This window comes from Curtobacterium luteum, assembly GCF_014646995.1.
GTDB lineage: Bacteria > Actinomycetota > Actinomycetes > Actinomycetales > Microbacteriaceae > Curtobacterium > Curtobacterium luteum.
This window is the reverse complement of the sequence record NZ_BMOI01000006.1, coordinates 168,883-214,613: the sequence shown is the minus strand read 5'-3', so window position 1 is coordinate 214,613 and position 45,731 is coordinate 168,883. Positions and strand designations below refer to the sequence as shown.

General features: G+C 72.2%; 50 protein-coding genes and 3 tRNA genes (1 of these 53 running past the window's edge). 27 read left to right on the top strand and 26 right to left on the bottom strand.

Going from position 1 to position 45,731, the window contains the following annotated elements; all coding sequences use genetic code 11:
* Positions 1 to 240 precede the first annotated feature (240 nt).
* Together IEY20_RS09035 and IEY20_RS17300 are read right to left on the bottom strand one after the other, a co-directional pair.
* Positions 241 to 654 carry a GNAT family N-acetyltransferase gene (locus IEY20_RS09035; RefSeq protein ID WP_175327991.1) on the bottom strand — a complete coding sequence of 138 codons (414 nt, stop codon included), beginning with the start codon at positions 652 to 654 and terminating at the stop codon, positions 241 to 243.
* A 25-nt stretch (positions 655 to 679) separates the two neighbouring features.
* Positions 680 to 1,411 (bottom strand): DUF4232 domain-containing protein, encoded by a 732-nt coding sequence (locus tag IEY20_RS17300; RefSeq protein WP_175327990.1) that lies wholly within the window; start codon positions 1,409 to 1,411, stop codon positions 680 to 682.
* A gap of 122 nt (positions 1,412 to 1,533) precedes the next feature.
* Here IEY20_RS17300 and IEY20_RS09025 point away from each other — a divergent pair, with 122 nt between their 5' ends.
* Positions 1,534 to 1,806 carry a hypothetical protein gene (locus IEY20_RS09025; RefSeq protein WP_175327989.1) on the top strand — a complete coding sequence of 91 codons (273 nt, stop codon included), beginning with the start codon at positions 1,534 to 1,536 and terminating at the stop codon, positions 1,804 to 1,806.
* A gap of 13 nt (positions 1,807 to 1,819) precedes the next feature.
* Here IEY20_RS09025 and IEY20_RS09020 read toward each other — a convergent pair whose 3' ends face one another.
* Positions 1,820 to 2,251: an NUDIX hydrolase gene (locus tag IEY20_RS09020; RefSeq protein ID WP_229727963.1), complete on the bottom strand. Its 432-nt coding sequence runs from the start codon at positions 2,249 to 2,251 to the stop codon at positions 1,820 to 1,822.
* A 65-nt stretch (positions 2,252 to 2,316) separates the two neighbouring features.
* Positions 2,317 to 3,636, bottom strand: a complete 1,320-nt coding sequence (locus IEY20_RS09015) for a glutamyl-tRNA reductase (protein WP_175327988.1) — start codon at positions 3,634 to 3,636, stop codon at positions 2,317 to 2,319.
* 48 nt (positions 3,637 to 3,684) lie between these two features.
* On the opposite strand from IEY20_RS09015, the gene hemE reads away from it, so the two are divergent.
* From hemE to IEY20_RS08955, 12 genes are all read left to right on the top strand, one after another.
* On the top strand, positions 3,685 to 4,845 hold the full coding sequence (gene hemE, locus IEY20_RS09010) for a uroporphyrinogen decarboxylase (RefSeq protein WP_175327987.1): 1,161 nt from the start codon (positions 3,685 to 3,687) through the stop codon (positions 4,843 to 4,845).
* Positions 4,842 to 6,251, top strand: coding sequence for a protoporphyrinogen/coproporphyrinogen oxidase (locus IEY20_RS09005; RefSeq protein WP_229727960.1), 1,410 nt, complete (start codon positions 4,842 to 4,844; stop codon positions 6,249 to 6,251). Before hemE ends, IEY20_RS09005 begins: the two co-directional genes overlap by 4 nt.
* Positions 6,252 to 6,348: 97 nt before the next feature.
* Entirely contained in the window at positions 6,349 to 6,603 is a 255-nt protein-coding gene (locus IEY20_RS09000) for a hypothetical protein (protein WP_031273499.1), read from the top strand.
* Positions 6,600 to 7,058, top strand: coding sequence for a phage holin family protein (locus tag IEY20_RS08995; RefSeq protein WP_031273498.1), 459 nt, complete (start codon positions 6,600 to 6,602; stop codon positions 7,056 to 7,058). Before IEY20_RS09000 ends, IEY20_RS08995 begins: the two co-directional genes overlap by 4 nt.
* Before the next feature lie 70 nt (positions 7,059 to 7,128).
* Complete coding sequence (locus tag IEY20_RS08990) at positions 7,129 to 7,359, top strand: DUF3618 domain-containing protein (RefSeq protein ID WP_022903643.1); 231 nt, start codon at positions 7,129 to 7,131, stop codon at positions 7,357 to 7,359.
* A 95-nt stretch (positions 7,360 to 7,454) separates the two neighbouring features.
* Entirely contained in the window at positions 7,455 to 8,186 is a 732-nt protein-coding gene (hemQ, locus tag IEY20_RS08985; protein WP_022903642.1) for a hydrogen peroxide-dependent heme synthase, read from the top strand.
* Complete coding sequence (locus IEY20_RS08980; RefSeq protein ID WP_229727959.1) at positions 8,183 to 9,421, top strand: ferrochelatase; 1,239 nt, start codon at positions 8,183 to 8,185, stop codon at positions 9,419 to 9,421. The genes hemQ and IEY20_RS08980 overlap by 4 nt, the downstream gene beginning before the upstream one ends.
* Positions 9,418 to 10,509 (top strand): hydroxymethylbilane synthase, encoded by a 1,092-nt coding sequence (hemC, locus tag IEY20_RS08975; protein ID WP_175327986.1) that lies wholly within the window; start codon positions 9,418 to 9,420, stop codon positions 10,507 to 10,509. The genes IEY20_RS08980 and hemC overlap by 4 nt, the downstream gene beginning before the upstream one ends.
* Positions 10,510 to 10,641: 132 nt before the next feature.
* Positions 10,642 to 11,376, top strand: coding sequence for a uroporphyrinogen-III synthase (locus IEY20_RS08970; protein WP_229727957.1), 735 nt, complete (start codon positions 10,642 to 10,644; stop codon positions 11,374 to 11,376).
* On the top strand, positions 11,373 to 12,428 hold the full coding sequence (hemB, locus tag IEY20_RS08965; protein ID WP_022903638.1) for a porphobilinogen synthase: 1,056 nt from the start codon (positions 11,373 to 11,375) through the stop codon (positions 12,426 to 12,428). Before IEY20_RS08970 ends, hemB begins: the two co-directional genes overlap by 4 nt.
* Entirely contained in the window at positions 12,425 to 13,765 is a 1,341-nt protein-coding gene (hemL, locus tag IEY20_RS08960) for a glutamate-1-semialdehyde 2,1-aminomutase (RefSeq protein WP_175327984.1), read from the top strand. The genes hemB and hemL overlap by 4 nt, the downstream gene beginning before the upstream one ends.
* Positions 13,766 to 13,841: 76 nt before the next feature.
* Entirely contained in the window at positions 13,842 to 15,032 is a 1,191-nt protein-coding gene (locus IEY20_RS08955; RefSeq protein ID WP_175327983.1) for an MFS transporter, read from the top strand.
* On the opposite strand, the gene IEY20_RS08950 is transcribed toward IEY20_RS08955, so the two are convergent.
* The 8 genes from IEY20_RS08950 to IEY20_RS08915 form a co-directional block, all read right to left on the bottom strand.
* Positions 15,008 to 15,661, bottom strand: coding sequence for a flavodoxin family protein (locus IEY20_RS08950; protein WP_175327982.1), 654 nt, complete (start codon positions 15,659 to 15,661; stop codon positions 15,008 to 15,010). The genes IEY20_RS08955 and IEY20_RS08950 overlap by 25 nt on opposite strands.
* A gap of 11 nt (positions 15,662 to 15,672) precedes the next feature.
* Positions 15,673 to 16,263, bottom strand: coding sequence for an anthranilate synthase component II (locus IEY20_RS08945; protein WP_022903633.1), 591 nt, complete (start codon positions 16,261 to 16,263; stop codon positions 15,673 to 15,675).
* Positions 16,260 to 17,714 carry an anthranilate synthase component I family protein gene (locus IEY20_RS08940; protein ID WP_175327981.1) on the bottom strand — a complete coding sequence of 485 codons (1,455 nt, stop codon included), beginning with the start codon at positions 17,712 to 17,714 and terminating at the stop codon, positions 16,260 to 16,262. The genes IEY20_RS08945 and IEY20_RS08940 overlap by 4 nt, the downstream gene beginning before the upstream one ends.
* Positions 17,711 to 18,784 carry an isochorismate synthase gene (locus IEY20_RS08935; RefSeq protein WP_175327980.1) on the bottom strand — a complete coding sequence of 358 codons (1,074 nt, stop codon included), beginning with the start codon at positions 18,782 to 18,784 and terminating at the stop codon, positions 17,711 to 17,713. Before IEY20_RS08935 ends, IEY20_RS08940 begins: the two co-directional genes overlap by 4 nt.
* Before the next feature lie 88 nt (positions 18,785 to 18,872).
* Positions 18,873 to 19,676 (bottom strand): ABC transporter ATP-binding protein, encoded by an 804-nt coding sequence (locus IEY20_RS08930; RefSeq protein ID WP_188889065.1) that lies wholly within the window; start codon positions 19,674 to 19,676, stop codon positions 18,873 to 18,875.
* A gap of 4 nt (positions 19,677 to 19,680) precedes the next feature.
* Positions 19,681 to 20,346: a GntR family transcriptional regulator gene (locus IEY20_RS08925; RefSeq protein WP_022903629.1), complete on the bottom strand. Its 666-nt coding sequence runs from the start codon at positions 20,344 to 20,346 to the stop codon at positions 19,681 to 19,683.
* 99 nt (positions 20,347 to 20,445) lie between these two features.
* Positions 20,446 to 21,426 carry an MDR family oxidoreductase gene (locus tag IEY20_RS08920; protein WP_175327978.1) on the bottom strand — a complete coding sequence of 327 codons (981 nt, stop codon included), beginning with the start codon at positions 21,424 to 21,426 and terminating at the stop codon, positions 20,446 to 20,448.
* A gap of 135 nt (positions 21,427 to 21,561) precedes the next feature.
* Positions 21,562 to 22,590 carry a 6-phosphofructokinase gene (locus IEY20_RS08915; RefSeq protein ID WP_175327977.1) on the bottom strand — a complete coding sequence of 343 codons (1,029 nt, stop codon included), beginning with the start codon at positions 22,588 to 22,590 and terminating at the stop codon, positions 21,562 to 21,564.
* Positions 22,591 to 22,691: 101 nt separating this feature from the next.
* Here IEY20_RS08915 and IEY20_RS08910 point away from each other — a divergent pair, with 101 nt between their 5' ends.
* The 4 genes from IEY20_RS08910 (at position 22,692) to IEY20_RS08895 (ending at position 25,766) form a co-directional block, all read left to right on the top strand.
* The gene (locus tag IEY20_RS08910; RefSeq protein ID WP_307839856.1) at positions 22,692 to 23,711 is read left to right on the top strand and encodes a DNA-3-methyladenine glycosylase family protein; all 1,020 of its coding nucleotides are present in this window, start codon (positions 22,692 to 22,694) and stop codon (positions 23,709 to 23,711) included.
* Positions 23,712 to 23,732: 21 nt separating this feature from the next.
* A complete protein-coding gene (locus IEY20_RS08905) occupies positions 23,733 to 23,921 on the top strand; it encodes a hypothetical protein (RefSeq protein WP_022903625.1) in 189 nt (62 codons plus the stop codon).
* A 160-nt stretch (positions 23,922 to 24,081) separates the two neighbouring features.
* The gene (locus IEY20_RS08900) at positions 24,082 to 24,462 is read left to right on the top strand and encodes a tRNA-dihydrouridine synthase (RefSeq protein WP_175327976.1); all 381 of its coding nucleotides are present in this window, start codon (positions 24,082 to 24,084) and stop codon (positions 24,460 to 24,462) included.
* Complete coding sequence (locus IEY20_RS08895; RefSeq protein WP_022903623.1) at positions 24,462 to 25,766, top strand: glutathionylspermidine synthase family protein; 1,305 nt, start codon at positions 24,462 to 24,464, stop codon at positions 25,764 to 25,766. The genes IEY20_RS08900 and IEY20_RS08895 overlap by 1 nt, the downstream gene beginning before the upstream one ends.
* A gap of 108 nt (positions 25,767 to 25,874) precedes the next feature.
* On the opposite strand, the gene IEY20_RS08890 is transcribed toward IEY20_RS08895, so the two are convergent.
* A complete protein-coding gene (locus IEY20_RS08890) occupies positions 25,875 to 26,732 on the bottom strand; it encodes an NAD-dependent epimerase/dehydratase family protein (protein WP_031273482.1) in 858 nt (285 codons plus the stop codon).
* Positions 26,733 to 26,912: 180 nt separating this feature from the next.
* Positions 26,913 to 27,464 (bottom strand): MOSC domain-containing protein, encoded by a 552-nt coding sequence (locus IEY20_RS08885; protein WP_175327975.1) that lies wholly within the window; start codon positions 27,462 to 27,464, stop codon positions 26,913 to 26,915.
* Between the two features lie 78 nt (positions 27,465 to 27,542).
* Between IEY20_RS08885 and IEY20_RS08880 the strand changes: the two genes are divergently transcribed.
* Genes IEY20_RS08880 through IEY20_RS08870 form a run of 3 tightly spaced genes read left to right on the top strand, consistent with a single transcriptional unit; the run spans position 27,543 to position 29,448 of the window.
* A complete protein-coding gene (locus IEY20_RS08880) occupies positions 27,543 to 28,241 on the top strand; it encodes a YceI family protein (RefSeq protein WP_175327974.1) in 699 nt (232 codons plus the stop codon).
* Positions 28,241 to 28,753, top strand: a complete 513-nt coding sequence (locus IEY20_RS08875) for a sigma-70 family RNA polymerase sigma factor (RefSeq protein ID WP_022903619.1) — start codon at positions 28,241 to 28,243, stop codon at positions 28,751 to 28,753. The genes IEY20_RS08880 and IEY20_RS08875 overlap by 1 nt, the downstream gene beginning before the upstream one ends.
* Positions 28,750 to 29,448 (top strand): anti-sigma factor family protein, encoded by a 699-nt coding sequence (locus tag IEY20_RS08870; RefSeq protein WP_175327973.1) that lies wholly within the window; start codon positions 28,750 to 28,752, stop codon positions 29,446 to 29,448. The genes IEY20_RS08875 and IEY20_RS08870 overlap by 4 nt, the downstream gene beginning before the upstream one ends.
* Positions 29,449 to 29,495: 47 nt before the next feature.
* Here the strand turns inward: IEY20_RS08870 and IEY20_RS08865 are convergent, their stop codons facing one another.
* Complete coding sequence (locus tag IEY20_RS08865; RefSeq protein WP_175327972.1) at positions 29,496 to 29,969, bottom strand: MarR family winged helix-turn-helix transcriptional regulator; 474 nt, start codon at positions 29,967 to 29,969, stop codon at positions 29,496 to 29,498.
* Between the two features lie 118 nt (positions 29,970 to 30,087).
* Here IEY20_RS08865 and IEY20_RS08860 point away from each other — a divergent pair, with 118 nt between their 5' ends.
* Complete coding sequence (locus tag IEY20_RS08860; RefSeq protein ID WP_175327971.1) at positions 30,088 to 33,660, top strand: proline dehydrogenase family protein; 3,573 nt, start codon at positions 30,088 to 30,090, stop codon at positions 33,658 to 33,660.
* A 184-nt stretch (positions 33,661 to 33,844) separates the two neighbouring features.
* Here IEY20_RS08860 and IEY20_RS08855 read toward each other — a convergent pair whose 3' ends face one another.
* On the bottom strand, positions 33,845 to 34,168 hold the full coding sequence (locus IEY20_RS08855; protein WP_175327970.1) for a hypothetical protein: 324 nt from the start codon (positions 34,166 to 34,168) through the stop codon (positions 33,845 to 33,847).
* Positions 34,165 to 35,160, bottom strand: a complete 996-nt coding sequence (locus tag IEY20_RS08850; protein WP_175327969.1) for an SDR family oxidoreductase — start codon at positions 35,158 to 35,160, stop codon at positions 34,165 to 34,167. The genes IEY20_RS08855 and IEY20_RS08850 overlap by 4 nt, the downstream gene beginning before the upstream one ends.
* Before the next feature lie 92 nt (positions 35,161 to 35,252).
* On the opposite strand from IEY20_RS08850, the gene IEY20_RS08845 reads away from it, so the two are divergent.
* Together IEY20_RS08845 and IEY20_RS08840 are read left to right on the top strand one after the other, a co-directional pair.
* Positions 35,253 to 35,903 (top strand): hypothetical protein, encoded by a 651-nt coding sequence (locus IEY20_RS08845; RefSeq protein ID WP_175327968.1) that lies wholly within the window; start codon positions 35,253 to 35,255, stop codon positions 35,901 to 35,903.
* A complete protein-coding gene (locus tag IEY20_RS08840) occupies positions 35,900 to 36,613 on the top strand; it encodes a hypothetical protein (protein WP_022902797.1) in 714 nt (237 codons plus the stop codon). Before IEY20_RS08845 ends, IEY20_RS08840 begins: the two co-directional genes overlap by 4 nt.
* Here IEY20_RS08840 and IEY20_RS08835 read toward each other — a convergent pair.
* From IEY20_RS08835 to IEY20_RS08820, 4 genes are all read right to left on the bottom strand, one after another.
* On the bottom strand, positions 36,585 to 37,322 hold the full coding sequence (locus IEY20_RS08835; protein ID WP_175327967.1) for a YqjF family protein: 738 nt from the start codon (positions 37,320 to 37,322) through the stop codon (positions 36,585 to 36,587). The genes IEY20_RS08840 and IEY20_RS08835 overlap by 29 nt on opposite strands.
* Positions 37,319 to 38,140 carry a nitroreductase family protein gene (locus IEY20_RS08830; RefSeq protein WP_175327966.1) on the bottom strand — a complete coding sequence of 274 codons (822 nt, stop codon included), beginning with the start codon at positions 38,138 to 38,140 and terminating at the stop codon, positions 37,319 to 37,321. The genes IEY20_RS08835 and IEY20_RS08830 overlap by 4 nt, the downstream gene beginning before the upstream one ends.
* A 3-nt stretch (positions 38,141 to 38,143) precedes the next feature.
* Entirely contained in the window at positions 38,144 to 38,476 is a 333-nt protein-coding gene (locus tag IEY20_RS08825) for a hypothetical protein (protein ID WP_175327965.1), read from the bottom strand.
* An 80-nt stretch (positions 38,477 to 38,556) separates the two neighbouring features.
* Positions 38,557 to 38,994 carry an Lrp/AsnC family transcriptional regulator gene (locus IEY20_RS08820; protein WP_022902800.1) on the bottom strand — a complete coding sequence of 146 codons (438 nt, stop codon included), beginning with the start codon at positions 38,992 to 38,994 and terminating at the stop codon, positions 38,557 to 38,559.
* Between the two features lie 243 nt (positions 38,995 to 39,237).
* Here IEY20_RS08820 and ddaH point away from each other — a divergent pair, with 243 nt between their 5' ends.
* Complete coding sequence (gene ddaH / locus IEY20_RS08815; RefSeq protein ID WP_188889062.1) at positions 39,238 to 40,128, top strand: dimethylargininase; 891 nt, start codon at positions 39,238 to 39,240, stop codon at positions 40,126 to 40,128.
* Positions 40,128 to 41,363 (top strand): ornithine--oxo-acid transaminase, encoded by a 1,236-nt coding sequence (gene rocD, locus IEY20_RS08810; protein WP_175327963.1) that lies wholly within the window; start codon positions 40,128 to 40,130, stop codon positions 41,361 to 41,363. The genes ddaH and rocD overlap by 1 nt, the downstream gene beginning before the upstream one ends.
* A gap of 170 nt (positions 41,364 to 41,533) precedes the next feature.
* On the opposite strand, the gene IEY20_RS08805 is transcribed toward rocD, so the two are convergent.
* Together IEY20_RS08805 and IEY20_RS08800 are read right to left on the bottom strand one after the other, a co-directional pair.
* A complete protein-coding gene (locus tag IEY20_RS08805) occupies positions 41,534 to 42,526 on the bottom strand; it encodes an SDR family oxidoreductase (protein ID WP_022902803.1) in 993 nt (330 codons plus the stop codon).
* Positions 42,527 to 42,584: 58 nt separating this feature from the next.
* The gene (locus IEY20_RS08800; protein WP_175327962.1) at positions 42,585 to 43,229 is read right to left on the bottom strand and encodes a hypothetical protein; all 645 of its coding nucleotides are present in this window, start codon (positions 43,227 to 43,229) and stop codon (positions 42,585 to 42,587) included.
* A gap of 195 nt (positions 43,230 to 43,424) precedes the next feature.
* Here IEY20_RS08800 and IEY20_RS08795 point away from each other — a divergent pair, with 195 nt between their 5' ends.
* A complete protein-coding gene (locus IEY20_RS08795; RefSeq protein WP_022902805.1) occupies positions 43,425 to 44,435 on the top strand; it encodes an aldo/keto reductase family protein in 1,011 nt (336 codons plus the stop codon).
* 227 nt (positions 44,436 to 44,662) lie between these two features.
* Here the strand turns inward: IEY20_RS08795 and IEY20_RS08790 are convergent.
* The 3 genes from IEY20_RS08790 to IEY20_RS08780 form a co-directional block, all read right to left on the bottom strand.
* A tRNA-Phe gene (locus IEY20_RS08790) sits at positions 44,663 to 44,735 on the bottom strand.
* A gap of 1 nt (position 44,736) precedes the next feature.
* Positions 44,737 to 44,813, bottom strand: a tRNA-Asp gene (locus IEY20_RS08785).
* Between the two features lie 72 nt (positions 44,814 to 44,885).
* Positions 44,886 to 44,958: transfer RNA gene (locus tag IEY20_RS08780), tRNA-Glu, on the bottom strand.
* 302 nt (positions 44,959 to 45,260) lie between these two features.
* Between IEY20_RS08780 and IEY20_RS08775 the strand changes: the two genes are divergently transcribed.
* Positions 45,261 to 45,731: the start of a M23 family metallopeptidase gene (locus tag IEY20_RS08775; protein ID WP_175327961.1), read on the top strand. Its footprint extends 807 nt past the window's final position; only the first 471 of its 1,278 coding nucleotides appear in the window; it begins with the start codon at positions 45,261 to 45,263; the stop codon falls past the right edge of the window.

Below are 45,731 nucleotides of genomic sequence, written 5' to 3'. Positions count from 1 at the left end.
ACCGGCACCACGGTCCACATCTCCGAGGACGCTGCCGGCCTGCTGAACAAGACCTTCGGCACCGACGCCGTCAAGCGTGGCCTCCTCGTCGGCACCGCCACCATCACCGCCAAGATCAAGTAACACCCCGCGGACACCACCCGCACCGCACGCACGAAGCGCCGCCCCGCATGACGGAGCGGCGCTTCCGTGTGCGACGGGACGCAGCGCAGCAGCAGCGGACCCAGCGAAGCGGGACGCTCAGCGCAACAGCACGAACGAGCGCAGCGGATCCGGTGCCACGTCGTGCGCCTCCACGAACCCGAGCGATTCGTAGAAGGCCCGCTGACCGGGCTCGTCGTCCGTGAGCAGCACGGTCTGCCGCACGTGCGCGTACCGGTGGCGCACCTCGCCGAGCAACGCCCGGCCGACGCCGGTCCGCTGGTGGTCCGGGTGCACGAGGACGTCCTGCACGTACAGGATCGTCGCCCCGTCGGACACCGTCCGGTCCAGGCCGACGAGGACGCCGTCCTCCCGGGCCGTCACGACACCGTGCGAGCCGGCGACCGCCGCGACGAGCAGGTCCCGGTCGCGGGTGTAGGCCGACCAGCCGACGGAACGGTAGAGCTCGACGAGTTCGTCCGGACCCGGTACGGTCCACGCGATGGTCACCACCGGGTCATCGTGGCAGACCGGACCGTCAGGAGGTCGCCTGACCCTCCGGCACGAACGCCTGGACGCTGAGCAGCGGCGCGTCGGCCGCCCGGCAGGCCTGGTGTCCCGAGTCCTTGAGGAACAGCGACGTCTTCGAGCCCGGCGGGTAGACGCGGAAGCCGTCCGGGGTCACGGGCGAGCAGTCCGCCGTCGAGTAGTTCCCGGCCTGCCCCACCTTGAGCGGTGCCACGGCGACCTGACCCGGCTTCAGTGTCACGGTGGGGTGCGGGGCCGACCGGTCGAGGGTCGCCGCTGCACCGATCTGCTTGCCCGTGCCACCACCGACGAACGAGACCCCGGGCCAGCCCTGCAGCGTGCAGGTCGTCGTCCCGGTGTTCTCGAGCGTGATGTGGAAGACGGTGCTGCCCGCGGCGCCCCCGCTCCCGGGCTCCTCTCCCACCGCCAGGGCGGACGTCGCGCACCGGGCCGACCCGGCCGCGGACGACGACCCCGATCCGGACGAGGAGGACCCCGACGATCCGGACCCCGACCCGGACGACGACCCCGACGACCCCGATCCGGACGACCCCGACCCGGCCGACCCCGAGGCCGACGGGCCCCCGGACGCACTGGTGGGCGCGGTGGTCACGGCGCCCGTCGACGCCGACGTGGCGGTCGGACCCGTCGTCGATCCACCCCCGGCACACCCGGCGAGGACCCCGACGGCGAACACCCCGACGGCGACGGACACGAACGAGCTTGCTGTCCTGCGCTGCATGGACCAACGCAACCACCGCCCGGCAGCCCTGTCTCGGGCAGTGTCCAGGCACCGCGAGCACACTCGCGGGCACCGGCACGGGGAACCGTGCACCACCAGCACCACGGACGACGGAGACCGCCATGACGGACAAGCACGAGCAGGCACGCGGCGACGAGGGTCGCGCGGACGGTGTCGAACCCCGCGCCGGAGCCTTCACGGACAGCGAGATCCCGGGCGAGGGGCACGTGGCCAGCAGCGAGCCGGTGGGGGAGTTCGTCTCGAGCGACATCCCGGGCGAGGACCGTCCGACGCCCGACGGTGAAGAGGGCGAGTACGTCGAGAGCGACATCCCCGGCGAGCCGGAGCCCGCCGGTCCCGAGGGCGTGGGCCACTACGTCGACAAGGACGAGTGACCTGAGCAGACGTTCAGTCGACGAGGTCCGCGGCGACCAGTCGGCGGAGCGTCTCGACGCCGGCGGGCGGACAGCGGTCCGCGTCCGCTGAGGTGACCCACTCCACCTCGTCGACCTCCGCGGAGGCGACGGGCGTGGCGGAGTCGAGCGTGCCTCCCGGCCGGACCAGGAACAGCGCCATCGCGACCATCGTGCCGGGCGCCTGCCCGTGAGCCGGTTCGAGGACGGTGCCGAACGGTTCGACGTCCTGCTCCGTCAGCCGGAGGCCGGTCTCCTCACGGGCTTCGCGGAGTGCGGCCTCGACGTCGGTCTCGTGCGCCTCGGCCTTGCCGCCGGGGAGGTAGAGCACGTCGCGCCCGCGCGCGCGCACCATCAGCACACGGCGGTCACGGACCAGCAGGAGCGCGCTGACCCGGAGCGTCACCGGGTCGGACGGAGGGCCCACGCGCCCCGGTTCCGCCGCGCCGCGGAGCTTGCGGAGCGGCGTGGCGGCCGAGGGCGTGGGGCGGCTCAGCTCGCGTCCGCCTCGTCGGTGCGGTCGGCGTCGTCACGGACGGGCGCGGTGCGCTCCGCGAGCGGCACGACGGGGCTCGGCACCTCCGCCTCGGGGGCGGGCTGCACCCCGTACAACGCGTCGAGCGCGCCGACGAACTCCTCGCCGCGTCCGGCGCGACCGAGTTCACGGGCACGGACCGACGGACGGTGCAGCAGCACGCCCACGAGGTGCCGGAGGGCACGCTCGGTCTGCTCGACGGACTCGGGGTCCGGGTCGCGACGCTTCGCGCGCTCGATCTCGTCGTCGAGGATGTCGAACACGTGCTTGCGGAAGGCGACGAGGGCGGGGGTGGTCGACTGCTCGAGCGCCTGCGCACGGAAGCGGGAGACCGCGTCGTCGACCATCGCGCGCGCCTCGGACTCGGCGTTCAGCTCGGAGATCGGGGCGTGGATGCTGATCGTCTCGAGGTCGAGCAGTTCGACGCCGTCGACGCCGGCCGCTGCGGGGTCGACGTTGCGGGGGAGCCCGAGGTCGATCACGATGCGACGGATGCCGTCGTCGAGGTCGGCCGGTGCGACGACCGGGACCTCGCTCGAGGTGCAGGTGATGACGACGTCGCTCGAGCCGATGGCCTGGCGGAGGTCACGGGCGGCGACGAGGTCGTGCTTCGCGGCGAACCAGGCGGCGCGGCCCGAGGGCGAGAAGACCTGGATGTTCACGGCGCCGCGGTCGCGGAGGGCCGCGATCGTGGTCGCGGCGTAGCTGCCGGTCCCCACCAGGAGCACGCGGGTCTCGGCCCAGTCGGTCACCCGGGAGGACGCGAGCTGCAGACCGAGCCGCACGAGCGATCGTCCGGCGGCGCCGATGCGGGTCCGGGTCTTGACGCCGCGCGAGGTGTGCGCGGCCTCCTGGAAGAGCCGTTCGAGGTCGGAGGTCGTGGTGCCGTTCGAGCGGGCGTCCTCGAGGGAACGCCGGACCTGCCCGGAGATCTCGGTCTCACCGACGACGACGGACTCGAGCCCGCTCGACACGGCGAAGAGGTGCTGCACGACGTCCTTGCCACCGAGGACCCGGACCGAGTCGCGGAGCTCGGCGGGGGCGAGGTCGCTGGCGGCGGCGACGGCGTCGACGGTGGCCGAGACGGCGGAGTCACGGTCGTCCCCCGCGATGTCCAGGTAGGCCTCGAAGCGGTTGCACGTGGCGAGGACGACGGCTCCGTCCAACACGTCGGAGTCGGTCACGAGACGGCTCGCGGCGGTCGGTGCGCCGATGCTCAGTCGCTCCAGGAGGTCGAAGCTGGCGTTGCGGTGCGACGCCGTGAGACAGATGAGCACGTGTTCCATGGTAACCCGCGCTCGGTGTGCCGGCTGCTGGCTGCACGGATGTGCGGGAACCGTCCGGTCAGCCGGTGCGAGAATCGTCCGGTGACCGACGCCACCAGCACCGCCCTGCCCGGGACGCACCCCCTCGCCGCCGGCCTGACCAGCGGTTCCCCGCTCGTCCGCGCGCTCCGGGGCGACCGCCCCGAGACGCTGCCCGTGTGGTTCATGCGGCAGGCCGGGCGGTCGTTGCCGGAGTACCGCGAGCTGCGGGTCGGCACCGCGATGCTCGACGCCTGCCTCGACCCGGCGCTCGCGTCGGAGATCACGCTGCAGCCGGTGCGTCGGCACGGGGTGGACGCCGGCATCTTCTTCAGCGACATCGTCGTGCCGATCAAGCTCGCCGGGGTGGACGTCGAGATCGTCCCCGGCCGCGGGCCGGTCCTCGGGTCCCCGATCCGGAGCGCGGCGGACGTGGACGCGCTCGGACAGCTCGACCCGTCCGCACTGGCGCCGATCACCGAGGCCGTCCGCCGAACGGTCGCCGAGCTCGGCAGCACCCCGCTCATCGGCTTCGCCGGGGCGCCCTTCACGCTCGCCGCGTACCTGGTCGAGGGCGGCCCCTCGAAGGACCACATCCGGGCGCGGACGCTCATGCACGCGGACCCGGAGACCTGGTCGCGCCTGCTGGCCTGGGCCGCTGACGTGTCCGGGGCGTTCCTCCGGGCGCAGGTGCTGGCCGGGGCCTCGGCCGCGCAGCTCTTCGACTCCTGGGTGGGTTCGCTCTCGCGGGCCGACTACCTCGAGCACGTCGCACCGCACTCGGACCGTGCGCTCTCCCACGTGGCCGACCTCGGTGTCCCCCGCATCCACTTCGGCGTCGGCAGCGGCGAGGTCCTGCACGACATGACGACCCTCGGCGGCGAGCGGGTCGTGGTCGACGGCGTCGGCGTCGACTGGCGCATCCCGCTCGACGAGGCCGTCCGTCGCGTCGGCACCGGCGTGACCGTGCAGGGGAACATCGACCCGGCGATGCTCTCCGCTCCGTGGCAGGTCCTCGAGGACCACGTGCGCGACGTCGTCCGTTGCGGCGGTGCTGCCCGGGCGCACGTCGTGAACCTCGGGCACGGGGTGCCGCCCGAGACCGACCCAGCCGTCATCACGCGCGTCGTCGAGCTCGTGCACTCCCTCGGCTCCGGCCGGGACGCGGGGGAGCCGGCGTGACCGACGTCGTCGTGGTCGGCGGCGGTGTCGCCGGCCTCGTCGCCGCACGGGACCTCGCGAAGGGCGGCGCCCACGTCGTGCTCGTCGAGGCGTCGGGCGTCCTCGGCGGCATGGTGCGCCGGCACACCGTCGCGGGGATCGACCTCGACATGGCGGCCGACTCGTTCGCGACCCGCACCGACGCGATCAGCAGGCTCGCGATCGAACTCGGGCTCGGCAACGACGTCGTGACCCCGGACCAGCGCGGCGCCTGGCTGATGACCCGGGACGGACGGACCTCCCCCATCCCGGCCACCGGTCTGCTCGGGATCCCCGGCACCCCGATGGCGGCCGACGTCCTCGCCGTGGTGGGACAGAAGGGAGCGCTGCGCGCACAGATGGACTCCCTGCTCCCCGGTCCCGTCGGGTCGAAGGCCCCGTCCCTCGGTGAGCTCGTGCGCCGGAGGATGGGGGAGCGGGTCCTCGACGACCTCGTGGTCCCGATCGCCGGCGGCGTGCACTCGACCCACCCGGACCGCCTCGACCCCGACCGCGTGGCGCCCGGACTCCGCGCCGCACTGCTCCGCGACGGGTCGCTCGCCCGCGCCGTGCTCTCCCTGCGGTCCCGCGCAGCGGCCGGCTCCGCCGTGCAGGGCATCCGCGGCGGCATCGCGCGCCTCGTCGACGAGCTCGTCGCCGACACGGAGACGTACCACGTGGACGTCCGACTCCACACGACCGCGACGGCGGTCGAGGAGCACGCGGTCGAGGTGACGGGGCCCGACGGTGTCACCGAGCGACTCGTCGCCGACCACGTGCTGGCGTCCACGCCCGACCCGCGGCGTGCGTCCGCCGCCGACCGGACCGGGATCGAGCTCGTGACCCTCGTCGTCGACGAACCCGCCCTCGACGCCGCGCCCCGCGGGACGGGCATGCTCGTGCACCCGGACGCCGAGTCGGTGGCGGCCAAGGCCCTGACGCACGCGACCGTGAAGTGGCCGTGGCTCGCGGAGGCGGCGGACGGCCGGCACGTCCTCCGGCTCAGCTACGCGACCCCGCCGGACGGTCCTGCGGGGGCCCGGGCAGACGGCGCAGCGGGGTCCGGGCCGCACGGCGCGGCGGGAGCGGTGTCCGACGCGGGCGGTCCGGCGGGCGTGGCCACGAGCCTCCCGGTCGATCCGTCCGACCCCGTCGGGGTGCGCGCCCTCCGCGACGCCAGCACCCTGCTCGGCGTCCGGATGGGCACGGACCGTGTGCAGGGTGTCGCACGCGTGCGCTGGTACGGACCCGACACGACAGCGGCGGGTCTGGCGGACGGCGTGGTGGGCATCGGGGAGGCGTCCACCGGCCGGGGGCTCTCCGGCATCGTCGCGGGAGCCCGCGCGGCCGCGGAACGCATCCTGGACGACGCCGACCTGGGAACCTGAGCGGACCCGGCGGTGCCCGAGGGCTACTGTTGTGGAGACGCCGGACGTATTCCGCTCGGCGCATGACCACTGCACACTGACCCACGGAGGATCGCACATGCGAGGCAAGCTCCTGTTCGTCGCCGGCGCCGCGCTCGGGTACGTCCTGGGATCGCGAGCCGGACGGGCGCGGTACGAGCAGATCAAGACCGTCAGCGGCAAGGTCTGGAACAGCAACGGCTTCCAGAAGGGCGTCCACAAGGCGGAGGACTTCATCGCCGACAAGACGCCGGACGTCGCCGAGTTCGTCGGCGAGCAGACGAAGAAGGTCGTCCGGAAGGTCGGGCAGAAGAAGGACGCCCACACCTCATGACCGACACCCGCGACCGCAAGTCGCGTTCGCTGTTCGGCCTGGTCGGTGACGTCCCGAAGCTCGTCAAGGAGCTCGTGACGGGCGAGCTGAACCTGCTCAAGGCGGAGATGCTGGCGAAGGTCAAGGTCTTCGCGCTCGCAGCCGGTCTCCTCGTGGCGGCGCTCGTGATCGTGCTCTACGCGATCGGCGTGCTGCTGACCGCGGCGGTCATGGGCCTCGCGACCGTGATGCCGGCGTGGCTCGCCGCGCTGGTCGTCGCCGTCGTCATGCTCGTCGTCGCGGCGATCCTCGGCCTGGTCGGGTGGAAGCGCTTCAAGAAGGGCCTGCCGATCACCCCGAAGCGGACGATCGACAGCGTCAAGAACGACGTCAACGCGGTGAAGGGTCTCGGCAAGAAGCCCACACCGACGCAGCGCCACGGCAATCGGACTCCGGACGTCAGCGGACGGTTCTGACACCGTCCCTCGTGACGACCCACGCACCAGCACAGCCGGATCCGGCACCAGCACCACCGACGGAGGAACCGTGACCGACCAGCACGACGAGATGGCCGACCGCGTCGCGGCGACCCGTGCGCAGCTGTTCGACACCCTCGACGCCATCGAGGACAAGCTCAACGTCCCCAAGCAGATCGGCATCGCCGCCGCCGGGCTGAAGCGCCGCGCGGACGAGAACCCCGTCCCCTACCTGGCCGGGCTCGCAGCGGGCGTTGCGGTGGTCGGGGGTATCGTCGTAGCGGTGCTCCGACGGCGGTGACCGGCCGACGCCACGCCGCCGTCCGGGTCCTCCACGTCGGGCGCTCTTCGGCAGGGGCCGAGGTAATCCCTGGCAACCGATAGGACAAAGGACCCATGAGTTCCACCGTGCCCGCTGCGGGCGACGCACACGAGACCGACCCGGCCTCAGGCATCGACCCGAACCTCCTGACGGCCTACGCCCTGTGGGCCGTCTTCCGACGTCCGGTGGGGTCCGTGCCCCGTGCCGGTGACGACGCCGTCGCCGAGCTCGACGCCGTGGTCTCCGCGGCTGCGGAGCGCGGTGTGACCACCCGCGGCTTCTACGACGTCTCGGGCTTCCGCGCCGACGCCGACGTGATGATCTGGCTGCACGGCGACGACGCCCAGGCGATCCAGGCCGTGCTGCGCGACGTCCGCCGCACCGCCCTGTTCCAGGATGCCGAGCCGGTCTGGCACGTCATGGCGATGCACCGCGAGGCCGAGTTCAACAAGCGGCACACCCCGGCCTTCCTCCGCGGCAAGGACCCCGAGGCGTGGATCACGGTCTACCCGTTCGTCCGTTCCTACGAGTGGTACCTCCTGCCGGAAGAGGAGCGCTCGACGATGCTCCGCGACCACGGCATCGCCGGTGCGAAGTACCGCCGTGTGCTCACGAACACCATCGCGACCTTCGCCCTGAGCGACTACGAGTGGATCCTGCCGCTCGAGAGCCCGGACCTGGTCGACCTCGTCGACCTCATGCGCGACCTGCGCTACACCGAGGCACGCCTCCACGTCCGCGAGGAAGTGCCCTTCTACACGGGTCGTCGCGTGACGACCGCCGAGCTGCCGGAGGTGCTGTCGTGACCGACACCAGCAACATCACGAACGGACGCGGAGCCGTCCTCGCGGCGACGCCCGCCGCGGTCGACGGGCCCGAGCACGTCGAGGTGCCGACCGCGTACGACTCGATCCTGCTCGCCGGCTTCGGCGGACCCGAGGGCCAGGACGACGTCATCCCGTTCCTCCGCAACGTCACGCGCGGTCGGGGCATCCCGGACGAGCGGCTCGAAGAAGTCGCGCACCACTACCGGCACTTCGGCGGCGTCAGCCCGATCAACGCGCAGAACCGCGCGCTGAAGGCCGCGCTCGAGGCCGAGCTCGCGAAGCGCGGCATCGACCTGCCGGTGCTGTGGGGCAACCGCAACTGGGACCCGTACCTGGAGGACGCGTTCACCGAGGCCGCCGACCGTGGCCTGACGAACCTCATCGCGATCGCGACGAGCGCGTACTCGTCGTTCTCGAGCTGCCGGCAGTACCGCGAGGACTACGCCCGCGTGCTCGACGCCACCGGCCTGATCGACACCATCAAGATCGACAAGGTCCGACAGTTCTTCGACCACCCCGGCTTCGTCCGGCCGTTCGTCGACGGCGTGCGCGACGGCCTCGCGAAGGCGATCGCCGAGAACGAGGGCCTCGACGTCGCGACCGAGCTGCACGTGCTGTTCTCGACGCACTCGATCCCGTCCGCCGACGCCGCCCGCTCTGGCCCCGACTTCCGCGGGTTCGACGAGCACGGCGCGTACGAGGCGCAGCACCTCGCCGTCGCCGAGGTCGTGCTCGACCAGGCGTGGAGCGAGCTCCTCGAACAGCCCGAGCACGCGCACCTGCAGGGCACGTCGAAGCCCGCGTGGAAGCTCGTCTACCAGTCGCGCTCGGGCCCTCCGACGCAGCCCTGGCTCGAGCCGGACATCAACGACTACATGAACGAGGAGCTCCAGGGCGGTCCCACCCGTGCCGTGCTCATCGTCCCGCTCGGCTTCGTGAGCGACCACATGGAGGTCATGTGGGACCTCGACGAAGAAGCCACCGAGACCGCGCAGGAGCTCGGTTTCTGGTCGGTCCGCACGCAGACGCCCGGCGTCGACCCGGCCTACGTCGCCGGGCTGATCGACCTGGTGCTCGAGCGCGTGAACGGGGTGCCGACGTCGGAGCGCCCGCACCTGACGGACCTGGGCCCCTGGTACGACGTGTGCCGTCCGGGGTGCTGCGAGAACGTGCGCGCCGGGTTCAAGCCCGCGGCTGCCGGTCTGGCTCCGTGACCGAGCAGCAGCGCACCGAGCAGGACGGTCCGGCGCCGATCCGGCTCGGCACCCGCGCCAGCCGGCTGGCCGTCGCGCAGTCGCAGGACGTCGCCGACCGCCTCGCGAAGGCGTCCGGCCGTCCGGTCGAGCTCGTCGAGGTCACGAGCGAGGGCGACACGAACCGCGCCTCGCTCGCGAGCCTCGGCGGCACCGGGGTGTTCGCCAGCGCCCTGCGCGAGGCCCTGGTCGCCGGTGAGGTCGACGTGCTCGTGCACTCCCTCAAGGACCTCCCGACCGCTCCGTACCCGGGGCTGTCCATCGGAGCCGTCCCGAAACGCGCCGACGCACGTGACGTCCTGGTCGCCCGCAACGGCGCCACGGTCGACTCGCTGCCCGAAGGAGCGAAGGTCGGCACCGGGTCACCCCGACGTGTCGCCCAGCTCAAGGCGAAGCGTCCCGACCTCGACGTGGTGGACATCCGCGGGAACATCGACACCCGGCTCGGCCGCGTGGACGACGACCTCGACGCCGTGGTGCTCGCCGCCGCGGGGCTGACCCGCATCGACCGGCTCGACGCGGCGACCGAACTGCTCGACCTCGGCTTCTGGCCGAGCGCGCCCGGCCAGGGTGCCCTCGCGGTCGAGATCCGCTCGGACGAGACGGACAGGAACCTGCTCGCCGCGCTCCGCAAGCTCGACCACGCGCCGACCCGCCTGACGGTCACGGCCGAGCGCGAGGTCCTGGCGAAGCTCGAGGCGGGCTGCTCCGCCCCGATCGGCGCGACCGCCGTCGTCGACGCCGAGATGCTCCTCGTCTCGGCGACGGTCTACCGCCCCGACGGCTCCGAGTACCGGACCGCCTCGCACGCCGCGGTCCTGGACGGCTCCGCACAGGACCGTCTCGACGAGGCGCTGGCGCTCGGTGGGCGGGTCGCGGCCGAACTCCTCGAGAACGGCGCGGCCGACCTCGCGGACCTCGCCACGACGGTCGCCGAGGCACCGGCCGACGGCGACCACTCGGCCGGGCCCGGCCTGGCGACCCCGGCTGCGGCGCAGCCTGCCGACGACGACTCGACGGCCGCGCCGCGGACGACGGGCACGGACTAGGCGGTCACCACGGACGACACCGCTCCCGCGCGGGACGAGGCCCGGCTCCCGGTCGTCCTCGTCCCGCGCGGCGGTGCGTGGGGCGCCGCGGTCGCGGACGCCGCCCGGGCACGCGGTCTCGACCCCGTCGTGGTGCCCCTCATCACCGATGCACCGCCGGAGGACCCCGCTGCACTCGACGCGGCGCTCGGGCGCCTCGCGGGAGCGGCCGGGAGGCACGTCCCGGCACCCGGGGACGGGCCCGTTCCCGGCGGGGCCGGGTCGACCGCCCCCTGGCTCGTCGTGACCAGTGCGACGGCCGTGCGGGCCGTCGCCGGACGCGCACCGCGCCTCCCGGCCGGTGTGCTGGTGGCGTGCGTCGGCCAGGCGACCGCACGCGCCGCGCGGCAGGCCGGGTGGCGGGTCGACCTCGTGCCGGAGGTCGAGTCGGCCGCCGGCCTCGTGTCGGCGTTCCCGGGCACGACCGGCCGTGTCCTCTTCCCGCGCTCGGAACTCGCCGCCCCCACCCTCGTCGAGGGGCTCCGCGCCCGCGGGATCGACGTCGAGGACGTGGTCGCGTACCGTACCGTGGGGACCGGCGACGAGCCGGTCCGCCTCGACCGGGTGCCCGACGCGGTGCTCGTCACGAGCGGCAGCGTCGCCTCCGAGGTCGCCCGCCGGCTGGCCCCGCTCGATCCCCGCACGCGCATCGCGTGCATCGGTCCCGGCACCGCCGCGGCCGCGCGCGAGGCCGGTCTGCCCGTGCACGTCGTCGGGCGCAGCCGCTCCGCCGAATCCCTCCTCGACGCCGTCGCCGAGGCCCTCCGCCCCGAAGCACCCGAAGCACCCGAAGCACCCGAAACACCACGATCAGGAAGGTCATCGTGACCGGACAGTTCCCCCAGGTCCGCCCCCGCCGTCTCCGCGCCACCCCGGCGATGCGTCGGCTCGTCGCCGAGACCCGCCTGCACCCCGCCGAGCTCGTGCTGCCGATGTTCATCCGCGAGGGTGCGACCGAGGCCGTCCCGATCTCGAGCATGCCCGGGGTGGCGCAGCACTCGCTCGACTCCTTCCGCCGGGCGCTCGTCGAGGCGGCGGAGCAGGGCGTCGGCGGCGTGAACCTGTTCGGGGTCCCGACGTCGAAGGACGCCGAGGGCTCCGGTGCGACCGACCCGGACGGCATCCTCAACGTGGCGATCCGCGTCGCACGCGAAGAAGTGGGAGACGCCCTCGTCGTGCAGTCCGACCTGTGCCTCGACGAGTTCACCGACCACGGACACTGCGGGGTCCTCGCGGCCGACGGGTCGGTCGACAACGACGCGACGCTCCTGCGGTACCGCGACATGGCGGTCGTGCAGGCCGAGGCCGGCGCCGAACTGGTCTGCATGAGCGGGATGATGGACGGCCAGATCGCTGCCGCGCGCGACGCCCTCGACAGCACCGGTCACGCCGGCACCGCGTTGCTGGCGTACTCGGCGAAGTACGCCTCGGCGTTCTACGGCCCGTTCCGGGAAGCCGTCTCGTCGTCGCTCCAGGGCGACCGCCGGACGTACCAGATCGACGCGGCCGACGGGCGGCAGGGCCTCCGGGAGGTCCTGCTCGACATCGAGGAGGGTGCCGACATCGTCATGGTGAAGCCGGCGATGAGCTACCTCGACGTGCTCGCCCGCACCGCGGACGTCGCCGAGGTGCCCGTGTGGGCGTACCAGATCAGCGGCGAGTACGCGATGATCACCGCGGCCGCGCAGAACGGCTGGATCGATCGGGACGCCGCCGCGATGGAGGCCCTGGTCGGCATCAAGCGCGCCGGCGCTGATGCGATCCTCACCTACTTCGCGGTCGACATCGCCCGGAAGCTCAACCAGGAGGCCGGCCTGCGCACGTCCGGCAGCACCGCGGCGGTGTCCGGCGTCGCCTCGACCGGGAAGGCCCCCGAATGACCACCACGACGACCAACGAGCAGCTTTTCGGACGCGCGAAGAACAGCATCCCCGGCGGCGTCAACTCGCCCGTCCGCGCCTACGGCTCGGTCGGCGGGACGCCCCGGTTCCTGACCGCCGCGAAGGGCGCGTACGTCACCGACGCCGAGGGGCGCGAGTACGTCGACCTCGTCGCGTCGTGGGGGCCGGCGATCCTCGGCCACGCCCACCCCGGGACGGTCGAAGCCGTGCAGCAGGCGGCCTCGCGGGGCCTCTCGTTCGGGGCGTCGACCCCGGGGGAGACCGAGCTCGCCGAACTCGTCAAGCAGCGGGTGTCGGTCGACGGTGACGGACCGATCGAGAAGATCCGCATGGTGTCGACGGGCACCGAGGCCACGATGACCGCGATCCGGCTCGCCCGCGGGTACACCGGTCGCGACCTGCTCGTGAAGTTCGCCGGGCACTACCACGGTCACTCCGACTCGCTCCTCGCCGAGGCCGGGTCCGGTGTCGCGACGCTCGCGATGCCCGGGTCGGCCGGCATCACCGCCGAGACGGCCGCGCAGACGCTCGTGCTGCCGTACAACGACCTCGACGCCGTCCGTCGCGCGTTCGACGAGCACTCGGAGCGCATCGCCGCCGTGATCGTCGAGGCCGCCGCGGCCAACATGGGCGTCCTCGCCCCGGAGCGCGGGTTCAACCGTGCCCTGTCGCAGATCACGTCCTCGCACGGTGCGCTCCTCATCGTCGACGAGGTCCTGACCGGCTTCCGCGTCGGCAGCGCGGGGTGGTGGGGCCTCGAGGCGTCGAAGGTCGTACCCGACGGCGCCGGGTGGAAGCCCGACCTCGTGACGTTCGGCAAGGTCATCGGCGGTGGCATGCCCCTCGCCGCGCTCGGCGGCCGCCGCGAGGTGATGGACTTCCTCGCGCCGCTCGGTCCCGTGTACCAGGCCGGCACCCTGTCCGGGAACCCGCTCGCCGTCGCCGCGGGCATCGCCACGCTCCGTGCGGCGACGCCCGAGGTGTACGCGCAGCTCGACCGCACGGCGGCGACCATCGCGACGGCGACGAGCGAGGCGCTGTCAGCCGAGGGCGTGGCCCACACGGTGCAGCACGCCGGGAACCTGTTCTCGTTCGCGTTCACCGACGTCGCCCCGCGGAACTACGACGACGTGCGGGCGCAGGAGACCTTCCGCTACGCGCCGTTCTTCCACAGCATGCTCGAACAGGGCGTCACCCTGCCGCCGAGCGTGTTCGAGGCGTGGTTCGTCACGGCGGCGCATGACGACCGTGCCGTCGGGCGGGTGCTCGACGCGCTGCCGGCGGCCGCGAAGGCGGCAGCGAGCGCGGCTGCGTAGCACCTCGGGTCACCGGCCGTCGATCTCAGCAGAGACAGCTGGCGTTTGACATTCTGACATGTTGTAGCATCGGCCGATGCGCACGTCGAGCAGTCCCGTCCCCCGCCGCGGCTCCCTCGCGCTGCTGACGTCGGTCATGGCGGCGGCGCCAGCGGTCAACTACGCGTTCGCGGCCGCCGGACCGGCGATGCTCGGCTTCGGCATCGTGACATCCCCCGAGTTCGCCGCGTTGCCGGCGGTCACGTTCGTCCTGGCGGCAGTGCTCGGTCGATCGTGCGGAGCGTTGAGCGATCGACTCGATCTGAGTCGTCAGGTGCATGCCGTGTTCCTGCTGGCGGCGCTCAGCCTCTTGGTCGCGGCTGGTGGAACGAACTTCTGGTGGTTCCTCGCCGCGTCGGTGATCGCAGCGCCCGGTCAGGCGCTGTGCAACTCCCTCACGAACCGCGCCGTCCGCGCGGTCGCCCCGCACGCACGGGTGCCCACCTGGATCGGCGTGAAGCAGTCCGGTGTCCAAGCGGGACAGTTCCTCGTCGGTGCGGTCATGATCGTGGCGATCGGATCCGTCGGTTGGCGTTCCGGCATGCTCGTGGTCGGGGCGATCGTGCTCGGTGTCGTCCTGATCGGTCACCGCCGGACTGCAGAGCTCGGCTCGACCGTCCGACCGGTGACAGGACGCCGTCCTCGCGTCTCGCTGCCCCGGGGCGTGGCGTTGACGATCGGCGTCGTCGGACTCTCCGGATTCGCCATGCAGTCGCTCAACGTGTTCCTCGCGCTCTTCGTCGCCGACGGCCTCGGGTACGGAACTGCCGGCGGGGCCGCTGCGGTCGCGGGGATCGGCCTGACCGGTCTCGCAGCACGCGCCGGGATGGCACGCGGCCTCACGCGCGGGCGACCGGTCGGTTCGAGTCTGGTCACGGCCACCGCCCTCGCGCTCCTGGTCCCTCCGGGGCTCTGGCTCGCCGAGTCCTCGGTGCGTTGGATCGTCTGGCTGGTCGTCATCCTCGCGGGGGCGAGTCTGTTGTGCGTCAGCGCGGTGGCCAACACGCTCGTCATCCAGACCTGCGGGTCGGATGTCATCGGAGCGGTGTCAGCGAGGCTGTCCACGTGGATGTACGTCGGTTTCGCGAGTGGACCCGTCGTCACCGGTGCTGTCCTGCACACAACAGGCTCGTTCGCCCTCGCCTGGGTGCCGAGCGCCGTTGCGGTGTTCGGGGGCGTCGTGCTCGCTGTCGCGGCGAGTACTCAGCGCAGGGCGCTGACCTGCTGACGAGCGGCGAGGGCCTCGCGCTCGTTGCGGGTGCCGGATTCCAGCTGTCTGAGATCGACCGACCGCAGCAGGTGGATGAGGTTGCTCACCCGGTCCACCATGGCGTTGAGCGCAACGAGGCCCTCTGCGTCCGCGAGTGGTGACCTGTCGTTCTCCGTCCGCAGCACCGCGGGGAAGCCACTCCCAGGAACGATCATCCGGTTGAGCAGCATGTTCTGCGTCAGTTGTGCGATGACCGCGTCGTGAGCGTACCTGCGGGCCACGACCACGGCGCCGCCGACCTTGTTGGCGAGCGGTCGTCGGAATCGGAGGTGACCGACACCAGCGCGTTCGAGGAAGGTCTGCATCAACGACGCCGTGCCGAAACCGTGGACCGGAGTCGCGTAGATGACTCCGTCGACGCGCTCGAGCCGATCGACGATGCTCCGGACGTCATCGTCGACCAGGCAGCGCTCCATGCGCGTGTTGCAATCGCCGCACGGTCCGCACGGTCCGCACGGCGACATGGAGACCTTCGCGAGCGTGACGATCTCCAGAGCGACACCGTTCGCCGCGAAACGACCCGTGCAGTGACCGAGCACTTGCGCGGTGTCGCCGTCGGCCCGTTCGGATCCGTTGACGGCGAGCACGGTGGGAGGTTTCACGCCCTGCCCCGTCCTGTCAGGCCGTGTGCGCACACGAACGACCGCAGCATCTCGATCCCGAAGTCGGTCCCGATGCTCTCCGGGTGGAACTGCACGGACTCGATCGGGCGGTGATCATGGCGGAGTGCCATGATCGTGCCGTCGTCTGCCGTTGCGGAGACCACGAGCTCGTCCGGAACCGTCGACGGGTCGACCGCGAGGGAGTGGTAGCGGGTCACCGCGAGCGGCGAGGGCAACGCCGTGAAGACCCCCGACCCGTCATGGGTGACGCTGCTCTGCTTCCCGTGCATCGGGCGGTCCGCCCGGCCGATCGAGGCGCCGAAGTGCTCGGCGATCGCCTGGTGTCCGAGACACACTCCGAAGATCGCCTGGTCTATCGCCAGGTGGGACATGAGTTGGGTGTGTCCGGCGTCGGTCGGTGTGCCGGGCCCGGGGCCGAGCAGGACCAGGTCGTACCCCGCGCGGTTGATCGCGTCGCCGTCGGCGTCGGCCGAGCGGATCACGTCCGCAGTGCCTCCGAGTGTCCGTAGGTACTGCGCGATGATGTAGACGAAGCTGTCCTGTGCGTCGATCAACAGCGATCTCATCGCAGTTCCTCACCCGTCACGGCGAAGTACGCGGCGCCCATCTTCGCGATCGTCTCGTGCCATTCGTCGTGGGCGGTCGAATCGGCGACGATCCCGGCCGACGCTCTGATGCGCGCCGATCCTCCCCGGTGCACAGCCATCCGGATCGCCAGGCCCAGGACTGCGTCGCCGTGTCGATCGATGATCCCGAAGGCTCCGGCGTAGAAGCCTCTCGGGGCGGTCTCGAGTTCATCGATCAGTTCCATGGCCCGGACCTTCGGTGCACCGGTCATCGTTCCTGCCGGGAAGCTCGCGCGGACGATGTCGGAGATCGAGTGACCAGGTTCGACGCGGCACGCGACGGTGGTGACGAGATGGAAGACGTGTGAGTACTGCTCGACGGTCATCAGGCCCTGCGTGGTCGTCGAATCGGTGGACGCGACCCGGCCGAGGTCGTTCCGACAGAGATCGACCAGCATGAGGTGCTCGGCACGTTCCTTCTCTGATGCGGAGAGCACCGCGACGGCTGAAGCGTCCTCCGGCGCGGACCCTGTTCGACGGGCTGTCCCCGCGATCGGCCGCATCGCTACTCGGTCCTGTTGTACTCGGACGAAGAGCTCGGGCGAGGCGCCGGTGATGGTCGAGCCGGCCATCGGGAGGTAGCTCATGTACGGCGACGGATTGTGTTCACGCATCCGTCGGTACACCTGCATCGGGGTGGCGGTCGTCTCGACCGTGATCTCGTGTCCGAGTTGGATCTGGTAGATGTCACCCGCCCGGATGTGTTCCAGCGCGACCTCGACGCGACGGCTGTACTCGTCGAACGATGTGTCGTCGGAAACGGACGTCGGAGCAGGGAGCGGTCGTCCGTCCACGACGCTGGCGCGCTCTTCGAGATCCCGGCAGAAGGCAGCGAGGTCGAGTGGTGCCCACATCGACGTGCTCGTCGCCGCGACGTACCCGATCGACGACCCGGACGGCATGGTGACGCATGCGTGGACGACACTGAAAACGGCATCCGGTTCCGTCGGTGCGGCGTGGTGGGCTGGCCGGGGGAGTCGTTCCGCGTACCGGACGGCTTCGTACCCGTAGTAGGCGAGCAACCCGATGTTGGCGGCTGGCACATCGTCAGGGAAGAGGATGCGCTGCAGCACTTCGGGGAGTCTCCACAGGCCGTCCCCGTCGACGAGACGATCACCGACCGCACCGCTTTCGATGATGCGTTCGGCGACCAGAACCGAGCGACATGCCTCGATCGCTGGCTCGAGTCCGGTGAACTCGACGCGACCGTCCGTGACGCGGAGCTCGAGCACTCCCGTGGCACCGACGATGGATGTCCGTGTGTCGGCGTCCGGCCCGGAGAGGGACTCCAGCAAGAACGCGTTCTGCTCGCCGACCTGTCGCTGCATGGCGAGGAGCACGTTCAACGGGTCGTCGTAGCGGATCGATCGCGAAGTGGTGGTGGAGTTCATGGTTCTTCCGTCCGTCTGTCGAGCGAGGGGATGTCCGACACACCGAGGGCTCGGAGCATCGGACGCAGCTTGTGGTCGGTCTCGGCGAGTTCGGCGGCTGGGTCGCTCCCGCGCACGATCCCCACTCCGGCGCTCGCTGTCGCCGAGCGCCCGGCCAGCTCGGCGCTGCGGATCACGAGCCACCACTCACCCGTGCCGTCCGCTGCTTCCCATCCGACGACTCCGGAGAAGTACCCTCGGTCCCGGTCCTCCAGCTCGCGGAGCAGATCCTTGGCGGCGCTCCTCGGCGTGCCGCAGATCGCGGGGGTCGGATGCAGCCGGCGCGCGACGTCGAGCGACCGGACCGGCGCGACCGGACGAACGCGGAGCTCGGTCATCAGGTGGAGTGAGTCCGTCGTCTGGACGACGCCTCGTCGCTGGCGCACGGGTCCCAGGGGGCGCAGCGTCTCGTGCACCGCATCGACGACGACCTGGTGCTCGTGGTTGTCCTTCGCTGACCGCTCGAGCGCATTGATCGTGTTCGAGCGATCCGCCGGGCGCGGTGGACGCGCTCGGGAGCCTGCCAGCGGGACGGAGCAGATCTCCGTTCCGTCATGGCTGACGAGGAGTTCGGGCGATGCGCCGATGATCGTGTGGTTGCCCTGGGAGTAGGAGAACCGCGCCGTACGGCCTCGGCTCCTGAGGCGAGCGAGGACGTCACGCACCGCCCACGGCTCGGACGAGGTCAGATCGACGTGACGGGCCAGCACGACCTTCTCGATGCTGCCGTCCTCGATCCGTGAGATTGCTTCGTGGATCGCGGCCTGGAACGCGCCCCGCCCGGTCGATGAGCCGAGGTGACGGACCTCCGCCGGGGCTCGCTGCTCGGCGGGGTCGACCACGGACGAGACGGATCGGGGGAAGCCGACCGCCGCCGAGATCCGTTCGGCGCCATCGAACGGGAGCAGTGCACAGAGGAGCATCCCCTGCCGGAGCTGGGATCGAGCCGCTTCGAGGTCGTGGATCTCGGCGGGCGCCGACAGCTCGAACCGACGCCGTGGCGACGACCACGAGACGACCACCCGCGCCATCTGAACCCCCGGCTGCCGACACCATCACGACAGCATGACAGTACTACACATTTCAGATGAGGGGCCAATGGGGAGGGGTGTAGCGCGACTAGGACGCCCGGCGTGCGGCCCAGCGTCCCTCGGCCCGCACGATCGCGAGCGGGAAGTCGAACGCGTGGGAGATCGCCGACGACGTGATGACCTCGTCCGCGGTGCCCTGCGCCACGACCGCCCCGTCGCGGAGCAGCATCGCGTGCGTCGTCGAGGCGGGCAGGTCCTCGAGGTGGTGGGTCACCATCACGCTCCCGAGCGCGGGGTGCCGGTGGCGGAGCGCGTCGACCGTCTCGAGCAGGTGCTCGCGGGCGGCGACGTCGAGTCCGGTCGCGGGCTCGTCGAGCAGCAGCAGCCGCGGTTCCGCGATGAGCGCCCGAGCGATGAGCGCCCGTCCACGCTCACCCTGGGACAGCACCGGCCAGCGGGCGTCGCGTCGCGCCGTGAGCCCGACGTCGGCGACGTGCTGTTCGGCGGCCGCGGCCTGCTCGGCCGTGGGGGTCCAGCGCAGCATGAGGTCGGTCGTCCCGGTGACGCCGGTGAGCACCGTCTCGAGCACCGTCAGTGGGGAGAGCACGCGGTGCCGCGGGTCGACGTGACCGATGCGTTCGCGGAGTTCCCGGACGTCGACGCGCCCGAGCCGCCGCCCGAGCAGGTCGACGGTCCCCGCACTCGGGTGCCCGGTCTCACCGAGGACCGCGAGGAGGGTGGACTTGCCGGCGCCGTTCGGCCCGAGGAGCGCCCAGTGCTCGCCCGGCCGCACGGTCAGGTCGACGTCGCGGATGAGGTCGCGTCCGGACCGGGTGACCCGGACGCCGGAGGCGGCGACGAGCGTGTCCGCCGACCGCGTACCGGCGTCCACAGGCTCAGTTCCCGCTTCGGAGGCGCTGCAGCAGGTCGGTGAGGGTGACGCCGAGGGCGCGGATCACGGCACCGCCGGCATCGCCGTCGCGCGAGCGCACGGCCGCGATCAGCGGGTCGATGGAGAACCGCCCGTCCCAGAACGTGAACCGGCTCTCGGCGAGGGCGATGAACTGCAGTCGCGGGATGATCGCGTGCGAGAGCGTCTCGAGGAGGGAGTTGTCCGAGTACCGGATCGCGGCTTCGACGAACTGTCGGACATCGGCGTTCATCGCCTTGTCCTCGGCTTCGGCGTGCATCCGGACGCGCTCCAGGATCTCCACGAGCTCGGCGACACCGGCGTCGTCGAGCTTGGGGAGGGACCACCGGGTGGCGAGCTCGGCGATCCCGGTGAAGACCTGGAGGGCCTCGTCGAACTGCTCGGCGGTCGGAGTCGCGACGCGCGTGTAGCGGTTCGCCTCCATCTCCACCAGGCCGTAGTCGACGAGCTTCGCGATCGCCTCGCGGATCGGGGTGCGACTGACGCCGAGCCACGCGACGAGTTCGTCGTCGTTGAGGCGTTCGCCGGCCTGGAGCGTGCCGTCCTGGATCGCGGCGAGCATCTTCTCGAGGACGACGTCCCGCAGGAGCTTCCGCGGCGAGTTCTCGACGGTGGACTTCGGGACGGGCATCGGCGCTCCTCACGGATCGGGCGTTTCGTACTCCAATCCTAGGGTGTTCAATGTGCAAACGTTTGTGAAATGGTGGTGTAGCAATATGTCGGCACCGTCTCACGCGGCGGCGACGTCCACCACCGTCCGGCCGTGCACCCGTCCCGCGACGACCTCGGCGCCGACCTCGATCGCCTGCGACAGCGACACCGTGCGGGTCACCTCGGCGAGCAGCGCGGGGTCGAGGTCGGTCGCGATCCGGTCCCATGCCCGCTGCCGGAGGGCGTGCGGGGCGTCGACCGAGTTGATGCCGAGCAGCGACACCGCTCGGAGGATGAACGGCATCACGGTCGTGGGCAGTCCGGCGTCCTGCGCCAGCCCGCAGGCGGTCACGGCGCCGCCCCACTGGGTCGCGGCGAGGACGTTCGCGAGGGTGGCGCCGCCGACGCTGTCCACCGCCCCTGCCCAGCGTGCGCGCTGCAGCGGCTTCCCGAGCTCGGCGAACTCCGCGCGGTCGACCACCTCGGCGGCCCCGAGTCGTCGGAGCGCGTCGGCGTTCGTGGTGCGGCCGGTCGACGCCGTCACGGTGTAGCCGCGGGCGGCGAGCAGGGCGACGGCGACGCTCCCGACCCCGCCCGAGGCGCCGGTGACGAGGACGGGGCCGTCGTCCGGCGCGACCGTCCGCTCGAGCGCGAGCACGCTCAGCTGGGCCGTGAACCCGGCGGTGCCGACCGCTGCGGCGAAGACGTCGCCGACACCGTCCGGTAGGACCACGAGGGCGTCCGCGGGCACCACGGTGCGCACCGCCCAGCCGCCGTGCCGGGTCTCCCCGAGTCCGGCCCCGTTGCACGTGACCCGGTCGCCGATGGCCACGCCGTGCACGCCGGGGCCGAGGGCCGACACGGTGCCGACGACGTCGATGCCCGGCACGAGGGGGTCGACCCGGGCCACCCCGGGGTTCCGGGCGAGCGCGAGCCCGTCCTTGTAGTTGACGCTCGACGCCGTGACGTCGACGAGCACCTCGCCCTCGGCGGGGTCGGGGAGGTCGACCTCGGTGACGGCGGGCGGTGCGGAACTGGAGACGAGGACGGCGCGGGTCACGCGTCGGACGCTACCCCGTGCCTCCAGGCCGTGCCGCGAGGCGAGTCTCGCGGTCAGCGACGTTCCTCGCGCCGGACGGCGCGAGAGCCGTCGCCCAGCCCGAGTCTCGCCGCCGCGCCGCGCCAGCGGCGCCGCTCAGCCGAACATGATGGCGGCCTCGTCGTACCGGGCCTGCGGCACGGTCTTGAGCTCGCCGAGCGCCTCCTCGAAGGAGACGTGCTCGATCTCGGTGCCGCGCAGCGCGACCATCCGTCCCCACCGCTCCTCGACGACCGAGTCGATCGCCGCGAGGCCGAGCCGGGTGGAGAGGACCCGGTCGTACGCCGTCGGGGTGCCGCCGCGCTGGATGTGGCCGAGCGTGGTGGCGCGGGTCTCGATGCCCGTCATCTCCTCGATGAGCGGCGCGAGGCGCTCCCCGATCCCGCCGAGGCGCGGCCGCCCGAACGCGTCGAGGCCACGCTCCGTGTGGGCGTTGTCCTCATGGTCGGGGACGAAGCCCTCGGCCACGACCACGAGCGGTGCGCGGCCGCGGTCGTAGGCCGCCCGGACCCACGCGGCGATCTGCTCCATGCTCGTCTTCTGCTCGGGGATGAGGATCGCGTGCGCGCCGGCCGCCATGCCCGAGTGCAGGGCGATCCAGCCGACGTGCCGGCCCATGACCTCGGCGACCATGCAGCGCGAGTGCGACTCGCCGGTCGTGCGGAGGCGGTCCATGGCCTCGGTGGCGGTCGCGACCGCGGTGTCGAAGCCGAAGGTGTAGTCCGTGGCGCCGAGGTCGTTGTCGACGGTCTTCGGCACGCCCACGATCTTGAGACCGGCGTCGGTGAGTCGCTTGGCCGCCGCGAGGGTGCCCTCGCCGCCGATCGCCACGATCGCGTCGATGCCGTGCCGCTCCAGCGTCCTCTCGATGTTCTCGACGCCGCCGCGCTCGCCCTCGAACGGGTTCGTGCGGCTCGTGCCGAGGATGGTGCCGCCCTGCTTGGCGATGCCCTGGATGTCCTTGCGGCCGAGCGGGACGATGTCGCCGTCCACCACGCCCCGCCACCCGTCGCGGAAGCCCACGAACTCGTGTCCGTAGATCGCGATGCCCTTGAGCACGATGCCGCGGATGACCGCGTTCAGGCCGGGGCAGTCGCCGCCGGAGGTCAGGATGCCGATGCGCACGGGAACAACTCCATCGTCGGTGGGGTGGACCACGGTGGTGGGTCACGGTGGTGGGACACGCCCATCATGACTGACGGTGGTTCCGCATTACCATCCTGCGTGTGTCCCTCGCTGCGCCCGCCTCCGCCGACGGTCGCGTCGACGACGCGGCCACGCGCGTCGACACGGTGTACCGACCGGGAGGCCCGGTGGACGTCCGCGCGACCCTCCGGCCGCTGCAACGCGGCTCCGGCGACCCCGCCTTCCGGGTGGTCGGCGCCGACACGTGGCTCACGGTGCGCACACCGACGGGTCCCGCGTCCGTGCTCGTCCGCCGCGACGGGTGCGACGCGATCGCCGTCTCTGCCTGGGGCGACGGTGCCGAGTGGGCGGTCGCGCACGCGCCCGAGCTCCTCGGCAGGGGTGACGACTGGTCCGACCTCGACGTCTCGGCGCACCCGTTCCTCGTCGATGCGCTGCACCGCCAGCCGGGGCTGCGGTTGCTGCGGACGAACGCCGTGTTCGCCGCGCTCGTGCCGGCGATCATGGAGCAGAAGGTCACCTCGCGGCAGGCCTGGCGTGCCTGGCGGTACCTCCTGCGGCGGTTCGGTGAGCCCGCTCCCGGTCCGGCGCCCGCCGACACCTGGGTGCAGCCGACCGTGGCCGGCTGGGCCGCGATCCCCAGCTGGGAGTGGCACCGGGCCGGCATCGAACCCGGTCGGTCGGCCACGGTCATGCGGGCGGTACGGGTCGCACCCGCGCTCGAACGCACGCTGGCGCTCGGTCGCGGCGGGCCTCGCGTCGCCGAACGGCTGCAGTCGGTCCCGGGGATCGGGAAGTGGACCGCCGCCGAGACCGCCCAGCGGGCCCACGGCGACCCGGACTCGCCGAGCGTCGGCGACTACCACGTGCCCGCGCTCGTCGGGTGGGCGCTCACCGGCGGCCCGGTCGACGACGACGGCATGCTCGAGCTCCTCGAGCCGTACCGGGGGGCACCGGGAGCGGGTCGTCCGGCTCATCGGCGGATCGGGGTTCCGGAAGCCGTCGTTCGGTCCGCGCATGACGATCCAGGACCACCGGCACCACTGAGCGAGGACACAGCTGCCGGACACGCGCCGCGCGCTGCCGTAGCCTCTTGTTGAGAACCGATCTCAGGAGGAATCATGACCGACAGCACCCCCACCCCGGCAGCCGACGACGCCGAGCACCGTGTCGCCGAGCACGACGTCACCGAGCACGACCACGAGCACGACGGTGGCGAGCACGAGACCGTCGAGCACGGCGACCACGTGGACTACGTGCACGACGGCCACCGGCACGCCCGTCACGAGGACCACTACGACGAGCACTGAGCGTCGCTGACGCGACCAACAGATGGTCGGAAGGCCCGTGGCGGCGCCGCCACGGGCCTCCCGACCGCGTCCCGCGCACGCGCGGTGTCCGATCCGCTGCCCGCAGCCAGCGGCGGATCCGTCGTGCCGCGGCGCTCCCGACGGCCTAGTCTCGACGTTCGTGAGTTCCGATCGTCATCGTCGTCGCGCGTCCCGGGTCGTCTCGATCGGCGTCGTCGCCGCGCTCGCCGCATCCCTCACCGGCTGCGGCGAGGGATCGGGTGTCGACGCCGACTACGCGAAGATCTGCCGTGACAACAGCACGCAGAAGCGGCTCCCGGACGACGACTGCAACAACCACGGCGGCCACGCCGGCTGGTACTACCTGCCCGTGAGCAGCAGCCGGACGACGAAGGTGCCCGCCGTCGGTGACACCGTCGCGGGCGGCCGGAGCTCGCTGCCCGCGGGCAAGACCGCCCAGTCCGGGCTGTCGTCGCGCGGCAGCGCGGTGTCGAAGGGCGGGTTCGGCGGTTCCGGCGAGCACGGCGGGTTCGGCGGCTGATGGAGCGCGTCGAGTTCACCGAGCGGCCGGACTGGCGGCGGCGGATCCAGCAGACCGGTCTGGTGTACTCACGGTCGGTCCGCGAGGACGGCAGCGAGGTCGAGTACTGGAACGACGGGGCGGCCTACGTCTTCACGTTGCCCGAGGTCGAGGCACTCGAGCGGCAGACCGAGGAGCTGCACCGCATGTGCCTCGAGGCCGCCCGGTACCTGGCGTCCGGCGAGCTCGGCACGCTCGGGCTCACGCCGGACGGCTTCGAACTCGCGTCCTGGTCACTGCGGCACGACGAGCCCGACGTCTACGCCCGCTTCGACCTCGCGTACGCCGGTGACGGGTCGCCCGCCAAGCTCCTCGAGTACAACGGGGACACACCCACGGGGCTGATCGAGGCGTCGGTCACGCAGTGGCACTGGTTCCGCGAGCGCGTCGAGTCCGGCGAGCTGCCCGCCGACACCGACCAGTGGAACGGTATCCACGAGGCGCTCGTCGCCCGGTGGCGGACCCTCCTGCACGCGTCACTGCGGGCGGAGGACGGCGGCCGACTGTTCGTCGCGCACTCCGACCTCGACACCGCCGGCGAGGACTGGGACACCGTCGCGTACATGCGCGACCTCGCCGGCGAGGCCGGCTGGGAGCACACCGGCATCGAGATGAAGGACATCGGCTGGCACGCCGCGGCCCGGCAGTTCGTCGGCAACCAGGAGCCCGCCGGGTCCTCGCGGAGCGCCTTCACCCTGCCCGGGGACGACCCCGGGACGCAGTGGCCGGTCATCCGGAACATCTTCAAGCTCTACCCGTGGGAAGACCTCGTGTCGGGCGACGACCGTGCCTCCGGCGACCAGGAGTTCGGCGCGTTCCTCGTGCGGGACCGGGGCCGGCTCGGGCACTGGTATGAGCCCGCGTGGAAGATGTTCCTGTCCAACAAGCTGCTGCTCGTCGCCCTCTGGCGGCTGTTCCCCGGTCACGAGAACCTGCTGCCGTCGTACGCCGACGGGCCGAACGGCATGACGGACTTCGTCGTGAAGCCGGTCTTCGGCCGCGAGGGTGACGGCATCGCCGTGCACCGGGCCGACGGCTCCGTGACGACCAACGGCACCGAGTACCGCCGCGCGGGCACGAACGGCGAGCGGGTCTGGCAGCAGTACCACGAGCTGCCCGACTTCCCGGGGCGGAACGGGCACAACCACCCGGTGCTCGGGTCCTGGGTGGTCGACGGCGAGTCCTTCGGTGTCGGCATCCGTGAGTCGGACGGGCCGATCACCGACTACTGGTGCCGGTTCGCCCCGAACCTCATCCGGGCCTGACCGGCGTCACGCGACCCATCGGGCGCTCGGGAGGCCCGTGGCGGCGCCGCCACGGGCCTCCCGACCGCGTCCTTGCGGGGCGATCGCTCGGCCCGCGGTCTCGCGCGGTCAGGGGTGGCGGGTGCCCTCGCCCGCGAGCACCGCACGGTACCCCTCGCGGAAGGTCGGGTACCGCGGTGCCCATCCGGTGGAGCGGAGGAGGGCGTTCGAGAGCCGCTTGTCGCCACCTGCCTGTCGTCCGTCGCCGTCACCCCGCACCGGCTCGTCCACGCCGAGCTCGTGCGCGAGGAAGCGGAGCACGTCGTCGAGGGGCACGGGCTCGTCGTCCGTCCCGAGGTAGGTCGGCGCGGGGTCCACCAGCGTCGCGAGGTGGACCAGTGCGGCAGCGGCGTCGTCGCGGTGGATGCGGTTCGTGTGCGGTGACCGGCCGGGGGCGAGCCGGGCGCTGCCCGACCGCACCTGGTCGACGAGCCGCTCGCGTCCGGGGCCGTACACGCCGCTCAGCCGGAGCAGCACCGCACCCGGCGCACGGCGGCGCAGCAGTTCCTCGGCCTCGACGAGCACGGCCGCGGTCGGTGTGCTCCCGCGCACCGGGGTGGCTTCCGTGACCTCGGACCCGTCGTCGACGTCGTACACCGCGGTCGAGGAGACCACGACCACCCGCGGTGTGGCGGCGGAGGCGTCGATGCCGTCGAGGACGTTCCGCAGCCCGTCGACGTAGGTCGCGCGGTACTCGTCGACGTCGCGGCTGCCGGCTGCCGTCGCGACGACGACGACCGCGGTGTCGTCCGGGATCGTCGGGACGTCGTGGCGGAGGTCGGTGCTCCGTCCGGTGAGCGGTGCCGGCAGGAGTCCGGCGCGGCGACGCAGACCGATGACGGGGTGGCCGAGGGCGGCGAAGCGGAGACCGGCCTCGGTCCCCAGGTCGCCGCAGCCGGCGACGACGACGGTTCCGTGGTGCTGCACGCTCCCACTGTGCCAGCGCGCGCCGGCGGCCGCGCGCCGGCGGCTGCGCACGCCGAGACTCGGGCAGCCAGGCAGCCAGGCAGCCAGGCAGCCAGCAAGCCAGCAAGCCAGCAAGCCAGCCAGGCAGCCAGGCAGCCAGCGAACCAGCCAGCCAGCGAGCCGCCCGGCCCGCTCGACCGCTCAGACGGGCTGCAGCGGCTCCGGCGCCCCGGCGGGCAGCTCGACCCGCACGGCGTCACCCGGCCGCACGGCCCCGCCGGTGAGCACGACCGACATCACGCCGCCCTTCCGCTCCACGGACCCGTCCTCGTCACGGCCGAGCACCGCCTTGAGGAGCCCCGGCTCGAACCCGTTGATCTGCTGGCAGGGGTTGCGGAGGCCCGTCACCCGCACGCTCGCCGACTCCCCGAGGTGCAGGACGGTGCCGGTGGGCAGCCCGAGCAGGTCGATGCCCCGCGTCGTGACGTTCTCGCCAATGTCGCCGGGACTGACCGCGAACCCGGCCGCGGCGACCTCGTCGAACAGCTCGGCGTGCAGCAGGTGCACCTGCCGCAGGTTCGGCTGCGAGGGGTCCCGCGCGACCCGGGACCGGTGTTGCACCGTCGTGCCGGCGTGGGCGTCGCCCTCGATGCCCCACCCCGCGACGAGCACGACCTCGTCCGCGAGCGGCTTGCTGAAGTGGTGGCCCTCGTCACGGGCCACGGCGACGACGACCGACGGCTGCGCTTCCACACCCCGAGCCTGGCAGAGATCGACACGCCGGGCGAGCCCCGCGGTGAACGATCCGGCCCGCTGTCTCGTCGTCAGGGCATGGGACTCCGCACACGCACCAAGGTCATCATCGGCATCGCCTCCGGCGTCGTGGTCGTCGGCGCCGCGGCCGCGATCGCCGGCCCGGTCATCTACGCGAACACCGTCAACGGCCAGGCCGCGGCAGCGCCGTCGGTCAGCGCCGGGACGTCGGGCGGCGCCGGGAAGCTCAGCGCGTCCGAGGCCGACGGCACCTGGACCTCGACGGGGGACTCGTTCGCCGGGTACCGCGTGCACGAGGTCCTGCAGGGGCAGGATGTGAACGTGGTCGGACGCACGAAGGACGTCGAGGGCACGGCCGAGGTCAGCGACGGCTCCCTCACGAAGGCGACCGTCACCGTGCAGGTCGCGAAGATCAGCACGCCCGAGGCCGCACGTGACGAGTACTTCCGCAACACCGCGCTGCAGACCGACCAGCACCCGACGGCCACGTTCACGCTGACGGAGCCCGTCGACGTGTCCGGCGCTCTCGACGGCGCCACCCAGGACGTCACGCTGACCGGCACGATGGACCTGCACGGCGTCGAGAAGCCCGTCACCGCCGACGCCCAGGTCGCCGTCGCGAAGGACGGCACTGTGCAGGTCGCCGGCAGCATCCCGATCACGTTCGAGGACTACGGCGTGCAGGCGCCGTCGCTCGGCTTCGTCACGGTGGACCCGAAGGGCTCCGTCGAGTTCTCGCTCGACCTGGACAAGTGATGGTCACCGGCAGGGGAGCCGACGAACTGCTCGCCACGCTCTACCGCGAGCACGGCGAGGCGCTCACCCGCTACGTCCGGCACCTCACGCGGGACGGCCACACCGTCGAGGACGTCGTGCAGGAGACGATGGTCCGCGCCTGGCAGCGGCCCGCCGTCCTGGAGCGGACACCCGACAGTGCCCGCGCGTGGTTGTTCACGGTCGCGCGGAACCTCGTCGTGGACGAGGCCCGGTCGGCCCGGAACCGCCGCGAGCACGGGACCGAGCACCCGGTCGACCGCGCGGAGGCCGACCGCACCGACGCCGTCCTCGACCGCATCGTCGTCGCCGACGCGCTCGCGTCGCTCAGCCCGGAGCACCGCCGCGTCGTGGTCGACGCGTACTGGCTCGGCCACACCGTGCCCGAGATCGCCCGGCGGCACGACGTCCCGGAGGGCACCGCGAAGTCGCGGCTGCACTACGGTCTGCGGGCCCTCCGGCTCGCACTGCAGGAACGAGGAGTGACCCGATGAGCGAGGACCGCTACGCGGAGTGGGACGCCGCCTACGTGCTCGGCTCGCTGCCGGCCGACGAACGGCTCGAGTACGAGCGGCACCTCGAGACCTGCGACCGGTGCACCGCGGCGGTGGCCGAACTGGTCGGCCTGCCGGGCCTGCTCGCGAAGCTGCCCGCCGACCAGGCGATCGAGATCGCGGAACCGGACGGGAGGCCCGACACGCGTCCCGAGAGCTCCCTCGCCTCCGTCGCGCACCGCGTCCGCACCCGTCGTCGTCGCCGTCGGGTCTGGGTCACCGCCACCGCGGCGGCGGCCGTGCTCGCGGCCGTCCTCGGCGGTCTCGCGGTGGGCACGGGCCGGGTCGACCCCGCCACCGTGCCGGCTGCCTCCGCACCGACCGCCGACCGGTACGCGCTGGTCGGCGACCGTGGCCTCGACGTCGACCTCGCCGTCAGCGGCGAGCCGTGGGGCACGCGGTTCGACTGGGGCTGCTCGTACGGTGGGAGGTCCTGGTCGCCGGACGGCTCCGTGATGTACGACCTCGTCGTCGTGCGCGACGACGGCACGGCGGAGACGATCGCGTCCTGGTCGGCCGCCGGGGAGGACGCCCGCGGACTGTCGGCCTCGACGAACGTCCCGCGGGAGGACATCGCGAGCGTGCAGGTCCGGCTCCGCGGCGACGACCGAGTCCTCGCGGACGTCGACCTCTAGCGGTCCTCGACCACCGGCGGTCCCCGGCGGTGAGCGGTCCTCGGCGGCTAGCGGTCCTCGCCGTCCGGGTCCACCGGACCGATCGCGGTGTGGACGCGCGCACTGACCGACCGCAGCGTGTCCGCGTCCGTGCCCACGGGCCTCCAGAACAGGTCCTCGAGCGCACCCGTGTGCGCACGGATGCCGGACAGCACCGCCCGGCGGCCGTCCGGGGTCATCGACACCCAGCTCCCGCGGCCGTCCGTGGGGCAGTCCGCCCGCTCCACCAGACCGCGCGCCACCATGCGCGTGACCTGGTGGCTGACGCGGGACTTCTCCCACCCGATGCCCGCCGCGATGTCCCGGACACGGAGTCGGTGGTCGGGGTCGCGGTGCAGTCCGATGAGGATCTCGAACTCCGGGATCGAGATCCCCGCCCCGGCCTGCACGGCGTGGTCGAGGGCTCGGTCCAACCGCCGCCAGGCGTCGTGGTAGGTGTCCCACGTGACCCAGTCGTGCCCCTCGTCGTCCTGCGTCGCCATGCTCGACAGCGTATCCACGGACACCCGGCTCGACGCCGGTTCCATCCCCGGGACGACGCTCCGCGAACGCACGGCGCGCTCCGAGGGAGCGTCGGTGCGGCAGCATACGATCGGAGGCATGCCCACCCCCCGCATCGCCGACTGCACCGACGACGCCGTTGCGCTCGTGCGCCGTTGGCTGGCGGCCTCGGCGGGGTCGAAGCCGGACGCCGGTGCCGTGCGGCTGGCGGGCGTCCTCCGCGACGAGCAGGGGCTCGACTTCACGCGCGGGTTCGTCGACCGGGTGATCCGACCGGAAGACCCGCGGGTGGCCGCGCGCAACCTCGAGAAGCTCAGCCAGGACGTCCCCGAGTTCCTCGCCTGGTACCTCCGCGGAGCCGTGACGCTGGGCGGCGGGTTCGCCACGATGGCGCCGTGGGCGGTCATCCCCACCGCACGCCGGATCCTCCGCCGGATGACCGGGCACCTCGTCATCGACGCGACCCCGGCCAAGCTCGGTCCGGCGCTCGCCCGGATCGGGGGCGAGGGCACACGCCTCAACGTCAACCTCCTCGGGGAAGCCGTGCTCGGCAGTGCCGAGAGCGACCGCCGGCTGCAGGGCACGACGGACCTCCTCGCCCGAGACGACGTCGACCACGTCTCGATCAAGGTGAGCTCGGTGGTGCCGCAGACGTCGCCGTGGGCGTTCGACCAGACCGTCGAGCGCGTGGTCGAGCGGCTCGTCCCGCTCTACCGGCTCGCGGCGGCCCCGCTCGCCGATGGTCGACCGGCGAAGTTCATCAACCTCGACATGGAGGAGTACCGCGACCTCGACGTCACCCTCGCGGTGTTCACGACGCTCCTCGACCGGGACGAGTTCCTCGGGCTCGAGGCCGGCATCGTGCTGCAGGCGTACCTCCCCGATGCTGCCGGCGCCCTCGACCGGCTCACGGTGTGGGCGCAGGCGCGACGTGCTCGCGGTGGTGCTCCCGTGAAGGTGCGGCTCGTCAAGGGCGCGAACCTGGCGATGGAGCACGTCGACGCGATCCTGCACGAGTGGCCGCTGGCGACGTGGGGGACCAAGCGCGAGACCGACTCCGCCTACCTCCGGATGCTCGAGACCGCCCTGGTCCCCGAGCGCACCGACGCCGTCCGGATTGGCGTCGCGGGCCACAACCTGTTCGACCTCGCCACCGCGTGGGTGCTCGCCCAGCGCCGCGGGGTCACCGACGCGGTCGACGTCGAGATGCTGTTGGGCATGGCGTCCACGCACGCCGACGCCGTCCGTGCCGACGTCGGACGCCTGCTCCTGTACACCCCGGTCGTGGCGCCGGAGGAGTTCGACTCCGCCATCGCGTACCTCGCCCGCCGACTGCAGGAGAGCGCCAGCCCCGAGAACTTCATCTCGGGCGCCTTCGACATCGACCGGGACGCCAGCGTCTTCGACCGCGAGCACGGACGCTACCTGGCGTCCGTCGCGGCCCTCGACGAGCCCGTGCCCGCCACCCACCGCACGCAGGACCGCCGCCGGCCCCTGGGCGAGGCCGAGCACCGCGACGGGTTCCGGAACGCGCCCGACGCCGACCCCGCCGTCGCGGCCAACCGGGCGTGGGCGCTCGACGTCCTCCGCCGGGTGCCGCGCTCGCAGCTGGGCGCGCGGACCATCCGCCGCGCCCGGGTCGTGGACCGCTCGATGCTCGAGCGCATCGTCGCCCGCACCGCCCAGGCCGGCGTGAACTGGGGACGGCAGGACCCGCACGACCGCGCCGAGCTCCTCGACCTCATCGGGCACGAGCTCGAGACGCGCCGCGCCGACCTGATCGAGGTGATGGCCGCCGAGACGGGCAAGACCCTGACCGAGGCCGACATCGAGGTCACCGAGGCCGTCGACGCAGCCCACCACTCCGCCGAGAGCGCCCGGCAGCTGGCGGCGATGGACGGCGACGGCGCCCGCTTCGTCCCGCCCCGGCTGACCGTGGTCGTGCCGCCGTGGAACTTCCCGGTCGCGATCCCGGCCGGAGGGGTGCTCGCGGCGCTCGCCGCCGGGAGCGGCGTGGTCCTCAAGCCCGCTCCCGAGGCCAAGCGCTCCGGAGCGCTCCTCGCCGACGTCCTCTGGGACGCCGGGGTGCCGCACTCCCTGCTGCAGCTCGTCGACCTCGACGAGGACGACCTCGGCCGTGAACTCGTGGCGCACCCCGCCGTCGACCGGGTGCTGCTCACCGGCTCGGCCGACACCGCACGGTCGTTCCGTTGGTGGCGCGCCGGACTCCCGCTGACCGCCGAGACGAGCGGGAAGAACGCGATCGTCGTGACGCCGAGCGCCGACCTCGACCTCGCCGTGCAGGACATCGTGCAGTCCGCGTTCGGGCACGCCGGGCAGAAGTGCTCGGCCGCCTCCCTGGTCGTCCTGGTCGGGTCCGTCGGCGAGAGCGAGCGGTTCCGTCGGCAGCTGGTCGACGCGACGCGGACGCTGCGGGTGGCCTGGCCGGACGACCCCGCGGCCCAGATGGGTCCACTCATCGCCGAGCCCTCCGGCAAGCTGCTCGCCGGGCTGACCGAGCTCGGGCCGGGGGAGTCCTGGCTCGTGCAGCCGGCTCCGCTCGACGACTCCGGCCGGCTCTGGTCGCCCGGCATCCGCGACGGCGTCCGGCCCGGCAGCGACTTCCACCAGACCGAGTACTTCGGGCCGGTGCTCGGCATCATGCGCGCCGAGACCCTCGACGAGGCGATCGCGATCCAGAACGGCACGGAGTTCGGGCTCACGGCCGGCATCCACTCGCTCGACGTGGACGAGGTCGCGGACTGGCTCGCGTCCGTCCAGGCGGGCAACCTGTACGTCAACCGCGGCACGACGGGTGCGGTCATCGGCCGGCAGCCCTTCGGCGGCTGGAAGCGATCGTCGGTCGGTACCGGCACGAAGGCGGGTGGTCCGATGTACGTGGCCACCCTCGGGCGGTGGGAGCGCACGGAGCGGCAGGTCCACAAGAGCATCCAGCTGCACGGGCTCCCACCGCGCGTCACCGCCCTGATCGAAGCGGCCCGGAGTGGTCTCTCGTTCGAGGAGTTCGACCAGGTGCGTGCCGGAGCCCTCAGCGACGTCCGAGCCCGCGAGTCGCACTACGGCCGGTCACGTGACGACTCCGGGCTCGTCGTGCAGCGGAACGTCCTGCGCCACCGTCCGCAGTCCGTGATCGTCCGCCACGCCGAGGACTCCGCGACCGGGGACCTCGTGCGTGTGCTCGCCGCCGCGACCGCCGCCCGGGCACACGTCATGCTCAGCACGGCTCGGCCGCTGCCCGGGCCGCTCACCCAGCTCTTCGCCTCCGCTCGCTCCCCGCTCGACGTCGTCGACCACCTCGTCGAGAGCGACGATGACTTCCTCGCGCGTGCGGCGTCCGGTGCCGTCTTCGACCGTCGGTGGAGCGACGCGGACGACGAACCGCAGGACGCACTCGAGCAGGTGCTCGCACAACCCGACCGACCCCGGCACACCGCGTTCGGCGGTCCCGGCAGCCGCATCCGGTTGCTCGGCGGCGACCCGCTCGCGCTCGAGGAGGCCCTCGGAGCGAGCGTCGACACCGCCATCCACGACGCTCCGGTGGTGGAGTCGGGACGCATCGAGATGCTGCCGTTCCTCCGCGAGCAGTCCGTGTCGATCACGGCGCACCGCTTCGGCGACCTCGACCCCGACTTCCAGGAGCTCCGGGTCTGACGACGGCGCAGTCCTCGTCGACGGCCTGTCACCGGGCGAACGGGACGACGGCCGCGGGCGGGTGCAGGTCCGCGGTCGTGGGCTCCGACCCGGGGTCTGCGATGCCGAGCGGTCCGGGCTCAGGTGGCCCGCCTGGAGGCACGGCGCGCGTTCCGTGCGGACGTCGTCTGACCGGGGGGCCGGGTCAGCGGCGGCCGCGACTGCGGCCGCGGCCGACGGCGGTCACCTCCGCGACGGCGAGTGCCGCCGCGAGGACCAGCTGCACGGACGCGAAGCGGCGCAGGCGTCCACCGAGCAGCGCGACCGGGACCATCGACGCGCCGTGCAGCACGTCCACGACGGCGCTCGCGGTGTGGGCGTCCGGCGAACCGGAGCGTGACACCAGCACCGCCTGCGCCGTCTGTCGCACCGCGAGCACCGCGTCGAGCACCGGCGTCCTGCGCGGTTCGAGGAGCCGGATCGCGTGGCCACCGGCGACCGCGAGCCGCAGGACCTCGACCGTCCTCACTCCCGACGCCCCGCCGCGAGCGCCACTGCCCCTGCGACGCCGAGCACTGCGCTGATGATGCCGTTGCCGAGCCGTCGGTGCTCGACCCACCAGGTCTGCGGCGACCAGGCGTGCGCCGAGTCGTCGAAGACGCTGTGGGCGCCGTGGTCGCCCGGGATCGGCTCGGAGAGGTTGACGCCGAGCGCGGCGCCGTCCTTCTGCGGCGCCTGTTGCCCGGACACGAGCGTCTTGGCGGCGTACCAGTCCGCGAACCGTGCGCTGATCCGGTTGCCGAGGATCGTGTACACGGTCGACTCACCGACCCACGTGCGGCGTCGGGGCCGCTCGGCCGTCGCGGCGATCGCTCGTGCGCCCACCTCGGGCTGGTAGATCGGTGCGACCGGCTGTGCCTGGTGCGGCAGCTTCGACTTCACCCACTGGAACTGGATCGTGTTGAGTGCCGGCATGTCGACCCGGGAGATCGCGACCCTGCTGCCCTGCTCCTCGAGTTCGGACACGACCGACTCGGTGAACCCGACGATCGCGTGCTTGGCGCCGCAGTACGCGGCCTGCAGGGGGATCCCGCGGAAGCCCAGTGCCGAGCCGACCTGGATCACCTGGCCGCGATCGCGGGGGACCATGCGGGACAGTGCCGCTCGGGTGCCGTTCACGCAGCCGAGGTAGGTGACCCGGAGCGCCCGCTCGAAGTCGTCGGGGTCGGTGTCGAGGAAGCGCCCGAACACCCCGACCATGACGTCGTTCACCCAGAGGTCGATCGGCCCGAGCTCGGCCTCGACCCGGTCGGCCGCGGCCTCGACGGCCTCGCGCTCCGAGACGTCGACGAGCACGGCCAGCCCGCGGCGTCCCGCTGCCTCGACCTCGGCGACCGCGGCGTCGACACCGTCCTTCCCGCGGGCGAGGACGGCGGCGTCCCAGCCCCGGGCGGCGAGTTCGCGCACCGTCGCCCGTCCGAGCCCCGCCGATCCACCCGTCACCACTGCCACACGTGTCATGACCCCGTTCTACCGATGCGAGCACGGACCCCCACCCAGCCGGTGTCCCCTGGAGCGGCGCGCGGGAGGCCGGCGACGAGGATGATGGCCCCGTGGACACCCGAGCAGAGGACACGGTCGACGAGGCGCCGCCGCCCGGCTGGGTCCTCGACACCCCCACCCGACACCGCGAGGTCTGGACGCTCCCGGCCTGCGCGGCGGCCCTCGCCGTCCTCCTCGCCCTGCTCGGCACGCAGTTCGGTGAGACGCTCGGCCTGGTCGTCTGCACGGCGAGCGCGGTCGTCGTCGCCGCGGGCGCGGTCGCCCTGGCCGTGGCCGGGCGGACGGCCTACGCGGAACAGACGGTCGCAGCGTCGTGGCGGCTGCACGTCGTCCGCGTGGTCGTCGGGGTGACCACGACGTCGACCATCGCGGTCGGCTCCCTGGTCGTCGGGTTCCCGCTCGGCTGGTTCTTCGGGGCGGCGGCGTGGGTACCGATGTCGTTCCGACTCGCCCGGTCCGTCCCGCGCACCGACCGGGTGATCGTCGCCTGGGCCTCGGTGTCCCTGGCAGTGGCGTGCCTGACCCTGTCCGTCGTGGGCTTCACGGTCCACGACCTCCCGCAGCGCTTCTCGGTGACGTGGATCGGTCCGGGCGCGATCCTGGGCGCGCTGGCCCTGGCGATGGCGGTCGTGCAGTTCGCCCTCGCCGAGCGGACGCCGCCGGACCCGTTCCTCGCCGAGCAGGACGGAGCCGACACGTGACGTCCGATCGTCGACCGGCCGACGACGACGCCCGCGCCCGCGACGACGCCCGCGCGGACGACGACGCCCATGCCGACGACGATGCCCGCGACGACGCGGAGCTCGAACCACGGTGGGTCCGCCGGACACCGATCCTGCCCGAGCAGTGGTGGGCCCCTCCCGCCGGGCTGGCCGTCGCAGCGCTGGCGGTCCTGGCGATCGGCGTCTGGCTGCACCGCGCCGCGCTGCCCCTGGCGATCGTCGTCTGCGTCGTGGGCCTGGTCGGCGCGGTCGTGCTCGCCGTGGCCGGACGGCACGCGTACTGGTCCCCGGGTCGGGCGGCGGCCTGGCGTCTGCACCGCACCCGGGTCGTGGCGTGGAGCTCCGCCGGCGTCGCGCTCGTCGTGTTCGGGCTCGCGATCGGGGCGCAGGTGGTTCTCATCGGCCTCGTGGTCGCGGGGACGATGGTGCACACCCTGCGGCGCGACGACCCGACGCGCTTCGAGCTCCGCGGCCGGGCGGTGGCATCGGTCGCCGTCGCGGTGGCGTCGGCCGTCCTCGCGATCGTCGCACTGACGGTCCCCGGCATCGACGACCGGTCCGCGGCCCGGTGGTCCGGATGGGGGCTCCTCGTCGTGCCGGCCGCCGCGGTCGTCGCGCTGGTCTCCTGGCGCGCTGCCGGCCGCCGCGACGACGACCCGCTCAGCGCCCCAGACCGAACCGCGTCGTGACCTTCGGCGCGTAGAGGACCGAGTCCGGCTCGAGCTCCGTCAGCCCGAACGGCAGCCCGGCCGCCCCGGCGAGGTCGTCCCGGAGGTGCACGATCGTCGCCCGGTGCAGCGGCCACGGCTCGTGTTCGTTCGGCCAGAACCGGGTCCGGCCGGCGCGGCGCACGTGCATGCCCCAGCGGGCGGTGAGGAACGTCTCGAGGGCGGTGGGCTCCGCGATCGGCGAGCCGATCCGCACGTCGACCATCGACCGGGTGTGCGTCCCGTGCCGCCGCATCGCGTAGGCGGCGCGGTCGGGCTCCGGACGACGGAACTCGGCGTGCGCCCACCAGTACGGCAGCGCGGTCGCGACCCGGGCCCCGATGGTGGGCAGGAGCTTCCCGGCGTCGAGCGACAGGAACACGACACCGTGCCGCCCCTGGTCGTCGACCGTGTAGACGCGGATGTTCACCTCGACGAAGTCACCGACCCGGCCGACGCGGACCGGCGGGAACGCCGTGTCGGTGAAGCGGAACGCGATGAGTCCCACCCACGTGGTCGCGCCGTCGTCGACCCCGTCGGCCCCGAGCGTGTCCGGGCGGGTGCCGCGCGGCAAGTGTGGTGCGACCGCCGAGACGTCGACCCGCCAGTGCACGAACACGACGTCGCGCCAGTCCTGCTGGATCCACGGGCGGCCGGTCAGCCCCGGGGCGGCCGCCGAGATCGCGGTCATCGGAGGTCCTCCCCGCCGGCGGGAGCGACGTCGTCCCAGCCCTGCTGCGGTGTGTCGCAGGTCCCGCGGAAGACGTACTGGGACGGACGCTTCCGTTCGCTCGAGGACCAGTCGATCGCCGGACGCCGACGCTCGGGCGGCAGGTACCCGATCCGGTAGACGGCCATGAGCTCGAGGGACGGCGGGACCCGGAGCAGCCCCTCGATCTCCTCCCACGCGCCGGGGGTCTCCATCGGGAACGAGACGAACTGGATCCCGAGGCCGAGCTCGGTCGTGGCGAGCCAGACGTTCTCCATCGCCGCTCCCATGCTGAACACCGAGTAGAAGCCCGACAGCTCCTCCTTCCGGTACTCGTGCCGGTCGAGCATCACGCCGAGCAGCAGCGGCGACCCGGCGACGAGCTTCCGGTTCTCCTCACCGAGGGTGTGCGGCACGCGCAGGGTGTTCATGAGCAGCTGCCCGCGCTTCGTGAAGACCTGCTTCGTGAACGGCTTGAGCGGCCCGGGCAGCTTGTCGAACAGCATGCCGTCGCGCCGCTCGTCCATCTCGGCCTGCGAGAACCGGAAGTACGGCTTGTACCGCTCGAAGAAGGTGCCCTCGGCCATCGTCCGCGTCATCGAGGACCCGCTGATCTGCGCGACGCGATCGATCGTCGAACGCTCCTCGACGAGCACGAACCGCCAGGGCTGGCTGTTCAGCTGCGACGGCGCACGCCCCGCGAGCTCCATCAGCACCCGCTGGTGTTCCTCGGAGACGGGGTCGGGCAGGAACGCCCCGTTGGTCGTGCGTCGGCGTCGGATCGCCTCGAAGAGCTCCACAGCTCACCTCTCTCGTCGGCCGCGCGCCAGCAACGCCCCGAGGTAGGACGGCGCAGCGGCGACCGCGACCCTCCAGTGTGCTCCGGCACGGGGATCCGTCCTCGGAGCGACGGCCAGCGGGACGAGCGCAGGCAGCAGGAACAGGGCACTCCGGTCGCGCGTCCAGGCCGGTGTCGTGGCCGCCACCCCGGTCAGGGTCGCGGTCACGACGAACAGCCCGTGGTGCACCACCCGGAGCTTCCGCGTCCGGATGAGGCGCACGGCCACGGCCGTGCCCCAGAGGCAGTTGGCCGCGTACGCGGCGCAGGCGGCGGCGACCAACCGCCGGGCCGTCACCGACAGTCCTGGAGGCGCGCCGTGCCTCCCGGCTGTCGTCTTCCGTCCCACAGGGGCGAACCTACGCGCCGGGGGCGGGCTCAGGCCGAGTCGCGGGTGACCAGCTTCGACAGCACGATCGCGGACCGCGTGTGGTCGACCTGGGGCGCGAGCCGTACCCGGTCGAGCGCCTCCTCGAGCGCGGCGAGGTCCTTCGAGCGCATGTGCACGACCGCGTCGGCGCTGCCGGTGACCGTGCCGGCGTCGATCACCTCGGGCACGCTGTCGAGGAGCGATCGGAGCTCGTCGGGGGAGACCGTGCCGCGGCAGTAGAGCTCGACCCACGCCTCGGTGCCGCGGTCCTCGACGGCGGGGTCGACCTTGATCGTGAAGCCCTGGATCACCCCGTCCGCGACGAGTCGGTCGACCCGGCGCTTCACGGCCGAGGCCGAGAGTCCGACCACCGACCCGATGTCGCCGTAGCCGGCGCGGGCGTTGTCCCGGAGCTGATCCAGGATGCGGTGGTCGAGCGAATCCATTGCCCCAATGCTACGCGTGCTTCTTGCACGCCCGGTGGCTCCGGCGCACGAAACGTGCGTGCCCACAACGGGTGCCAGGCCGTGACCACCTCGTGACTGCACTGAGCGGACGGTGTGTGCAAGACTCTCGATCGGCGTCGACCTGGTCCGCTACGGCGAGTGAGCCTGCATCTCGCCGGAGCTCTGCAACTCGTCCAGTGGTGGTTCCTGGCAGGCTCGGGCCCCGGTCCCCCAGGAGGACTGATGTCGAACACCGCTCCCGAATCCCTCGCCACCCCGGCCCGTGTCGCGACCAAGCGCACGATCCTCATGTGCAAGCCGACCCACTACACGGTCAGCTACCGGATCAACCCGTGGATGCACCCGGAGGACCCGACCGACACGTCGAAGGCCGTCCAGCAGTGGCAGTCGCTCGTCGACGTCTACGAGCAGCTCGGCTTCGACATCTCGTACATCGAGCCGATCGAGGGCCTGCCCGACATGGTCTACGCGGCCAACGGCGGCTTCGTGCTCGACGGCGTCGCGTACGGCGCCAAGTTCCAGTACCCCGAGCGCCAGCCCGAGGGTCCGGCCTACATGGACTGGTTCCGCAGCGCCGGCCTGACTGTCGCCGAGCCCGAGGAGACCAACGAGGGCGAGGGCGACTTCCTGCTCATCGGGGACACGATCTTCGCCGGCACCGGCTTCCGCTCCGACAGCAGCTCGCACGAGGAGCTCGCGCGGATCTACGGCCGCGAGGTCGTCACGCTCAAGCTCGTCAACCCGAGCTTCTACCACCTCGACACCGCCATCGCCGTGCTCGACCCCGAGCCCGATGCGTCCGGCCGGAGCAACATCGCCTACCTCGAGAGCGCCTTCGACGAGGCTTCGCTCGAGATCCTGCGCGAGCGCTTCCCGGACGCGATCATCGCCACGGAGGAGGACGCCGCGATCCTCGGCCTGAACTCGTACTCGGACGGCTACAACGTCGTGATCGCGTCGCGCGCCGAGCGGTTCGCGGAGCAGCTGCGCGAGAAGGGCTACAACCCGATCGGCGTCGACCTGTCCGAGCTCCTGCTCGGCGGCGGCGGCGTCAAGTGCTGCACGCTCGACCTGCACCCGGTCGGCACCGGCAACTCGGTCGCGCGGTCCTGATGGCCACCGCGATGTCCGCGTCGCTCGGTGCGGCGACGGCCGCCGCGCTCGCCGTGGAGGACCGCTCCCTCGCCCACAACTACAGCCCGCTGCCCGTCGTCATCGCGTCGGGCGACGGGGCGTGGGTGACGGACGTCGACGGCAAGCGCTACCTGGACGGCCTCGCCGCGTACTCCGCGGTGAACTTCGGCCACGGCAACCAGCGGCTGCTCGACGCCGCCCGGACCCAGCTCGACCGGGTGACCCTGACGAGCCGCGCGTTCGTCAACGACCGGCTCGGGCCGTTCGCCACCGCGCTCGCGGACCTGACAGGCACGGACATGGTGCTCCCGATGAACACCGGGGCCGAGGCCGTCGAGTCCGCGATCAAGGTCTCGCGCGCCTGGGGCTACCGCGTCAAGGGCGTCCCGGCCGACCGGGCGACGATCATCGTCGCGTCCGGGAACTTCCACGGCCGCACGACCACGATCGTGTCGTTCTCCGACGACCCGACGGCCCGGAACGACTTCGGACCGTTCACGCCCGGGTTCCGCACCGTGCCGTACGGCGACGCGGACGCCCTCCGCGCCGCGATGGACGACACCGTCGTGGCCGTCCTGCTCGAGCCGATCCAGGGCGAGGGCGGCGTGGTCATCCCGCCGGCGTCCTACCTGCCCGCGGTCCGGGAGGTCTGCGACGAGTTCGGCGCCCTCCTCGTCGCCGACGAGATTCAGTCCGGCCTCGGACGCACCGGCCACACCCTCGCGGTGCAGCGCGTCGGGGTCACGCCGGACCTGATCACGCTCGGCAAGGCGCTCGGCGGCGGCATCGTCCCGGTGTCCGCCGTGGTCGGTCGCCGCGACGTGCTCGGCGTCCTGCGTCCGGGCGAACACGGCTCGACGTTCGGCGGCAACCCGCTGGCGGCGGCCGTGGGCTCCGAGGTCGTGGCGGTGCTCGCCGAGGGCACGTTCCAGCAGCGGGCGCTCGACGGCGAGCCCGTGCTCCGAGGCCTCCTCGAGGACCTCGTCGGTCACGGGGTCGTCGCGCACCGCGTCGCCGGACTCTGGGCCGGGATCGACATCGACCCCGCGCTCGGGACCGGCAAGGAGATCGCGCACGACATGGCCGACCGGGGCGTCCTCGTGAAGGACACCCACGGGTCGACGATCCGCTTCGCGCCGCCGCTCGTCGTCACCGACGACGAGGTGCGGCACGCGATCGGCGCGCTCGGTGAGGTCCTGCGCGCCCGCAGCTGACCGGGCGGGCGCACGCCGTGCCTCCCGGCCGGTGATCCTGTTCGTATCGCCTCCGCACAACCGAAAGCACCCGGAACCACGCGATCACGTGGTTCCGGGTGTCTTTCGTTGTGCGCCGTCGCGTGGCGCGGCCCGCGCGCCGCGGTCCGCGCGCCGCGGCGCAGCGCGCGCTACACCGCCCAGCGCTCGGCGAGTTCGTCCATCAGCCCGTCGAGCCGCTCGTCGACGACCTGCTCCTCCGGGTGCGCCTCGTACCAGGCGATGACCTCGCGCACACCCTGCCGATAGGGGATCCGCGGCCGGTACCACGGCACCAGGGACCGCACCTTGCTGTTGTCGAACACGGAGCTGTTCGCCTTGTCGCCGAGGAGCGCCGCACCCCACTCCGGGTCCACCGCGTTGATCGCGTCCGCCGGCACGTGCACGATCTTCAGATCGTCGACGCCGGCAGCGGCCGCGATCTCGTGGGCGATCTGGTTCCAGGTCGGCGCCTCGTCGCTCGTGATGGTGAAGGCCTCGCCGATCGCCGAGGCGTTGTCGAGCAGCCCCGTGAAACCGACCGCGAAGTCCCGGCTGTTCGTGAGGGTCCACAGCGACGACCCGTCACCCGTGATGATGACCGGCTTGCCCGCACGCATGCGTGCGACCGCGGTCCACCCGCCGGTCAGCGGGAGCTTCGTCTCGTCGTAGGTGTGCGACGGTCGGATGATCGTGACCGGGAAGTCCTGCTCCCGGTACGCCTGCATGAGCAGCTCCTCGCACGCGATCTTGTCGCGCGAGTACTGCCAGTACGGGTTCTTCAGTGGCGTCGACTCCGTGATGGGCAGGTGCGTCGCCGGGGTCTGGTACGCCGAGGCCGAGCTGATGAAGACGTACTGGCGCGTCCGGCCGGCGAAGGTCTCGACGTCCGCCTGCACCTGGTCGGGCGTGAACGCGATCCAGTTGATGACGACGTCCCACCGGCGGTCGCCCAGCACCTCCGCCAGTGCGGCGCGGTCCGACACGTCGGCCTGGAGGCGCGTCACCTGATCCGGGATCGGCCTGCCCCCGGTGGTCCCCCGGTTGAGCACCGTCACGTCGAACCCCTGCTCGACGGCTTCGCGGACACATGCGGCGCTGATCACCCCGCTGCCGCCGATGAACAGGACACTCGCTCCGGTCATGGATGCTCCTTCGCTCCCGGCGGTGCCGCTGTGCACCGCGCCCCTGCGATCCTGCACCTCATGCGCTGGGTCGGGTGGCGAGGACCGCGCGGAGCGACGTCGTGCGCGCTGCCCACTCGGCGGCGACGGGGCTGATCCAATCGAGGAGCTCGATGGCGTAGTCGTGGTCGCGGTGCAGGTCGCGAGCGTGGATCGGCTCGTGGTGCGCGGCGCGGTTCCGGACGAAGTGCAGCTGCTGGAGTCGCCGTGTCACCTCGCTCCGCCGCACGCGGAGGTTGTCCGGCCCGTGGGGGAAGGCCCTGTGGAGATCCGGTACCCAGAGCGAGGTGTGGTACCGCGACTCGACGAGGTACCGCCAGAACCCGAAGGTGAGTTCCGCGATGACCCGGCCGTGGACTTCGTCGAGACGTGCGTTCCGACCTGCACGCGCTCGAGCCTTCGCCAGGTCTGCAGTGCCACGGGCGTCGAGCGGAGCCACGTCGAACCACGGTCGCCCGGAGCGGGCGGCCGCCCAAGCGCGAAGTTCTCGGTCGAGTGCGTTGCGGGCAACGACCTCGACGACGCCAGCGAGTTCCATGACCGACGCCGCGGCTCGCATGTTCCACGCGGACAGCCGCAGCGCACCGGCCGACGATCCCGTCACCTCGGCGTACGACCGGAGTCGTTCGGCCGTGAGCAGACGCTCGAGCACGTCCTCCCGCATGATTCCCCCATCTGCTACCGTTGATCGCGAAGACCCCGGAACGATCCCTGGCCCAGGCCACATCGCCGGGGTTTCGTCTTTGCCGGCCCATTCGTGAAACATCAGCGTACAGTCATCCGCTCGCACGGAGCTCGCGAAGACTACCGTCACGGTTCGGACCGCACCGACGCGGCCCACGACAGGAGTGACACGCACATGGAGTACCGCTACCTCGGGAACTCGGGCCTCAAGGTCTCCGAGATCACCTACGGCAACTGGCTGACCCACGCCTCCCAGGTCGAGAACGACGCGGCGATCGCCTGCGTCCGGGCGGCGCTCGACGTCGGCATCTCGACGTTCGACACCGCCGACGTCTACGCGAACACCGGTGCCGAGACCGTCCTCGGCGAGGCGCTGAAGGGCGAGCGCCGGCAGTCGCTCGAGATCGCGACGAAGGTGTTCGGCCCGACCGGGCCGAAGGGGCACAACGACACCGGTCTGTCGCGGAAGCACATCCTCGAGTCGATCGACGGTTCGCTCGAACGACTGCAGACCGACTACGTCGACCTCTACCAGGCGCACCGCTACGACTACGAGACGCCCCTCGAGGAGACGATGCAGGCGTTCGCCGACGTCGTCCGTCAGGGCAAGGTGCTGTACGTCGGTGTCAGCGAGTGGACCGCGGACCAGCTCCGTGCCGGTGCGGCACTGGCGAAGGAGCTCGGCTTCCAGCTCATCTCGAACCAGCCGCAGTACTCGGCGCTCTGGCGGGTCATCGAGGGCGAGGTCGTCCCCACCTCGAAGGAACTCGGCATCTCGCAGATCGTCTGGTCGCCCATCGCCCAGGGCGTGCTGACCGGCAAGTACCAGCCGGGCCAGCCGCTGCCCGAAGGGTCCCGTGCCACCGACGACAAGGGCGGCGCGAAGATGATCTCCCGGTTCATGAACGACGAGGTGCTCTCGGCCGTGCAGGACCTGAAGCCCGTCGCCGACGAGCTGAACCTGTCGATGGCGCAGCTCGCGGTGGCGTGGGTGCTGCAGAACGAGAACGTGGCGTCGGCGATCATCGGGGCCTCGCGGCCGGAGCAGGTGCACGACAACGCGGGCGCCGCCGGGGTCACCATCCCCGCCGAGCTGCTGACGCGGATCGACGACGCCCTGGGTGGTGTCGTCGAGCGCGACCCGGCGAAGACGAACGACAGCAGCCCGAAGGCGCGCGAGGCGTAGTCGCGGGGGCCGGCGCGCCGGTTCGACCTGCGTTCGCACAACCGGAGTCAGTCGGAACTGCGCCGAACCGCGGTGCGTGCTGACTCCGGTTGTGCGAACACGGTCGGCAGCGCTGACGCCCCGCGCGTCCGGGGACGCGACGAATCCGGGGGACGAGGCAAGCCCGGGCACGCGGCAAGTCCGAGCACGCGAAAAGGCCCCCTACCGGAGTAGGGGGCCTTTCACCGTGGCTGGACACGGCATCGATCCGTGGACCTTTCGATTTTCAGTCGAACGCTCTACCAACTGAGCTATCCAGCCGTGGCGACCCTGACGGGACTTGAACCCGCGACCTCCGCCGTGACAGGGCGGCACGCTAACCAACTGCGCTACAGGGCCATGTGTTGTTGTGGGTACTGCGTTGTGTGTACTGCTCGGTGGTGCTCTGCTTGCCTGCTCACTCACAAAGAGTGACCCCAACGGGATTCGAACCCGTGCTGCCGCCGTGAAAGGGCGGTGTCCTAGGCCACTAAACGATAGGGCCGCAAGCGGTGCAGTGCGCTACCGATGGACAAGCATACGGATGCCCCACGGGTTTCACAAATCGAGCCCCCTGAGCGCGTCCTCCCCGGCGTGTCGCGCCTGCCCGGACCAGGGGCGGGCCTTCACTCAGCGTGGGGCACCAGGCCCCGATTCGTGCTGTCGATGCCCGGGTGCGAGCATCGTCGTCGCCACTGGCTGCCCCTCGCACGAGGGGTGACCGGTTGCGGCACCTGTTGCTACTGTTGCGTCTGTTAACAGTGTTACGTGCGTGAGCCTTGCCGCGCTGTTACGAAATCGAGACACATGTCGACCTCACCAACGCTGTCCCTCCGCCACCGCAGCCGCGTCATCGCCGCAGCGGTCGCGGTCGTGCTCGCTGCCGGTGCCCTCGCCGCGCTCACGCCGAGCGGCCCGGCCAGCGCGACCACGTACCCCAGCTGGGACGACGTCCAGAAGGCCAAGTCGTCGACCCAGGCCCAGCAGGACAAGGTCAGCGAGATCAAGTCGCTGATCTCCTCGCTGCAGGCCGAGGCGAAGGCGAAGCAGCAGGCCGCGCAGTCCGCCGGCGAGGCGTACCAGGCCGCACAGTCGAAGTACGACGAGGCGACGCTCCAGCAGAAGTCGCTCCAGGGCCAGGCCGACGACGCGGAGAAGACCGCGAGTGCGTCCGAGGCGCAGGCGGGGCAGCTGGCGGCCCAGCTCGGGCGCGCGAGCTCGAACACCGTCACCACGGACCTCCTCTCGCACCCGTCCGACTCCGGTGACCTGCTGTAC

Coding starts and splice junctions, on each gene's coding strand:
- IEY20_RS08805 (WP_022902803.1), bottom strand. CDS start 42,526: ATGACCGGAGCGAGTGTCCTGTTCATCGGCGGCAGCGGGGTGATCAGC.
- IEY20_RS08875 (WP_022903619.1), top strand. CDS start 28,241: ATGGTCACCGGCAGGGGAGCCGACGAACTGCTCGCCACGCTCTACCGC.
- hemE (WP_175327987.1), top strand. CDS start 3,685: ATGTGCGGGAACCGTCCGGTCAGCCGGTGCGAGAATCGTCCGGTGACC.
- rocD (WP_175327963.1), top strand. CDS start 40,128: ATGGCCACCGCGATGTCCGCGTCGCTCGGTGCGGCGACGGCCGCCGCG.
- hemL (WP_175327984.1), top strand. CDS start 12,425: ATGACCACCACGACGACCAACGAGCAGCTTTTCGGACGCGCGAAGAAC.
- ddaH (WP_188889062.1), top strand. CDS start 39,238: ATGTCGAACACCGCTCCCGAATCCCTCGCCACCCCGGCCCGTGTCGCG.
- IEY20_RS08940 (WP_175327981.1), bottom strand. CDS start 17,714: ATGAACTCCACCACCACTTCGCGATCGATCCGCTACGACGACCCGTTG.
- IEY20_RS08800 (WP_175327962.1), bottom strand. CDS start 43,229: ATGCGGGAGGACGTGCTCGAGCGTCTGCTCACGGCCGAACGACTCCGG.
- hemQ (WP_022903642.1), top strand. CDS start 7,455: ATGAGTTCCACCGTGCCCGCTGCGGGCGACGCACACGAGACCGACCCG.
- IEY20_RS08870 (WP_175327973.1), top strand. CDS start 28,750: ATGAGCGAGGACCGCTACGCGGAGTGGGACGCCGCCTACGTGCTCGGC.
- IEY20_RS08850 (WP_175327969.1), bottom strand. CDS start 35,160: ATGACACGTGTGGCAGTGGTGACGGGTGGATCGGCGGGGCTCGGACGG.
- IEY20_RS08995 (WP_031273498.1), top strand. CDS start 6,600: ATGACCGACACCCGCGACCGCAAGTCGCGTTCGCTGTTCGGCCTGGTC.
- IEY20_RS08895 (WP_022903623.1), top strand. CDS start 24,462: ATGGAGCGCGTCGAGTTCACCGAGCGGCCGGACTGGCGGCGGCGGATC.
- IEY20_RS08835 (WP_175327967.1), bottom strand. CDS start 37,322: ATGACCGCGATCTCGGCGGCCGCCCCGGGGCTGACCGGCCGCCCGTGG.
- IEY20_RS08795 (WP_022902805.1), top strand. CDS start 43,425: ATGGAGTACCGCTACCTCGGGAACTCGGGCCTCAAGGTCTCCGAGATC.
- IEY20_RS08820 (WP_022902800.1), bottom strand. CDS start 38,994: ATGGATTCGCTCGACCACCGCATCCTGGATCAGCTCCGGGACAACGCC.
- IEY20_RS08935 (WP_175327980.1), bottom strand. CDS start 18,784: ATGGCGCGGGTGGTCGTCTCGTGGTCGTCGCCACGGCGTCGGTTCGAG.
- IEY20_RS08865 (WP_175327972.1), bottom strand. CDS start 29,969: ATGGCGACGCAGGACGACGAGGGGCACGACTGGGTCACGTGGGACACC.
- IEY20_RS09000 (WP_031273499.1), top strand. CDS start 6,349: ATGCGAGGCAAGCTCCTGTTCGTCGCCGGCGCCGCGCTCGGGTACGTC.
- IEY20_RS08905 (WP_022903625.1), top strand. CDS start 23,733: ATGACCGACAGCACCCCCACCCCGGCAGCCGACGACGCCGAGCACCGT.
- IEY20_RS08945 (WP_022903633.1), bottom strand. CDS start 16,263: ATGAGATCGCTGTTGATCGACGCACAGGACAGCTTCGTCTACATCATC.
- IEY20_RS08860 (WP_175327971.1), top strand. CDS start 30,088: ATGCCCACCCCCCGCATCGCCGACTGCACCGACGACGCCGTTGCGCTC.
- IEY20_RS17300 (WP_175327990.1), bottom strand. CDS start 1,411: ATGCAGCGCAGGACAGCAAGCTCGTTCGTGTCCGTCGCCGTCGGGGTG.
- IEY20_RS08880 (WP_175327974.1), top strand. CDS start 27,543: ATGGGACTCCGCACACGCACCAAGGTCATCATCGGCATCGCCTCCGGC.
- IEY20_RS08955 (WP_175327983.1), top strand. CDS start 13,842: ATGCGCACGTCGAGCAGTCCCGTCCCCCGCCGCGGCTCCCTCGCGCTG.
- IEY20_RS09025 (WP_175327989.1), top strand. CDS start 1,534: ATGACGGACAAGCACGAGCAGGCACGCGGCGACGAGGGTCGCGCGGAC.
- IEY20_RS08925 (WP_022903629.1), bottom strand. CDS start 20,346: ATGCCCGTCCCGAAGTCCACCGTCGAGAACTCGCCGCGGAAGCTCCTG.